53 protein-coding genes, 1 tRNA gene and 1 pseudogene (1 of these 55 only partly in view) are annotated in these 56,472 nt (G+C 71.1%); 22 read left to right on the forward strand and 33 right to left on the reverse strand.

What is annotated here, in order from left to right:
- The first annotated feature begins 119 nt into the window (after positions 1-119).
- Positions 120-1,604: a GGDEF domain-containing protein gene (locus tag ABKW26_RS13930; protein WP_348594379.1), complete on the forward strand. Its 1,485-nt coding sequence runs from the start codon at positions 120-122 to the stop codon at positions 1,602-1,604.
- 57 nt (positions 1,605-1,661) lie between these two features.
- On the opposite strand, the gene ABKW26_RS13935 is transcribed toward ABKW26_RS13930, so the two are convergent.
- Together ABKW26_RS13935 and ABKW26_RS13940 are read right to left on the reverse strand one after the other, a co-directional pair.
- Entirely contained in the window at positions 1,662-2,984 is a 1,323-nt protein-coding gene (locus ABKW26_RS13935; protein WP_348594380.1) for a M1 family metallopeptidase, read from the reverse strand.
- Positions 2,985-2,997: 13 nt separating this feature from the next.
- A complete protein-coding gene (locus ABKW26_RS13940) occupies positions 2,998-6,936 on the reverse strand; it encodes a Pls/PosA family non-ribosomal peptide synthetase (RefSeq protein WP_348594381.1) in 3,939 nt (1,312 codons plus the stop codon).
- Positions 6,937-7,108: 172 nt separating this feature from the next.
- Here ABKW26_RS13940 and ABKW26_RS13945 point away from each other — a divergent pair, with 172 nt between their 5' ends.
- Positions 7,109-7,405, forward strand: a complete 297-nt coding sequence (locus ABKW26_RS13945; RefSeq protein ID WP_348594382.1) for a type II toxin-antitoxin system VapB family antitoxin — start codon at positions 7,109-7,111, stop codon at positions 7,403-7,405.
- Between the two features lie 25 nt (positions 7,406-7,430).
- Positions 7,431-8,084: a LytR C-terminal domain-containing protein gene (locus ABKW26_RS13950; protein WP_348594383.1), complete on the forward strand. Its 654-nt coding sequence runs from the start codon at positions 7,431-7,433 to the stop codon at positions 8,082-8,084.
- A 10-nt stretch (positions 8,085-8,094) separates the two neighbouring features.
- Here the strand turns inward: ABKW26_RS13950 and ABKW26_RS13955 are convergent, their stop codons facing one another.
- On the reverse strand, positions 8,095-9,426 hold the full coding sequence (locus tag ABKW26_RS13955; protein ID WP_348594384.1) for a solute carrier family 23 protein: 1,332 nt from the start codon (positions 9,424-9,426) through the stop codon (positions 8,095-8,097).
- A 142-nt stretch (positions 9,427-9,568) separates the two neighbouring features.
- Here ABKW26_RS13955 and ABKW26_RS13960 point away from each other — a divergent pair, with 142 nt between their 5' ends.
- On the forward strand, positions 9,569-10,015 hold the full coding sequence (locus ABKW26_RS13960) for a DUF4190 domain-containing protein (protein ID WP_348594385.1): 447 nt from the start codon (positions 9,569-9,571) through the stop codon (positions 10,013-10,015).
- Between the two features lie 42 nt (positions 10,016-10,057).
- Here the strand turns inward: ABKW26_RS13960 and ABKW26_RS13965 are convergent, their stop codons facing one another.
- The 7 genes from ABKW26_RS13965 to ABKW26_RS13995 form a co-directional block, all read right to left on the reverse strand.
- Complete coding sequence (locus ABKW26_RS13965; protein WP_348594386.1) at positions 10,058-12,205, reverse strand: glycosyl hydrolase; 2,148 nt, start codon at positions 12,203-12,205, stop codon at positions 10,058-10,060.
- The gene (locus ABKW26_RS13970) at positions 12,205-12,936 is read right to left on the reverse strand and encodes an HlyD family efflux transporter periplasmic adaptor subunit (RefSeq protein WP_348594387.1); all 732 of its coding nucleotides are present in this window, start codon (positions 12,934-12,936) and stop codon (positions 12,205-12,207) included. The genes ABKW26_RS13965 and ABKW26_RS13970 overlap by 1 nt, the downstream gene beginning before the upstream one ends.
- Positions 12,933-14,762, reverse strand: a complete 1,830-nt coding sequence (locus tag ABKW26_RS13975) for a cellulose synthase catalytic subunit (protein WP_348594388.1) — start codon at positions 14,760-14,762, stop codon at positions 12,933-12,935. The genes ABKW26_RS13970 and ABKW26_RS13975 overlap by 4 nt, the downstream gene beginning before the upstream one ends.
- 443 nt (positions 14,763-15,205) lie before the next feature.
- Positions 15,206-16,129, reverse strand: a complete 924-nt coding sequence (locus ABKW26_RS13980; protein WP_348594389.1) for an LLM class F420-dependent oxidoreductase — start codon at positions 16,127-16,129, stop codon at positions 15,206-15,208.
- 63 nt (positions 16,130-16,192) lie between these two features.
- The gene (locus ABKW26_RS13985; RefSeq protein ID WP_348594390.1) at positions 16,193-17,449 is read right to left on the reverse strand and encodes a hypothetical protein; all 1,257 of its coding nucleotides are present in this window, start codon (positions 17,447-17,449) and stop codon (positions 16,193-16,195) included.
- A 155-nt stretch (positions 17,450-17,604) separates the two neighbouring features.
- On the reverse strand, positions 17,605-18,036 hold the full coding sequence (locus tag ABKW26_RS13990; protein WP_348594391.1) for a hypothetical protein: 432 nt from the start codon (positions 18,034-18,036) through the stop codon (positions 17,605-17,607).
- A 304-nt stretch (positions 18,037-18,340) separates the two neighbouring features.
- Positions 18,341-18,427, reverse strand: a tRNA-Ser gene (locus ABKW26_RS13995).
- Between the two features lie 231 nt (positions 18,428-18,658).
- On the opposite strand from ABKW26_RS13995, the gene ABKW26_RS14000 reads away from it, so the two are divergent.
- Both ABKW26_RS14000 and ABKW26_RS14005 read left to right on the forward strand, forming a co-directional pair.
- Positions 18,659-20,194 (forward strand): family 43 glycosylhydrolase, encoded by a 1,536-nt coding sequence (locus ABKW26_RS14000; protein ID WP_348594392.1) that lies wholly within the window; start codon positions 18,659-18,661, stop codon positions 20,192-20,194.
- A 433-nt stretch (positions 20,195-20,627) separates the two neighbouring features.
- On the forward strand, positions 20,628-22,148 hold the full coding sequence (locus ABKW26_RS14005; protein WP_348594393.1) for a glycoside hydrolase family 43 protein: 1,521 nt from the start codon (positions 20,628-20,630) through the stop codon (positions 22,146-22,148).
- Between the two features lie 139 nt (positions 22,149-22,287).
- Here the strand turns inward: ABKW26_RS14005 and ABKW26_RS14010 are convergent, their stop codons facing one another.
- The 5 genes from ABKW26_RS14010 to ABKW26_RS14030 form a co-directional block, all read right to left on the reverse strand.
- Positions 22,288-22,761, reverse strand: coding sequence for a hypothetical protein (locus ABKW26_RS14010; protein ID WP_348594394.1), 474 nt, complete (start codon positions 22,759-22,761; stop codon positions 22,288-22,290).
- Positions 22,761-23,738, reverse strand: a complete 978-nt coding sequence (locus ABKW26_RS14015) for a hypothetical protein (protein ID WP_348594395.1) — start codon at positions 23,736-23,738, stop codon at positions 22,761-22,763. Before ABKW26_RS14015 ends, ABKW26_RS14010 begins: the two co-directional genes overlap by 1 nt.
- Before the next feature lie 120 nt (positions 23,739-23,858).
- Positions 23,859-24,152, reverse strand: a complete 294-nt coding sequence (locus ABKW26_RS14020) for a hypothetical protein (protein WP_348594396.1) — start codon at positions 24,150-24,152, stop codon at positions 23,859-23,861.
- Positions 24,153-24,183: 31 nt separating this feature from the next.
- The gene (locus ABKW26_RS14025; protein ID WP_348594397.1) at positions 24,184-24,630 is read right to left on the reverse strand and encodes a hypothetical protein; all 447 of its coding nucleotides are present in this window, start codon (positions 24,628-24,630) and stop codon (positions 24,184-24,186) included.
- A 137-nt stretch (positions 24,631-24,767) separates the two neighbouring features.
- The gene (locus tag ABKW26_RS14030) at positions 24,768-25,238 is read right to left on the reverse strand and encodes a hypothetical protein (protein WP_348594398.1); all 471 of its coding nucleotides are present in this window, start codon (positions 25,236-25,238) and stop codon (positions 24,768-24,770) included.
- A 43-nt stretch (positions 25,239-25,281) separates the two neighbouring features.
- On the opposite strand from ABKW26_RS14030, the gene ABKW26_RS14035 reads away from it, so the two are divergent.
- On the forward strand, positions 25,282-26,139 hold the full coding sequence (locus ABKW26_RS14035) for an NAD-dependent protein deacetylase (RefSeq protein ID WP_348594399.1): 858 nt from the start codon (positions 25,282-25,284) through the stop codon (positions 26,137-26,139).
- Here ABKW26_RS14035 and tadA read toward each other — a convergent pair.
- The gene (tadA, locus tag ABKW26_RS14040) at positions 26,102-26,572 is read right to left on the reverse strand and encodes a tRNA adenosine(34) deaminase TadA (RefSeq protein ID WP_348594400.1); all 471 of its coding nucleotides are present in this window, start codon (positions 26,570-26,572) and stop codon (positions 26,102-26,104) included. The genes ABKW26_RS14035 and tadA overlap by 38 nt on opposite strands.
- A gap of 68 nt (positions 26,573-26,640) precedes the next feature.
- On the opposite strand from tadA, the gene upp reads away from it, so the two are divergent.
- Positions 26,641-27,279, forward strand: coding sequence for a uracil phosphoribosyltransferase (upp, locus tag ABKW26_RS14045; RefSeq protein ID WP_348594401.1), 639 nt, complete (start codon positions 26,641-26,643; stop codon positions 27,277-27,279).
- A 243-nt stretch (positions 27,280-27,522) separates the two neighbouring features.
- Positions 27,523-27,915 (forward strand): hypothetical protein, encoded by a 393-nt coding sequence (locus tag ABKW26_RS14050; RefSeq protein WP_348594402.1) that lies wholly within the window; start codon positions 27,523-27,525, stop codon positions 27,913-27,915.
- Here the strand turns inward: ABKW26_RS14050 and ABKW26_RS14055 are convergent.
- Positions 27,906-31,346 carry a sigma-70 family RNA polymerase sigma factor gene (locus ABKW26_RS14055; RefSeq protein ID WP_348594403.1) on the reverse strand — a complete coding sequence of 1,147 codons (3,441 nt, stop codon included), beginning with the start codon at positions 31,344-31,346 and terminating at the stop codon, positions 27,906-27,908. The two genes, ABKW26_RS14050 and ABKW26_RS14055, sit on opposite strands and share 10 nt — an antisense overlap.
- Positions 31,347-31,563: 217 nt before the next feature.
- Between ABKW26_RS14055 and ABKW26_RS14060 the strand changes: the two genes are divergently transcribed.
- Positions 31,564-32,307: a hypothetical protein gene (locus tag ABKW26_RS14060; RefSeq protein ID WP_348594404.1), complete on the forward strand. Its 744-nt coding sequence runs from the start codon at positions 31,564-31,566 to the stop codon at positions 32,305-32,307.
- Positions 32,308-32,386: 79 nt separating this feature from the next.
- Here ABKW26_RS14060 and ABKW26_RS14065 read toward each other — a convergent pair whose 3' ends face one another.
- A complete protein-coding gene (locus tag ABKW26_RS14065) occupies positions 32,387-32,692 on the reverse strand; it encodes a DUF1540 domain-containing protein (protein WP_348594405.1) in 306 nt (101 codons plus the stop codon).
- 209 nt (positions 32,693-32,901) lie between these two features.
- Between ABKW26_RS14065 and ABKW26_RS14070 the strand changes: the two genes are divergently transcribed.
- Positions 32,902-33,654 carry a phosphotransferase gene (locus ABKW26_RS14070; RefSeq protein WP_348594406.1) on the forward strand — a complete coding sequence of 251 codons (753 nt, stop codon included), beginning with the start codon at positions 32,902-32,904 and terminating at the stop codon, positions 33,652-33,654.
- Positions 33,655-33,776: 122 nt separating this feature from the next.
- On the opposite strand, the pseudogene ABKW26_RS14075 reads toward ABKW26_RS14070, so the two are convergent.
- The 4 genes and pseudogenes from ABKW26_RS14075 to dnaK form a co-directional block, all read right to left on the reverse strand.
- A pseudogene (locus ABKW26_RS14075) lies at positions 33,777-34,163 on the reverse strand (helix-turn-helix transcriptional regulator); the annotation flags it as partial.
- A 2-nt stretch (positions 34,164-34,165) separates the two neighbouring features.
- Positions 34,166-35,188, reverse strand: a complete 1,023-nt coding sequence (locus tag ABKW26_RS14080; protein WP_348594407.1) for a DnaJ C-terminal domain-containing protein — start codon at positions 35,186-35,188, stop codon at positions 34,166-34,168.
- Between the two features lie 164 nt (positions 35,189-35,352).
- On the reverse strand, positions 35,353-35,928 hold the full coding sequence (gene grpE, locus ABKW26_RS14085; protein ID WP_348594408.1) for a nucleotide exchange factor GrpE: 576 nt from the start codon (positions 35,926-35,928) through the stop codon (positions 35,353-35,355).
- The gene (gene dnaK / locus ABKW26_RS14090; RefSeq protein WP_348594409.1) at positions 35,925-37,787 is read right to left on the reverse strand and encodes a molecular chaperone DnaK; all 1,863 of its coding nucleotides are present in this window, start codon (positions 37,785-37,787) and stop codon (positions 35,925-35,927) included. The genes grpE and dnaK overlap by 4 nt, the downstream gene beginning before the upstream one ends.
- Before the next feature lie 269 nt (positions 37,788-38,056).
- On the opposite strand from dnaK, the gene ABKW26_RS14095 reads away from it, so the two are divergent.
- The gene (locus ABKW26_RS14095; protein ID WP_348594410.1) at positions 38,057-38,794 is read left to right on the forward strand and encodes a hypothetical protein; all 738 of its coding nucleotides are present in this window, start codon (positions 38,057-38,059) and stop codon (positions 38,792-38,794) included.
- Here the strand turns inward: ABKW26_RS14095 and tehA are convergent.
- Positions 38,698-39,744, reverse strand: coding sequence for a dicarboxylate transporter/tellurite-resistance protein TehA (gene tehA / locus ABKW26_RS14100; protein WP_348594411.1), 1,047 nt, complete (start codon positions 39,742-39,744; stop codon positions 38,698-38,700). The genes ABKW26_RS14095 and tehA overlap by 97 nt on opposite strands.
- Before the next feature lie 135 nt (positions 39,745-39,879).
- Here tehA and ABKW26_RS14105 point away from each other — a divergent pair, with 135 nt between their 5' ends.
- Entirely contained in the window at positions 39,880-40,515 is a 636-nt protein-coding gene (locus tag ABKW26_RS14105; protein WP_348594412.1) for a hypothetical protein, read from the forward strand.
- 85 nt (positions 40,516-40,600) lie between these two features.
- A complete protein-coding gene (locus ABKW26_RS14110) occupies positions 40,601-41,050 on the forward strand; it encodes a DUF3995 domain-containing protein (protein ID WP_348594413.1) in 450 nt (149 codons plus the stop codon).
- A 55-nt stretch (positions 41,051-41,105) separates the two neighbouring features.
- Here ABKW26_RS14110 and ABKW26_RS14115 read toward each other — a convergent pair whose 3' ends face one another.
- On the reverse strand, positions 41,106-41,483 hold the full coding sequence (locus tag ABKW26_RS14115) for an HNH endonuclease (protein ID WP_348594414.1): 378 nt from the start codon (positions 41,481-41,483) through the stop codon (positions 41,106-41,108).
- Between the two features lie 124 nt (positions 41,484-41,607).
- Between ABKW26_RS14115 and ABKW26_RS14120 the strand changes: the two genes are divergently transcribed.
- On the forward strand, positions 41,608-42,054 hold the full coding sequence (locus ABKW26_RS14120) for a GNAT family N-acetyltransferase (RefSeq protein ID WP_348594415.1): 447 nt from the start codon (positions 41,608-41,610) through the stop codon (positions 42,052-42,054).
- 83 nt (positions 42,055-42,137) lie between these two features.
- On the opposite strand, the gene ABKW26_RS14125 is transcribed toward ABKW26_RS14120, so the two are convergent.
- On the reverse strand, positions 42,138-42,980 hold the full coding sequence (locus ABKW26_RS14125) for a hypothetical protein (RefSeq protein WP_348594416.1): 843 nt from the start codon (positions 42,978-42,980) through the stop codon (positions 42,138-42,140).
- A gap of 58 nt (positions 42,981-43,038) precedes the next feature.
- Here ABKW26_RS14125 and ABKW26_RS14130 point away from each other — a divergent pair, with 58 nt between their 5' ends.
- The 3 genes from ABKW26_RS14130 to ABKW26_RS14140 all read left to right on the forward strand — a co-directional run bounded on the left by ABKW26_RS14130 (position 43,039) and on the right by ABKW26_RS14140 (position 44,967).
- Positions 43,039-43,566, forward strand: a complete 528-nt coding sequence (locus tag ABKW26_RS14130) for a DinB family protein (RefSeq protein ID WP_348594417.1) — start codon at positions 43,039-43,041, stop codon at positions 43,564-43,566.
- 239 nt (positions 43,567-43,805) lie between these two features.
- A complete protein-coding gene (locus tag ABKW26_RS14135; RefSeq protein ID WP_348594418.1) occupies positions 43,806-44,510 on the forward strand; it encodes a hypothetical protein in 705 nt (234 codons plus the stop codon).
- Positions 44,511-44,661: 151 nt separating this feature from the next.
- The gene (locus tag ABKW26_RS14140) at positions 44,662-44,967 is read left to right on the forward strand and encodes a GlsB/YeaQ/YmgE family stress response membrane protein (protein ID WP_348594419.1); all 306 of its coding nucleotides are present in this window, start codon (positions 44,662-44,664) and stop codon (positions 44,965-44,967) included.
- Here ABKW26_RS14140 and ABKW26_RS14145 read toward each other — a convergent pair.
- The 5 genes from ABKW26_RS14145 to ABKW26_RS14165 all read right to left on the reverse strand — a co-directional run bounded on the left by ABKW26_RS14145 (position 44,964) and on the right by ABKW26_RS14165 (position 49,608).
- Entirely contained in the window at positions 44,964-45,734 is a 771-nt protein-coding gene (locus ABKW26_RS14145) for a Crp/Fnr family transcriptional regulator (RefSeq protein WP_348594420.1), read from the reverse strand. The genes ABKW26_RS14140 and ABKW26_RS14145 overlap by 4 nt on opposite strands.
- Entirely contained in the window at positions 45,731-47,662 is a 1,932-nt protein-coding gene (locus ABKW26_RS14150) for a cation-translocating P-type ATPase (RefSeq protein WP_348594421.1), read from the reverse strand. The genes ABKW26_RS14145 and ABKW26_RS14150 overlap by 4 nt, the downstream gene beginning before the upstream one ends.
- Positions 47,663-47,691: 29 nt before the next feature.
- Entirely contained in the window at positions 47,692-47,973 is a 282-nt protein-coding gene (locus tag ABKW26_RS14155; protein WP_348594422.1) for a heavy-metal-associated domain-containing protein, read from the reverse strand.
- Between the two features lie 200 nt (positions 47,974-48,173).
- Entirely contained in the window at positions 48,174-49,037 is an 864-nt protein-coding gene (locus ABKW26_RS14160; RefSeq protein ID WP_348594423.1) for an NAD(P)-dependent oxidoreductase, read from the reverse strand.
- 139 nt (positions 49,038-49,176) lie between these two features.
- Positions 49,177-49,608, reverse strand: a complete 432-nt coding sequence (locus tag ABKW26_RS14165) for an organic hydroperoxide resistance protein (RefSeq protein WP_348594424.1) — start codon at positions 49,606-49,608, stop codon at positions 49,177-49,179.
- Between the two features lie 101 nt (positions 49,609-49,709).
- Here ABKW26_RS14165 and ABKW26_RS14170 point away from each other — a divergent pair, with 101 nt between their 5' ends.
- The 3 genes from ABKW26_RS14170 to ABKW26_RS14180 all read left to right on the forward strand — a co-directional run bounded on the left by ABKW26_RS14170 (position 49,710) and on the right by ABKW26_RS14180 (position 52,410).
- Positions 49,710-50,243: a MarR family transcriptional regulator gene (locus tag ABKW26_RS14170; protein ID WP_348594425.1), complete on the forward strand. Its 534-nt coding sequence runs from the start codon at positions 49,710-49,712 to the stop codon at positions 50,241-50,243.
- Positions 50,244-50,274: 31 nt separating this feature from the next.
- On the forward strand, positions 50,275-51,411 hold the full coding sequence (locus tag ABKW26_RS14175) for a GNAT family N-acetyltransferase (RefSeq protein WP_348594426.1): 1,137 nt from the start codon (positions 50,275-50,277) through the stop codon (positions 51,409-51,411).
- A gap of 159 nt (positions 51,412-51,570) precedes the next feature.
- On the forward strand, positions 51,571-52,410 hold the full coding sequence (locus tag ABKW26_RS14180) for a hypothetical protein (RefSeq protein ID WP_348594427.1): 840 nt from the start codon (positions 51,571-51,573) through the stop codon (positions 52,408-52,410).
- Here the strand turns inward: ABKW26_RS14180 and ABKW26_RS14185 are convergent.
- Genes ABKW26_RS14185 through ABKW26_RS14195 form a run of 3 tightly spaced genes read right to left on the reverse strand, consistent with a single transcriptional unit; the run spans position 52,398 to position 55,980 of the window.
- Entirely contained in the window at positions 52,398-53,231 is an 834-nt protein-coding gene (locus ABKW26_RS14185) for a protein phosphatase 2C domain-containing protein (RefSeq protein WP_348594428.1), read from the reverse strand. The genes ABKW26_RS14180 and ABKW26_RS14185 overlap by 13 nt on opposite strands.
- Positions 53,228-54,391 (reverse strand): RDD family protein, encoded by a 1,164-nt coding sequence (locus ABKW26_RS14190; protein ID WP_348594429.1) that lies wholly within the window; start codon positions 54,389-54,391, stop codon positions 53,228-53,230. The genes ABKW26_RS14185 and ABKW26_RS14190 overlap by 4 nt, the downstream gene beginning before the upstream one ends.
- 35 nt (positions 54,392-54,426) lie before the next feature.
- On the reverse strand, positions 54,427-55,980 hold the full coding sequence (locus tag ABKW26_RS14195; protein ID WP_348594430.1) for an amidohydrolase family protein: 1,554 nt from the start codon (positions 55,978-55,980) through the stop codon (positions 54,427-54,429).
- 233 nt (positions 55,981-56,213) lie between these two features.
- On the opposite strand from ABKW26_RS14195, the gene ABKW26_RS14200 reads away from it, so the two are divergent.
- Positions 56,214-56,472, forward strand: partial view of a flavin reductase family protein gene (locus ABKW26_RS14200; RefSeq protein WP_348594431.1) — the beginning only. 314 nt of this gene lie beyond the right edge of the window; only the first 259 of its 573 coding nucleotides appear in the window; the start codon lies at positions 56,214-56,216; its stop codon lies off the right edge, out of view.

The raw sequence follows: 56,472 nt of genomic DNA on the forward strand, positions 1-56,472 counted from the left end.
GTGCCCACCACACGGTGGGCACAACCCCTTCCGTCATCCTGGTGCCGCCCCGGTGCCACCCTGACCGTCCCCGCCCCTGCGACACCTCATGCCGACCGCGCGCGAGCCGATGGAAGGGCATGTCCACGAGCAGCGCCGACGGTGCCCGCGCCCGGTCGACGCAGCACGCCGTCGTCACCGCCGTCGTCGCGATCGTCGTGCCCGCCGTGTACCTCCTGACCGACGGCGTGCTCCGTGCGGCCGTCTTCCTCCTCGCTGCGCTCCTCCCCCCGGCCTCGATCGCCCTGACGCTCGCCGTGCGCCGGCCCGAGCGCGCACAACCATGGTGGTGGGCTCTCGGCGCCACGCTCTGCCTCACCGTCGATGCCGCCGTCTGGCTGGTCCAGACGGCGACGACGTCGCTCCCGGCAGCCCTCGCTCTCGTCGCGCAGACCGCTGTCGCACTCGGCTACGTAGGCCTCCTCGTCGCGACCGTGCTCCTCGTGCTGCCCGCCGTGCGTGACGACGGCGGCAAGGCCATCGACTCCGCCATCGTCGCGCTCGCGGCGGCGGTCCTCGTGTGGGCGTTCGTCGTCGACCCCGCGCTCGCCGGGCGCACTGTCTCGTCGGTGGACCGGACCGTCGCCCTCGTCGGTCTGCTCGTCGTGAGCGGGATCGCCGGCGCGATGGTGCGTGCCGTCGTCGCCGCCGAGCACGCCAGGCTGACCCTCGGTTATCTCGTCCTCGCTGCGGTGTCGTCGATCGTCGCCAACATCGCGATGACGGTCCACGTCGACGAGCGCACCGGCGCGGAGGAGCCGTGGGTCGGCATGCTGTGGATCGTGTCCAACGTAGCCCTGGCCGCCGCGGCGACGCGGCCTCGCGACCTCGCGCTCGTGCCGTCGAGCAGGCCGCGGACACAGCGCCTGACGTACCAGCACCTCGGCTTCCTCGCTGTCGCGCTCGCGCTCAACCCGATCCTCGCCGTCGCGCGGGAGGGGACCGGGCGAGAGGCTGACCTCCCGCTGCTCAGCGCCGGCACGCTCGTGCTCGTCCCGCTCGTCCTCGCGCGGGTGGCGCAGCTCGCCCGGCTCCAGGCGAGGACCGAGCAGGAGCTCGCGCACCAGGCGACGCACGACGCCCTCACCGGGCTGCCGAACCGTCGCGCCGCGGACCAGCACCTCGAGGAGACCGTCCAGCAGGTCGCGGAGGAGGCCCTGCCGGGGGCGCTCCTGTGCTTCCTCGACCTCGACAACTTCAAGGACGTCAACGACGAGCACGGCCACCACGTCGGCGACCGGCTCCTCGTCGCGGTCGCGGACCGGCTCCGGGCCGTCGTCCGGACGAGCGGCTTCGTCGCGCGCTTCGGTGGGGACGAGTTCATCGTCATCGTCGTCGGCGACCCCGACGTCCTGAGGTCGGAGACCGTCGCGCGGATCAGGGAGGCCCTCTCGACCCCGGTGGAGCTCGGCCCGATCACGGCGCCGGCCGCCGCGAGCATCGGGACGGCCGCGGTCCGGCTGGGGAACGCTCTCTCGGGCGAGCAGCTGACCTCGATCGCCGACGCTCGGATGTACGCGGAGAAGCGCCGCGAGATGCGCGACGCATCGGCCGCGCCCGCCTGAGACCCTGCAGACCTGACGTCCTTCGGCTGCCCGGCGAGCCGGCCCGTCGGCGGTGGCTCAGCGGGCGGGCAGCGCCGGCAGCTCTTCCTCGTCGAGCCACGCCAGGAGGAGCGCCGCGACGCTCACCGCCACCTTGCTGCCGCCGAGCGCCACCGCGTGCTCGGCCGCGAGGGAGCGGAACCCCTCGGTGGTGACGACACCGTGCCGGTTGCGCGCGACCCAGTCCCGGACGAGGCCGAAGAACGCGTCGTCGCCCACGGTCGTGCGCAGCGCGTGCAGCGTGAGGGCTCCGCGCTTGTAGATGCGGTCGTCGAAGAGGTCCTCCGGGCCGGGGTCAGCGAGGAGGAGGTCCTGGTCGAGCTTGTGGAGCCGGGCCCAGTACCGACGGGCGAGGGACTCGGCCGTCGGGCCGCCCGCGGCCTCGGACCAGATCCACTCGGCGTAGCAGGCGAAGCCCTCGTTGAGCCAGATGTGCTGCCAGCTTGCGACGGACAGGCTGTTGCCGAACCACTGGTGCGCGAGCTCGTGCGGCACGAGGCGCACGGCGTCGGCCTCGTCGAGGTGGTTGCTGCCGAAGATCGAGACGCCCTGCGCCTCGAGCGGGATCTCGAGGTCGTCGTCGGTGACGACGAGCGTGTACGCGTCGAACGGGTACGGGCCGAACAGCTCCGTGAAGAGGGACATCATCTCGGGCTGCCGCTCGAGCCACCCGGTCGCCGCCTCGACGTGCCGGCTGCCGGCGACGACGCGCTGCGGCACCGGCCCGGCCGCGAGGACGGTCTCCGAGTAGTGACCGATCTGCACGGTGGCGAGGTACGTGCACGTCGGGTGCGTCTCCTCGTAGACCCACGTGGTCGTCGCCGCACGGACGCGCCGGTCCACGAGGGTCCCGTGCGCGAGCACGCGGTACGGGCTGTCGACCGTGAGCGACGTCCGGTAGGTGGCCTTGTCGCCCGGGCGGTCGTTGCACGGGAACCACGACGGCGCGCCCACGGGCTGGCTCGCGACGAGGGCGCCCTCGTCGAGCTCCTCCCAACCCACGGGGCCCCAGGCGCTGTCGACGGGACCGGGGTTGCCGCTGTAGCGCACCGTGACGGTGCACCGGGCTCCGGCAGGGAGCTTCTCCGCGAGCCGCAGGACGAGCCGACCGTCCCGGTGGCGGTACTTCGCCAGCCGGGCACCCGTGAGGGCGAGCTTGTCGACGGCGAGGCCGACGAGGTCGAGCGCGATCTCCTTGGCGTCCTCGAGCATCGTGACCCGCAGCGTCGCGGTCCCGCTCAGCCGGTTGGCCGACACCCGGTACGTGAGGTCGAGGTCGTAGTGCTCGACGTGGAAGTCGCGGCTCCCGTGGGACGGCTCGTACCGATCGATGTCGCTCATGCGTGGACCACGGTCATACCGTAACGTCCGGCGCGTGCCACGGCGCGATCGGGTTGCCCACCCACCGTGAGCCGGCGGGCACGGTCTCCCCGCGCAGCACGAGGGACGCCGGTCCGACGACGGAGCCTGGCGCGAGCACCGCCGCCGGCAGGATGACCCCGCGGGGCCCGAGCGTCGCGCCGGCCTGGAGCGTGACGGCGTCGAGGCTCATGATGCGGTCGTGGAAGAGGTGCGTCTGGACCACGCAGCCCGGGCCGACGGTCGCCCCGTCGTCGAGACGGACGAGGTCGGCCTCGGGGAGCCAGTACGTCTCGCACCAGACGCCCGCACCGATGTGGGCTCCCATGCCCCGCAGCCACCAGACGAGCGCAGGGCTGCCGTTGACGCCGTCGGCGAAGAAGGGGGCCGCGACCATCTCGGTGAACGTGTCGGCGAGCTCGCCGCGCCAGACGAACGCGCTCCACAGCGGGTGCTCGCCGGCACCGATGCGCCCGACGAGCGCCCACTTGACCGCGATCGTCACACCGGCGGCGAGTGCGCCCGTCGCGAGGAGCACGAGACCGCCGAGGAGGAGAGCCGCACCCCAGCCGAGGTGCACCACGAGCGCCTGGAGCGCGAAGAGCACCGTCATGCCGAGCAGACCGACGAGGAGCGCGGGCACCACGCGGCACGCCTCGACGAGACCTCGCGCCCGGCGCAGGGCCGGCGGGGGCGAGTAGGTGAGGCCGCCGTCGTCGAGCGTCGCGGCGCGCGGCAGGAGGACGGGCGGGCTGCCGATGTAGCTCGACCCGGAGCGCGTCTTGTTCGGCGTGGCGGACAGGACGGCGACGAGCCCGTTCTTGGGGACGGTGCGCCCAGGCGCCGTCATGCCCGAGTTCCCGAGGAACGCACGGCGACCGACCTTCGCGACGGCCACCCGGACCCAGCCGCCCCCGAGCTCGTAGGGCGCGACCATCGTGTCGTCGGCGAGGAAGGCCCCGTCCTTGACGCGCATCATGCTCGGCAGGCCGATGACGGTGGACGCCTCGACGTCCTTGCCGATGCTCGCGCCGAGCAGCCGCAACCAGGCCGGGGTCACGAGCGAGGAGTAGAGGGGGAAGAGCACGGTGCGCGCCGAGTCCATGAGCCGTTCCGTGCACCACGCCTGCCACCCGACGCGCGAGCGCACGGGGTGATACCCCTCGACGAGTCCGCGACCGAGCAGGCGGACCATGACGAGGACGAGGACGGCGTAGACGAGGTAGGCGAGCGCGGTCCCGCCGACGGCCGCGAGGAGGAGGCGTCCGGCGGCCTCGCCGAGCGTCGTCGTCCCGCGGACGGCAGGCGCCGCGGCGAGGAGCCCGACGGTCGCCGCGAGCGGGGCGAGCGCCGCGAGGAGCGCGGCGGAGACGCCGTAGACGGCGAGCCACCGGCGTGGTCGCGACGGGCGCTCGGCCGGCCAGGGATGGCGCGCCCCGTGGACCCGGCGGGCCGGCGACCCCGCCCAGTAGTCGCCGTCGCCGGTGTGCCCGTGCACGGCGGACCCCGCCGCGACGTCGGTGCCGGCGCCGACGTGCGCACCGGGATAGAGGATGCTGCGCGCGCCGACGGTCGCCCCGGGGCCGATGCTCACGGGGCCGACGTGGAGGAGGTCCCCGTCGAGCCAGTGGCCCGAGAGGTCGACCTCCGGCTCGACCGCGCACCCCTCACCGAGGGTGAGCATGCCGGTCACGGGCGGGACGGTGTGGAGGTCGACGTCGCGCCCGATGCGCGCACCGAGCAGCCGCGCGTAGACGCCGACCCACGGGGCGGTCCCGTCCGTCAGCGCACCGAAGCCCTCGACGAGCCGCTCCGCTGCCCACAGCCGCAGGTGCACGGACCCTCCGCGCGGGTACGTCCCCGGGGTGAGACCCACGAGGAGGAGTCTCGCGCCGAGCGCGCTCACACCCATCCGGCCGAGGGGGCTCACGGTGAGGATCCAGCCCGCGACGACCCACCACCAGGAGACAGGTACGGTCCAGGGCAGCTGCCACGCGAGGTCGAGGAGGTTGTTCATCGCGGCGAGCGCGGTCGCCCACCGCAGGGCGACGAGCGTCCTCAGCGGCACCAGCGCAAGGAGCTGGGCGACCTGGCTGGCCATCGGAACCGGGCCGACGTGGCGGACCTTGGCCGCGGTGCCCCCGGCGGCGGTGCCGTCCGCAGACGGGGGCCAGCGGAGGTCCAGATGGTCCGCGAGCTCGCCGACCTCCGGGTGGGCGTAGACCTGGGCGACCGTCACCTCCGGATAGCGTCCGCGCAGCGCCGAGACGAGCTGGGCTGCGGTGAGCGAGCTGCCGCCGTGCGCGAAGAAGTCGTCGTCCTCGTCGACGGGACGCACCCCGATGACTGCCTCCCACTGCTCCCCCACCCAGGCGGCGGTCCCGGTCAGCGACGCTCCCCCGCCGACCCCGGCACCGGGCAGGGGCCACGGCAGCGCGTCCCGGTCGACCTTGCCGGACGTCCTCGTCGGGATGTCCGACACCACGGCGAGGAGCGGGATGAGCGACGCGGGCAGCTCGTCGCGCAGCTCGGCGAGGAGGGCACCCGTGTCGAGCGTCCCGTCACCGGACGGCACCACGTACCCGACGAGCACGGCGGTGCCGACCGGTGTGCGCTGGACCGCGGCCGCCGCGGCCCCGACGCCGTCGAGCCCGAGGAGCGCAGCGTCGATCTCCCCGAGCTCGACCCGACGGCCGTTGACCTTCACCTGGTCGTCCGCTCGCCCGACGAACAGGAGCCCCTCGTGGTCGAGCTGGACGAGGTCACCGCTGCGGTAGGCGCGCTCCCAGCCGAGGCTGGGCATGGGGGCGAACTTCGCCGCGTCGAGCTCCGGGTCGAGGTACCGCGCCAGGCCGACACCACCGACGATGAGCTCACCGGTCTCGCCCTCGGCGACCTCCGCACCGTCAGGCCCGACGACGGCGAGGTCCCACCCGTCGAGCGCGAGCCCGATCCGGACGGGCTTGCCAGGCTCGAGCGTCGCCGCGCACGCGATGACCGTCGCCTCGGTGGGGCCGTACGTGTTCCACAGCTCACGGTCCGACCGCCACAAGCGGGTGGCGAGCTCGGCCGGCACGGCCTCACCACCGAAGATGAGGAGACGGACCGCATCGAGCGTCTCGACAGGCCACAGCCCCGCGAGGGTCGGGACCGTCGAGACCACGCTGATCTCCCGCTCCACGAGCCACGGCCCGAGATCCGTGCCCGAGCGGACGAGCGAGCGAGGAGCCGGGACGAGCGTCGCGCCGCTGCGCCATGCGAGCCACATCTCCTCGCACGACGCGTCGAACGCGACCGACAGCCCGGCCAGCACCCTGTCCCCCGGCGCGAGCGGCCGGTCCTGGAGGAACAACCGCGCCTCGGCGTCGACGAGCGCCCCCGCGCTGCGGTGCGTCACCGCGACGCCCTTGGGGCGGCCGGTCGAGCCCGACGTGAAGATGATCCACGCGTCGTCCTCCAGCCCGGGGGGCACGGGAGCGTCCGTCGCTGCACGCGAGACCCCGCCGGCTGGACCGTTCCCGTGGTCGACGGTCCGGGTGACCGTGCCGTCGTCGCCCACGACAGCAACCACCGCGGCCTCGTCGAAGACGAGCGCAGCACGCTCGTCCGGGTCGTCCGCGTCGACCGGTACGTAGGCCGCCCCCGCGTGGAGGATCGAGAGGATCGAGAGGTAGAGGTCCACCGTGCCGGACTCCGCCCGGATGCCCACCCGGTCGCCGAGGCGCACCCCGGCAGCAGAGAGTCGTCGCGCGCGTGCCTCGACCGCCTGCAGCAGCGCCGCGTAGGTGAACTCTTCGTCGCCGTCGTCGATCGCGACCGCACGCGGGAACCGTGCCGCGGTCGCGGCGAAGATCTCGACGAGGGTCCGCGGAGAGGGCGCTCGCGCCCCGGCGCGCAGACGGTCGGTGTCGACATCAGGCGTCTGGAAGGTCACAGCTGACAGGTCCCCTGGTTCTCGAGCACGGCGCGGCGCCGTGTGGCGTTCCCGCCTCGACCGGATGTTCTCACGTCCTGGTGAACGTCCGGGTTCGCATCCCGTCGCACCGGGTCGGAGTGCACGAACGTGCGTGGCTCGTCGCAAATGGGCCGACACCTAGACTGTGTGCATGATCTTCAAGCGGGTCGGCGAAGGCCGACCGTACCCGGACCACGGGCTGGTGACGGCGAAGGACTGGTCAGAGGTGGCTCCGCGCCAGGTCCGCCTCGACGAGCTGGTGACGACCAAGCGCACCCTCAACCTCGACACGCTGCTCGCGGACGACTCCACCTTCTACGGTGACCTCTTCGCCCACGTGGTGCAGTACGAGGGCGTCATGTTCCTCGAGGACGGCCTCCACCGGGCCCTGCGCGCCGCTCTCCAGCAGCGCTCGCTGCTCCACGCGCGCGTCCTCGTCATCGACTGAGACCAAGAGGCGGTAAATTTCTCGGATGACCACGCCTGACGACGTCAGAGACGCACGCGCCCTGCGGCGGCGCCACAAGCACGAGCGGCAAGCCGTGATCTTCGGGGTGCTCATCGCTTCCCTCGCGGTCACGGGCCTTGCGGCTGTCGCGGTCTACACCGGGACGATCGACCCGCCGTTCGACCGGGGGTTCAGCAGCAAGGACGTCATCCAGGACGAGGTCCTCGCCCAGCCGTGCCTCCCCGAGGGCACCTTCCCGGTGGCGTACAACAGCATCTCGGTCAACGTGCTCAACGCGACGGACCAGGGCGGGCTCGCCTCGACCACCTCCGCGTCGCTGGCCGAGCGCGGGTTCACCGTCGCGACGACGGGCAACACGAAGGTGGTCGTCGAGGGCATCCGGATCTCCTTCGGGTCGGCCTCCCTCGGCGCTGCCTACACGCTCGCAGCCCAGTTCGAGGGCGCCGACCTCTACTACGACGCACGCGAGGACGCGAGCGTCGACGTCATCCTCGGCTCCTCCTTCGAGGGCCTCAAGGCACCCGAGGCCGTCCAGCTCGACCCGACGATCCCGATGGTCTCCCGGGAAGGCTGCGTAGCGATGGACCAGATCAACCCGCAGCCGCTGCCGACCGTCCCGCCGACCGAGGAGCCCGTCGAAGAGGTCCCGGCGGGCTGAGCCCGCGGCGTCAGACGTGCTTGTCGGCCTGCCCGGTGCCTTCGAGCTCCACACCACCGGGCGCCGACGCCGGCGAGGCGGCCTCCTGGCTCGTCCCGCGCCACCGCGCCAGCCCACGCATGGAGTGGTAGATGACAAGAGCGGCCCCGGTGCCGATCGCGATCCCCTTGAACTCCAGGTCGCCCGGCATCCAGGTGAAGTCGGCGATGCCGATGACGAGGGCGATCGCCGCCGTGGTGAGGTTGACCGGGTCGGAGAAGTCGACCTTGTTCTGCACCCAGATGCGGGCACCGAGCATCCCGATCATGCCGTAGAGGAGCGTCGCCGCCCCGCCGAGCACGCCGCCGGGGACCGAGGCGATGATCTCGCCGAACTTCGGCGAGAGGCTCAGGACCAGCGCACCGCCGGCCGCCACCCAGTACGCCGCCGTCGAGTAGACGCGCGTCGCCGCCATCACGCCGATGTTCTCCGCGTACGTCGTCGTGCCCGAGCCACCGCCGACCCCGGCGAGCGTCGTGGCGAGACCGTCGGCCACGAGTGCGCGGCCCGCGAGGTCGTCGAGGTTCTGGCCGGTCATCGCGGCGACCGACTTCACGTGCCCGACGTTCTCCGCCACGAGGACGAGCACCACCGGGACGAACAACCCGAGCACGGAGACCTCGAAGGTCGGGGTGACGAACTCCGGGAAGCCGAACCACGCGGCCTTCTCGACGTTCTCGAAGCTCACCTCCCCGCGCAGGACGGCGAAGCCGTACCCGACGAGGACGCCCACGAGGATCGCCAGGCGGCCGAGGATCCCCTTGAACAGCACCGTGACGAGGATGATCGAGGCGAGCGTGACGAGCGCGGTGAGCGGCGCCTGCTGGAAGTTGTCCCACGCCGAGGGAGCCAGGTTGAACCCGATGAGCGCGACGATCGTACCGGTGACGACAGGCGGCATGATCGCGTTGATCCACCGCGCCCCCGCGACGTGCACGACCGCACCGACGATCGTCAGCGCGACACCGGCGACGAGGATCCCCCCGACCGCGGCCGACTGCCCGCCGGACGCCGTGGCCGCGCCGATGGGCGCGATGAACGCGAAGCTCGACCCGAGGTAGCTCGGGAGCCGGTTGCCCGTCACGACGAGGAAGAGGACGGTCCCGATCGCGGAGAAGAACAGCGTGGTCGCGGGGGAGAATCCCGTGAGCAGCGGGACGAGGAACGTCGCCCCGAACATCGCGACGATGTGCTGCAGACCGATGCCGACGGTGATCGGCCAGGACAGCCGCTCCCCCGGCCCGACGACGTCGGACGGTCCCATCGTCTTGCCGTCCCCGTGGACGCTCCAGCCAAGCTTCACGTTGATCTCCTGAACAGACGAGCACGCAGGTGAAGGGGCGCTCCTGCGACCCAGGGAGCAGGATACTGCGGGCTCGACACAGCCTGACCCCGGGTGCGTAGGATCGGTAGACGTACTGTCCCGAGACAACCGAGGAGCACCCGTGTCTGGCCCCAACCTCAGCAAGGAGCCGGGCGACGGTTCCGCGCAGCCGTCGAACCCGTACAGCTCGCCCGCACCCGACGCCGGACCCCCCGGCCCTCCGCCGTACGAGAGCGCTCCGCAGGGTGCGCCCTACCAGAACCAGTACGCGGCGAGCGGTTCCTCCGGCTATCCGTACACCGCGCCCGCGTCGACCAACGCGATGGCGCTCGGGTCGCTCATCGCGTCGATCGCCGGGTGGACGGTCGTCCCGTTCGTCGGGTGGATCGTCGGTGTGGTCCTCGGCCACATCGCCCGCAGCCAGCTCCGGCAGAGCAACGAGCAGGGCGCCGGCCTGGCCCTCGCGGGACTCATCACGGGCTACGTCGGTCTGGCGCTCTCCGCGATCGCCGTCGTCTTCGTCATCGTCGTGTTCGTCTTCGTCGGGGTGAGCTACGAGTCCTGGTGACGGCTGAGCAGGTCGTGACGACCGGCCCAGCCGTCACCACGGCTAGAGCCTCGACATGATCGACGCGAGCATGTAGCTGCGCGTGTTGCCGTCGTCGATGCGCTCGTCGGGCAGGTCCCGCGACGCCTCGAGGGCGGCAGCCGCGTCGTCAGGCCCGGCGAGCGCCGAGTACATGAGCAGGAAGTCACCGAACATGACGTCGAAGCTCTGCGAGCCGGCCGCACCCACCTCGTCCTCGAGGTTCGTCCGGATGCGCTCGGGGTCGGCAGCGAGGTAGCCGCTCACCGGGCTCATGGGCAGCACGAGGATGCCGAGCATCGCCCCCGGGTCCGCGCTGAACCACGTGGCGTAGTCGCGCTTGCCGCCCCAGTTGAGGCTCGCGACGGTGTGGTCGAAGCCCTCGTAGACGGGCTCGTCGAGCGGGAAGTCCGTCCAGTACGCCCGAGCCGAGGACGTCTCGGCAGAGAGCAACCAGGTGGCCTGCTCGGCGAGACCCTCGTTGCCGCTCGCCTGGGCCCAGAGGCCGAGGCCGTTCCAGGCGGTGACCGCCTCGGAGCTCGACTCCTGGTTGTTCCCGTCCGCGAAGGGCGAGGTGCCGGACGCCCAGGAGTGTCCCTTGTAGGCGTCGAAGACGCGCAGGGCGGGGAGCTCCTCGGAGGCGGTCGGCGACGCGATGTCGGCGGCCAGGACGTCCATCACCGGGCGCAGCTCTTCAGCCAGCTCGGCGTCGTCCGCGGCCAGGACCCCGGCAGCGTAGAGGAAGTACCCGTAATGGAAGTGGTGGTCGTTGAACTCCTCGGAGCCGAACGACGGCGTGAGGCCGACGACACCGCGCATCGCGTCGTCGTAGACGAAGCAGCGTGCGTCGCGGGTGTCGCAGCCGTCGGGCTCCGCCCACTCGGAGATGCGCGCGGTGAGCTCCTCCCGCAACGGCGCCGACACGTCGTCGAGACCGAGCTCCTCGGCGAGGACGAGCAGGTTCGTGTCGCGGTAGAGCGCCTTCCCACCGAAGTAGGTGTCGGACGGCGCGTCGGGGATCGCGGCGATGTCCGCTGTGACCTGCTCAGAGAGCTCCGTCCGGTTCTCCTCGCTCAGTCCGGTGAGGTCGAGCGACCCCGCGGGCTGGACCGTCGCGGAGTGCCACGCGAGCTCGGTGCCGCTGCACAGCTGCACGGTGCCGTAGACGGTGGCGTAGGAGCCGAGCCCGCAGTCGGGTGCCGCTGCGCCGTCGCTCGGCGCGCCTGCCTCGTCCTGGTGGGGCATGCGGACGAACGCGGTCGGGCCGCCGCCGGCGGTCGTGTACGCGATGGTCGTGCGGGTCTGGTCGTCCCCGACGCCGTAGCCCACGGTGGTCCCGGTGACCGGGTCGGACGCGAGCTCGACGAGCGCGGCGAGCGCCTCGTCGGCCGTCGTCCCGTCGGCGGGCTCGGGTGCGACGACCACCGTGGCGGACTGGTCCGCCGCGAGCGTGAGCGTGCTGCCCTCGACCGCCCCTGAGGTCGCGAGGGCGTAGGTGCGGTCGCCGACCGTGACGGTCGGGAGGTCGGTGCCCTCGATGGTCGCAGGGACGTCCTTCTCGACGAGCAGGGAGACGTCCTGGTCCACCGCGGCGGTGTAGGTGACGAACGGCGAGCCCTCGACGAGGACGACGGAGCCGAGGGCGGCGCCTGCCTCGTCGAGCATCGTCATCGTCACGCTGGCCGTGTCGTACGCGGCGATCTCGAAGGAGGAGGCGCCCACGTCGAGCGAGAGGTCCTCGAGGGCCGGTCCGACGATGACCTTCTCGCTCGTCTGCGGTGTCGGCAGCCCCACGGCGAAGCCGCCGTCGGTCGGGGTGTACGCCACGGGCATGGGGAAGACGGGCTGCGCGTCCTCACCGAAGGCCAGACCGGAGAACCAGCGGTTCGTCGGCGGCACGACGCCCTCGGCGAGGCGCATCGTCGGCGGCTCGGCGACCTGCTGGACGGGCAGGGCGGCGAGGAGCCCGGAGACGTCCTCGATCGACGCCTGCCCAGCCGCGGCCGGCGGCGCGACGGCAGCCGCGGTACCGGTCGAGTCCGCGCCGGAGCTGCAGGCGCTCAGCGCGAGCCCGATCACTGCCACGGCCGCCAGGGCGCCCGTGGTCGTGCGGCGCGCTGCGGCGTCGCGGTGGGTCGTGCGTCCCAGGGTGTCTCGTGTGATCCGTCGCATCAGACACCGATCTTTCGCAGGAACTCCTGGGCAGCCTGCTCGACGCCGGCCATGACGCCGTCGTCGCGCAGCTCGACGCTAGCGGTGACGGGCGCGCCCGGCACCATGAGGCCGTCCTGCTCGCCGCGCTCGAGCGCGTCGCTCGCGACCCGGATGACGGACTCGGCCTTGTCGGCCTCGGTCCGTACCTCGATGGACTCGACGGTGCCCTCGACCTCCTGCTGGTTCGGCAGCACCATCGTCACGCCGGCACCGATGGCGATGCGCTCGTAGTCGCGCGGGTCGAGCGAGAACTTGGCGCTCACGTAGAGGGAGTCGGCGCGCTCGATGGTCGAGAGAACTCCGCCGGCCTGGATGAAGGACCCGGGCGCCGCGTTGACCGTCGTGACGATGCCGTCCGCCGGCGCGACGAACGTCATGGTGCCGTCGTCCTCCACCTCGAACGGTGCGGCGTCGGCACGGACGAGACCGATGGCGATGTCGTGCGCGAGCGCCTGGCTCTGCACGGAGACGACCGGGTCGCCGGCCTGGACGGTGTCCCCGGCCTCGACGAACTGGTCGATGACGGTGCCGGCGTAGTCCGTGCCGAGCTCGAGCGTCTCGGCCTCGAAGGACGCGCTCGCGCTGGAGACCTGCGTGATGCGGCGGTTGAGGACGAGCGTGAAGACGGCGACGATCGCGAAGATCACGACGAGGCCGACGGCGACGCGGAAGCGGTTGGACCAGGTCATGAGGAACCTCCGGGCTGGGTGAGCGCGACGGCGGACGTCTGCGCTGGGGTCTGGGTCGAGGCGAGGGCTCGGGCACGGGCGCGCTCGCCGCGGTTCTCGAGCTTCTCGCGCTGCTTCTCGGCTCGGTTCTCGCCGGCGATGGTGTGTGCCTCGCGCATGGCGGTGAGGACGAACGTCCCGAGGATGAGTGCGTTGGTCGCGTTCCACGCGAGGGCGAGGCTCAGCGAGCCGGTGTTCCAGTCCTTCCAGGCACCGACGGCTGTCGTCAGCACGAGGAACCAGAAGAAGAGCACCTGAGGGACCATGAAGTTGAACGGCGAGCTCGCGCGGCCGGCCTGGCCGGTGACGTGCCAGCTCTGCTCCTTGCGGCAGATCGCGTTCCACAGCGCCTTCGTGTAGATCGGGAAGGAGCACGCCGCGAGCATGAGGACTTCCCACCGGAAGGAACCGAGGGTGATGAACGCGATCATGATCTGCATGACGTAGAAGCCGGCGTAGTAGATCAGCCAGGTCCCCGTGGAGATGGTGAGGTTCATCGGGGTGAGGTCGAAGAAGATCTGCAGCGGCGGCACGAGGAGCAGCAGCAGGGGGCAGATGCCGGCGAGGTAGTGGGTCGCGGTGACTGTGTACTGCAGGCGCTGGTCGAGCGTGAGCTTGCGCCGCAGGCTCAGCGGGTTGTGCTGGAGCATGATCTCGAAGCCGCCGGTCGCCCAGCGCAGCTGCTGCTTCGTGTACGCCTCGACGGTCTCGGGTGTGTCACCGACGGCGAGGGTCATGGGGATGTAGATGGACCGCCAGCCGCGCTCGTGGAGGAGCAGCGACGTCCAGACGTCCTCGGACTTCGAGTCCGTGTACATGCCGCCGATGTCGTTGATCGCCTTGCGGCGGAAGATGACGTTCGTCCCGACGCAGAACGCGGCGTTGAACCGGTTGCGACCGGGCTGGATGAACTTGTAGAACACGGCCTGCATGTAGCCCGCGCCGCGGGAGATGAGGTTGTTGACGTTGCCGTAGACCTGAGGGGTCTGGACGAACGCCACGTCGTCGTTGATGAAGAACGGGACGGTCTCGACGAGGAAGTTGGGGCGCGCCACGAAGTCGGCGTCGAGGATGACGAAGAAGTCGCCCTTGCTCAGCGCGAGCGCGTGGTTGACGTTCCCGGCCTTCGCGCCGCTGTTCGACAGACGGCGCACGTACCGGGCACCGAGGTCTGCTGCGAGCTCGCGGACGGCGTCGGACTTGCCGTCGTCGAGGATCCAGACGGTGTGGCGGCCGCGGATGGCCAGCGCTGCGTCGACCGTGCGGCGGATGGTCTCGAGGGGCTCGCCGTAGGTGGTGATGAAGACGTCGACGACGATCGGCTTGTCGTGCAGGTAGAGCGTCCAGTCCTGGGGGCGGAGCTCCGAGCCGTCACTGATGATCTCCGGGACGTCGTGGAGCCGGTCCTGGGCGTCGTAGAAGGCGAAGTCGCGGGGGTTGTAGCCGCTCGACAGGATGGTCCACATGGCGAGGAGCGCCTGCAGCACGAGGATCGTCTCGGCGGTGATGACGAGCGCGTACGGGAGGAAGTCGCCGACGTTCTTCGGGTTGAGGAGGAAGACGGTGTAGGCGAGCACGCCGAGGGTGGCGAGGAGGACGACCATCATGAGCGAGGGCGAGTGACCGACGTGGGTGCTGCTCGCGTCCTCGGAGGCGGGGGGTGCGCTCTGCTCCTCGTCGGGCATGCCGAGGGCGAGCTGCAGGCGGTGCTGTGCATCGACGGACTGAGAGATGTGGTCAGTTCGACGCGGGGTGACGACAAGACGTTCAAATTCGGAGACGGCCACGGTGGCCCCCTAACTGGTCGTGCTCGAGAACGAGCGAGTCAGTGGGTGGGGGACGGCGGCAGCTCTGGCGACGTCGAGGGTGAATTTGGGCGCGCGGCCCAAGTGGCGATGTACCCAGCATCCTGAGGATGCAACGTATCGAGGTTCTCTTCGACGCGTCTCCAAACAGGGTGAGACACGGAACACGTTGAGCGCAATGGTGCGCCCTGCTACCTTCACGCGCGCCAGGCGCCGCGGGGCTCCGGAGGGCGTTTCAGTGAACGCGAGTATGTCAGCGCTGTGACCTGGGACTTCACCCGGGTTAATTGATGCTGACGCTCTTGATTACCGCGATTATCGCCCGGCCGCGCGGCGCATCTCGCCGCGCGGCCCGTAGCCAGTTTTTACAGAGCGTTCACCGGCTCGACCTCGACGGAGGTCCGCATGATGGACAGCGAGCGGAGTTATCGGCGCGTTCGGGAGACGACCTCACGGGCCACCAGGTCCAGATGGTCCAGGTCTGAGAGGTTCATGACCTGCAGGTATACCCTCTCGACCCCCTGCTCGGCGATCCTCCCGAGGGTGTCGACGGCTTCGTCGACCGTCCCCGCGATGCCGTGCTCGCGCAGCTCAGCCGGCTCGCGCCCGATCGCGCGCGCACGCTCGACGAACTCCGCCTCGTCCGCACCGACGCACAGGATGAGAGCCGCCGAGTACGTCAGCTCGTCGGCGTCGCGACCGACCTGCTCGCACGCCTCCCGGACACGGGCGAACTTCGGCGCGATCTCGTCGAGCTCCGGGAACGCCGCGTTGAACTCCGTCGCGAAGCGCGCGGCGAGCGCGGGCGTGCGCTTCGGCCCGTTGCCCCCGACGATCACGGGCACGGTACCGAGCGGCTTCGGCAGCGCCGGGGAGTCCGTCAGGGTGTAGTGCTTCCCGGCGAACGAGTACTCCTCACCCACGGGGGTGCCCCACAGGCCGGTGATGATCTCGAGCTGCTCCTCGAGGATGCCGAAACGCTTGTCCGGGAACGGGACGCCGTACGCCTCGTGCTCGCGCGCGAACCACCCGGCCCCCAGACCCAGCTCGACACGACCGCCGCTCATCTGGTCGACCTGAGCCACCTGGATCGCGAGCAGCCCGGGGTGGCGGAACGTCGCCGAGGTGACGAGGGTCCCGAGCTTGATGCGGCTCGTCTCGCGTGCCAGCCCGGCGAGCGTCGTCCACGCGTCCGTCGGACCGGGCAGGCCGTCGCCGTCGCCCATGACGAGGAAGTGGTCCGAGCGGAAGAAGGCATCGAAACCGAGCTCCTCCGTGGCCTGGGCAACCGCGAGGAGGTCGTCGTACGTCGCACCCTGCTGGGGTTCGGTGAAGATTCTGAAGTCCATGACCTCACCCTAGGCACGTCCCGGGCGTCGGCGCACCGACGCCCGACCGGGCGGGCCTCAGACCTAGCGCGGCTCGAGACCGCGCCAGCGGCGCGGCAGCGCCATGTCCGCCACGGTGACGACGGCGGTCACCGCGCTCGCCCAGCCGAGGGCGGTGCGTGGCCCGCTCCCCCGCCGCGCGCCGGAGCGCAGCAGGCCGACCGCGGCACCACCTGCGACGACCGCCTCGGCGATCGAGAGCAGCCAGTACGCACGAGGACGGTAGATCCAGAGGCGCTGCAGGTCGTTGATCCGTCCCGGCTCGGTGGGGACCGTCGTGAGCGAGGACCACATCGCCCGGACGAAGGGCTGCGACTCGACGCGTCGCACGTCCGGCAGGTCGGCCGGGTCGAGCCAGCCCTCGGCGACCTCGGCCGCCTCGACCGGGAGCCCGAAGAGCCGCATGACGGCGGTGAAGGGGTCGTCGACGTCCGCGTCGTCGAAGAGAGCCTGGAGCTTGCGCGTCTGCACGTCGGTGAGGTCGAGCTCGCGGGCGAACTCGGCGACGTCCCCGACCGGGGTGTCGAAGTACTCGTACACGAGCGTCATGACGCCGTCGTACGGGGCCACGCCCTCCGACGGGTCGAGGCGCTTCCACCGCGGCCCCCACTCGTGGGCGGCGAGGACGGCCCGCCCACGCATGAGGCCGATGCGACGCCAGGGGCCGTTGCGCTCGAGGCCCACCGTGGGGGTCGCCGACGCGTAGGTCGCGACCGGCTCGAGGTCCGCGGCCGGGTCGACCGCCGCGACGATCGACGTCCCGTCGATCTGCGCGAACCACAGTGCCGACTCCATGAGGTGCGCCAGGTGCGGCGCCTCCGTCGAGCGCAGACGACCGACGACCGCACCCGAGCGCTGCTCGATGACGATGCCGAGACCGTGGTCCCCGCCGCCCTCGGCCGGGATCTCGAGGTCCTCACCCACCCGGCAGGCCACGTCGATCGCCCGGGAGAGGTAGGTCGCTACGTCATCGCACGACAAGGTGGGGTACGGGCCGCTCGCCGGGTTCTCGTCCGGAGCCCACCGCACGATGCGGCCGTCGCTCCAGCCGACCGTCCGCGCGATGACCCAGCCGGGCGCACCGAGATGAGCGCCGTCGAGCATCTCCGCCGGGACACCGAGCTGCGTGAGAACGCTCGCGACCTCCTCGACGGTGGCTGCCGGGACGTGCTCGATGGCGTCCTCCGTGCGGGCGCCCTCGCCACGCGGGTCCCGAGGCTCCACGGCGATGTAGAGCGGGACCAGGGCGAGAAGATCCGTGCCAGATGTGACGTCCTGCATGACACGAGTCTCACACATCCTCGGCCGGGCGTCGTCGTGCGGTCGCGCGAGCCGGGATGTGGTCGACCGGCGCACCGGTGACGAACCCCCTGTGTGGGCACGTCATCTCGCGATCCCGGGGATGGCACCCGGTGGATCGTCCTGCTCGTGCGCCCTCAGCCCGCAGGCCGACACGTTCGATACGCCAGTGAGGGCGGGTCGAAGTCGACGCCGTTCTCGTCCAGTGCGTTGAAGATCGTCAGCCGCCCCCCGGCGCCGAAGATGAGGCTCACCGCTACCGAGCCGTCCGCCATGTCTCCCCCGCGCCACTCGAGCAGCTCGACGTCCAGGACGGTCCGTCCCTCGAGGGCGACCAGTCGCTCAAGGGCACCCTCACGCCATCCCCGGTCACAGTCCAGGAAGTCGACTGGCCTTGCCGTGTCGATCCGGTCCCACGTCAGCGAGAGCTCGTCGAACGCGTTGTGCTGCACCTCGAGCTGTGCACCAGTGAACTCGAGGACGACGGGAGCATCGGTGACCCACGTGCCCGATTCGGCGTCCCAGAGAAGTCGACCTCGGTTGAGGCCCCGGCCCACCAGGTCAAGCAAGCGAGACCCGTGCGATCTCGCGATCGCGTCCACGCCCCGCTGAAACTGCGGACGGTAGCCCTCGATACCCAGGTAGTCGCCGGCTGCGGCACGGCCATCGGTCTCCACGAGCCAAGGATGCCAGGCGACGTCGCTGACCGTCGCCGAAGTGCGAGAAGCTGTCTGGCGGACACGCGAGAGCGGCCATCATCGACACCAGAGTCCGGCACCACGCGAAGCGCACCCGACGTGAACCCCAGAGCGCCGGGGGCGACGAAGGGCCCCGCGTCCGCAGCATTCTGCAGACACGGGGCCCTTCGGTGTGCGGTAGCGGTGAGATTCGAACTCACGGTGGACTTTCACCCACACACGCTTTCGAGGCGTGCTCCTTAGGCCGCTCGGACACGCTACCTCGCCCAGAAGAGTACCTGGCGACGGCCGGAACCTCCCAATCGGCGGCCTCGCTCGAGCCCGAACTGCCCCGGCCGACATGCCCGGTGTTGACCGGTTTGGCGCGTATCGGTACGGTCAGGCGCACATCTACATCGATGCACACCAGTCAACGACGACTGGCTGCGCGCGCCGGCCGACTCCCGTCCGGCGCGCGTCGCCTCCTCGGCGCACGAGAGAACGGGACACGCTCATGAGACACACCGACCACCGCCGAACCACCCGGATGCGCACGGCCGCCACCGCCCTGCTCGCCGCGTGCCTCGCCCTCGGCGGCACCGCAACCGCGAGCACGGGAGCGGCTGCGGAGCGCCCGGCGAGCCCGGTCGCGGCGAGCCCGGTCGCGGGGAACCCGGTCGCGGGGAACCCGACCTCTGCCAGCCCGGTCGGGGCGACGAGCAGTCTGCTCGCCGAGCAGATGGCGCAGCGGATCGCCGCCCAGGCCGTCGACGGCGACACCACCCCGATCCACGACCCGGCGCTCATCGTCGACGGCTCCACGTGGTGGGTGTTCGGCACGGGCCGCATCAACCGGGAGAACGGCGGGACGATCCAGATGTGGTCGTCGACGAACGCCGGCACCACGTGGCGCTACCGCGGCACGGTGTGGAACACGATCCCGGCGTGGATCGACCAGCACTTCGCGGGCGGCGCACTCCCCGACAACCTGTGGGCCCCGGAGGTCTACGAGCACGACGGCACCTTCTACCTCTACTACTCGGCGTCGCGCTTCGGTACGAACACCTCCGTGACCGCGCTCGCGACGAACACGACGCTCGACCCGACCGACCCGGCGTACCGGTGGGTCGACGCCGGGCTCGTCGTCGCGTCCCCGGCGACCGGGCTGCCGGGCGGCAAGAGCTTCAACGCGATCGACGCCGGCATCGTCGAGTCGGGCGGCAAGCCCTACATGTCGATCGGGTCGTTCTTCGACGGCATCTTCCTCGTGCCGCTCCAGTGGCCGAGCGGCAAGGTCGCGGTGGCGGACTGGGCGCCGAAGACGGTCCAGATCGCCGACCGTCGCACACCCGGCAACGCCATCGAGGCGCCGTACATCACGCAGCGTGGCGGCTACTACTACCTCTTCACGTCGTTCGACTCGTGCTGCAAGGGGACGAGCTCCACGTACAAGATCGCCGTCGGTCGCTCGACGTCGGTCACCGGCCCGTACGTCGACAAGGCCGGGCGGTCGATGCTCGACGGAGGCGGCACGGTCCTGCTCTCGACGTCGGGGAACCGCGTGGGGCCGGGCGGCCAGTCCGTCTACGGTGACAACCTCGCGTTCCACTACTACGACGCGGAGAAGAACGGCGTGCCGACGCTGGCGATCGAGACGTTGACCTGGGTCGACGGATGGCCGACGCTCGGCGGGAGCTCGGGCGGGACGAGCAGCACGAGCATCCTGCGCAACGCTCACACGGGCACGTGCCTCGATGTCGCGACGTCGACGCCGGGGACCGCGGCGACCGTCTGGTCGTGCAACACCTTCGACAACCAGCGGTGGACGCGAACGGCGTCGGGCGAGCTGCGCGTCTTCGGCTCGCAGTGCCTCGACGCCAGCGGCCGCGGAACCACGCCCGGGACAGCTGTGATCATCTGGGGCTGCGCTGGGTCCACGAACCAGCAGTGGGTGGCCCAGGCCGACGGCTCCATCCGCGGCGTCCAGTCCGGCCTGTGCCTCGACGTCGCCGGGTGGGGCACAGCGAACGGCACGAAGCTCCAGCTGTAGACGTGCACCGGCGCGGCCAACCAGCGCTGGACCCGCACCTGAGGAGCCGCGCCCGGCGCGAAGGCGACCGCCGAAACGGCAGCCCGCGGTCAGTGGCCCACAGCCCGCGCGACAGCTGACCGGGCGTGCTCTCGAGGACGGGGCGCGCTCTCGAGGGCACGTTCCACCCTCAAGAGCACGCCCCGCCGAGCCGGCTCAGCGCGGCGGGCGCGGCGGGCCCAGCACAGCGGGCCGGGCGCAGCGCAGCGGGCCGGCCCGCCGCGGCACCGCACGTCCCTCTTGACCGGTTCATGCGCTCCGGGTAGTTTCCCTACATCGATGTAGTACATCGATGAACAGCACCGTACCGGTCAACGACGACTGGCGCGGCCGCCCGGTCCCACCAGCCCGGCGTCGCGTCTCTCGCACCCACCACGAGAGAGCAGGACCCACCGTGACTTCCTCCATCCACCGCCCACCAGGGCGCCTGAGGCACCGCGCACGAGCGACGAGCCTCGTCACCGCCCTGTGCCTCGGGCTCGGTGCCGCGATCAGCGGCGCGGTCCTCGCGCCCGCTTCCGCCGCCCCCGCGCCGGCGACCGCCTCCACGACCGCCGAGATGCCCACGCTCCGCCCCTCGAACGAGGACGAGACCGGCGGCAAGACTGTCGTCGGCGAGACCTCCCCCATCCACGACCCCGCGCTCGTCATCGACGACGACGGCACCTGGTACGTCTACTCGACCGGCCGCATCAACCGGGAGAACGGCGGCACCATCCAGATCGCGGCCTCGCACGACGACGGCACCACCTGGGAGTACGTCGGCACCGTGTGGGACGAGATCCCCACGTGGATCGACACGCACTTCGCCGACGCCGGCGGACCGCTCCCGGACAACCTCTGGGCGCCGGAGATCTACGAGAACGACGGCACCTTCTACCTCTACTACTCGGCGTCGAGCTTCGGCACACCGAACTCGCTCACCGCAGTCGCCACGAACACGACGCTCGACCCGCAGGACCCGGACTACGAGTGGGTGGACCAGGGCCTCGTCGTGTCCTCCCCCGTCATCGGCCTCGACCCCACGAACCCCGGCAAGACGTTCAACGCGATCGACGCCGGCATCGTCGAGGACGCCGACGGCACGCCCTACATGTCGATCGGCTCGTTCTGGTACGGGATCTTCCTCGTGCCGCTCGAGTGGCCGAGCGGCAAGCCGGTCGACGGGTGGCAGTCGCAGACCGTGAACATCGCCGACCGCTTCATGCCGGGCAACCCCATCGAGGCGCCGTACATCTACCCGCACGACGGGCACTACTACCTCTTCGTGTCGTTCGACTCCTGCTGCCGCGGTGGTGACTCGACGTACAAGGTGGCGGTCGGCCGCTCCGAGTCGGTGACCGGTCCGTACCTCGACAGGGACGGTCGGGACATGTTCGGCGGCGGCGGGACCGTCGTCCTCGACGCGCACGGCGCGATCACCGGGCCGGGCGGGCAGTCCGTCTTCGACGACTACCTCGCCTTCCACTACTACGACGCGTCCAACGAGGCGATCCCGTTCTTCCCGACCCTCGGGCTCCAGAAGATCGAGTGGGTCGACGGCTGGCCGACCTTCGACCAGACGGTCGAGCTCCCGGCCGTCACCTCGCAGCCGACCGCCCAGTCCGTCCGTGCGGGCCACAAGGTCTCCTTCACCGCGACGGCCGTCGGGATGCCGGAGCCGGTCGCCGTCTGGGAGACGTCCACCGACGGCGGCACCACGTGGACCGCGGTCGAGAAGCAGCCGACGACCACTGACGTGAAGCCCGGCAAGCCGAAGAAGGGCCAACCGGCCCCCACCGGCACGGTGACGTCGACGCTCACCCTGAAGAAGACGACGCTCGCCCAGGACGACCTCCTGGTCCGCGCGACGTTCGACAACGCCCACGGCGAGTCGGCCACCACACCGGCGGAGCTGACGGTCACGCGCAAGTAGGGCAACACACACGACGGTCAGCGAGGGCGTAGGGACGGGGCGAGGGCGTGCGCTCGAACGGCACCCCTCGACCCGTCTCTACGCCGTCACCGGCACATCACGACCATCGCAAGGCACTCGCGCGCCGTCAGGCGCAGCGTCAGCCGCACCGAGGGGCAGGGTCCGCACTCGCGCCGTCGTCCAGGCGACGGTCGACGATCTGCACCTCCGCGGAGAACGTCGTCCGCGGACCGAAGCCGAGGTTGTCGTTGCTGTACGGAAGAACCCGCACCACCTTCTCGTCAGCGCAGAAGACCAGGAGCATCTCGGTGTACATGTAGAAATCGTCATCGAGGATGTCCACACCGGTGGCCGCCTCGACCGTGCCACGACGGGTCCCGTAGTTGAACACGCTGACCGTCTCCCACGCGAAGTCGGTCGTCTCGGACAGGAGCACCGGATCGCTCGCCTTGATCGCATCGAGGAGAGCCGCGTCAAAAGCCCAGTCGACCCGAACAGGGAACTCCGGCTCCTCACCTCCCACACCCCCGCGGAAGAGGACGACCAGCGCGATCGCCCCGACGGTGACCAGACCGAGGACTCCTGCTCGAGCTCTCGTCGGGCGGGACACCATCAGTACGAGTCGTTGTGGTGGTCGGGGGCGTTCCTGTGGCCCGGAGCGGGGTCGACGTGAGCCGGTAGCTGGCCCGCCTCGTCCTGCGTGACCTCATCGGACCAGTAGAGCCTGCCTCCCGGCCCGATGACGAGCATCTCACCGTTCTCGATCGCATCCTCGACCTTCTGAGCGAGGTCCTCCTCATCGAGAAACTTGTTCTCAGCAGCGATACGGCGCCCGACCTCGTTGTTGTACAGGTCCATGGCCTCTCGCTCGGGCTCGTTGTCGACCGTGCGTTCGTGGGAAGTCGTGTACTCCTCCGTCCACGTGGACCCGAGGTACTGCGTCTGCTCTGCGCTCCAGTACGCATGGCGGAACGCGTCGAGGTGATCGCTGTTGCCCCGGCCGACGGGTGATGGCTCGAATCGGCCGGACGCCTCCTCTTCCGCCCTCTTCTTGATCTTCTCGAGCATGTACAGGTCCTCCGGTGATCGCTCGTCGAGCATCTTGCCCTCGTGCTCCGTCATGAGCTGTGTCTCGTCACGATCCCTGAACCACGAAGCGATCCATCCATTGAATCCCGAGGGCTTCCAGTCGATCAGGCCCTCCGGGTCTTCCGTGACTTGGTACTCCCGCAAGATCCGGTCGTTGGGGTCCTCGCGACCGTCGGTTCGCCCGTCGACTGCGCGGGCGACCGTGACGCCACCCTCGGGGATGGCGCCCGCTCGGTCCAACAGAGTCTGGCTGCAGTGGTCTGCTGCGGCAATGACGCGGCGCATGACAGCTCGGTAGGCGATCTCGCACCCGGCCGCCTCGTCGAGGAGCGCGGTCGCTCGGATCCTCGCGTCCGTTCCGACCGTCGCGCCGCCCTCCGAGAGAGACACGGTTCGCTCGGTGCTGAGGGCACCGATCCGTGCTGAGACCAGCGCGTACCGCGCTCGGACCTCGACGATGGCGGCCCGGGCCTCGGTGATCTGGTCGTGGTAGCCGCGCACCGCTGCGACGGAGTCGTCGAGCGCGGTGCCGATCTCGAGCGCCTGCTCGGCGAGCCGGGAGAAACGACGCTGCGCGGCGTCGCCGGCCGCCCCCGTCCAAGCCGTTGATCTCCTCAGACGTCACTCTCGCGCCCACACCGCGCCGAGCGCGCTCATGCGGGACTGCGCCAGCGTGTCTGCCACCTCATAGGCGGTGACGCACTCGACAAGGAGGTCGGCCGATCTCTCTGCCGAGGCCTCCTCTGCGTCGAGACGTGCACACCAGTGCTCCATGGCGCGCACGGCTGCTGACGAGATGCTCGGGGCGGTGGCGAGCACCACGCCTCGGCGGTCGGCCGTCGGCGCCGGATCGGCGCGACTCGCACGGGCTCCTTCGAGGACCCCTGACACGACGATGTCTATGTCGCTGGTCACGCGGGGCCCTGACGGCGCGTCTGAGCTTCGATCACGACGCCATGCTACGTGCGACGAGGGTCGCCGTTCCGCTGCACGCTGGCTCTGGTTCGCCGTCGGCACGGTCGGTGAGCCGCCCATCTGCCGTATACGCGTCCGACGCGAACGTGGTGCGCGGCCCGTACGTGAGGTTCTCACCGGTGTAGGGCAACACCCGAGTCACCGCCTGCGAACCGCAGAACACGAAGAGTGTCTTCGTGGGCTCGTAGTCCTCCCGCAGGACGTCGACTCCGGTGGCAGCCTCCACCTCGGCTCGGGTGATGTGAACGCTGAAGACGGTCACGGTCTCCCACCGGAACTCCGTGACGTCGCTCAGGAGCGTCGGCTCTTCTCGGTCCAGCGCAGCGTGCAGGGCGTCGTCGAACGCGCGGTCGATCGGCACGTCGGCTGCGAGATACCCGTCCGAGACGGCAGCCCGGTACTCCACGATCACGATCACGATCACGACCACGAGTCCGATGACGAGAACGCCGACCGCCAGAAGAAGGGCGCGGGCACGGCCGGTCACACGTAGTTCTACTCGTGCGCCGGAGGTCGCCCCGGTACCGGCACGGTCATGCGACCCGTCACGGCACCTCAGCTGCAGCGGGGCAGTGGGTCGACCGCGGCGCCGTCATTCAGACGTCTGTCCAGGACCTGGACCTGCGCGGAGAAGGTGGAGCGCGGTCCGTACCCGAGGTTGTCACGGGTGTACGGAAGCACCCGCACGACGGACGCGTCACCACAGAAGACCAGGAGCATCTCCGTGGTGGAGTAGTCCCGGTCGAGCAGGTCCACCCCCGTCGCTGCCTCGGCCTGCTCGGGCGTGACGCGAACGCTGAAGACCGTCACCGTCTCCCACGGGAACTCCGTGAGATCGCTCAGCGCCGTCGGTGCGTCGGCGTCGAGCGCGGACTGGACGGCCGCGTCGAAGGTGTGGTCGATCGGGAACCGTGCCTCGAAGAAGCCGCCCGCCACGGCTGCTCTGTACTGCAGGACCAGCACGAGCACCCCGACGGCGACGAGGCCCGCGGCGAGAAGGAGGATGGTCCTGGCTCGTCTCGTCACACCGGGACCCTACGCGGTGCCCGTCGGTCGTAACCTGGAAGGGATGGACACCACGACCGCTCCCAGCACCGACCTCGACCTCGCGCCGCTCGTCGAGGTCCTCGCCGGGCGCCGGGTCGCAGTCCTCACGGGTGCCGGCATGTCCACGGACTCCGGCATCCCGGACTACCGCGGGCCCGACTCCCCTCCCCGCACCCCCATGACCTTCCAGCAGTTCATCGGCGACGAGGCCTTCCGCCGCCACTACTGGGCGCGCAACCACGTCGGCTGGCGCCACGTCCAGCGCACCTCTCCCAACGCGGGGCACCTCGCTCTGGCGGAGCTCGAGCGGGCGGGTGTCGTCACCGGCGTCGTCACGCAGAACGTCGACACGCTCCACCGCGTGGCGGGCAGCCGGACGCTCGTCGACCTGCACGGCAGCTTCGACCGCGTCGTCTGCCTCGCGTGCGGGCACCTGGTCTCGCGCGCCTCGCTCGCCGAGCGCCTCGACGCCGCCAACCCGGGCTTCGTCGAGAGCATCGGGAACGTCGCCGACATCGAGATCGCGCCCGACGCGGACGCCGTCATCGAGTCGACCGCCCACTTCCGCCCGGTGGCCTGCGAGCGCTGCGGCGGGATGCTCAAGCCGGACATCGTCTACTTCGGCGAGAGCGTCCCCAAGGAGCGGGTGGCGCGAGCGTTCGAGATCGTCGACGGGGCGGACGCCCTGCTCGTGGCCGGGTCGTCGCTCACCGTCCACTCGGGCTTCCGCTTCGTCAAGCACACGTACAAGGCCGGAAAGCCGGTCGCGATCGTCAACCGCGGTGCCACGCGGGGCGACGACCTCGCGACCGTGCGCCTTCACGCGGGGACGTCCGAGGTGCTCACTGCTCTCGTCGGTGCCCTGCGAAGAACTCTCTGAGGAGCTCGGCGCACTCCGTCTCCTGGACGCCGCCGAGCACCTCGACCCGGTGGTTCATCCGGCGGTCGCGCACGATGTCCCACACGGAGCCCGTCGCCCCGGCCTTGTCGTCCCACGCCCCGAGGACGAGGCGCGGCACGCGCGCGAGGAGGATCGCTCCGGCGCACATGGCGCAGGGCTCGAGCGTCACGACGAGGGTGCAGCCCTCGAGCCGCCACTCCCCGACCGCGGTCGCGGCCTCGCGCAGGGCGATCACCTCGGCGTGGGCTGTCGGGTCGCCGGTCGCCTCGCGAGCGTTGTGACCTCGCCCGACGACGGAGCCGTCCGGTCCCACGACCACGGCGCCGACGGGCACGTCGCCCGTCGTGAGGGCCAGCCGCGCCTCGTCGAGCGCGAGGTCCATCGCCCAGCCGTAGCGTCCGTCGTGGTGCATGGGCGCCAGTATGGCAGCGAGCGGCCGGATGGCAGTGGGCCACGGGGTGAGCGCGGTACCGTTCTCTCATGCGCCTGCACGTCGCCGACCACCCGCTGGTCGCCCACAAGCTCACCGTCCTCCGCAACCAGGAGACGGCCTCGCCGACCTTCCGGCTCCTCGTCGACGAGCTCGTCACGCTCCTCGCGTACGAGGCCACGCGCGAGGTGCGCACCGAGCCGCACACGATCACGACGCCGGTCACCGAGACGGTGGGGACGCGCATCGCCGACCCCCGCCCGCTCGTCGTCCCCATCCTGCGCGCCGGTCTCGGCATGCTCGACGGCATGACCCGCCTCCTGCCGACCGCCGAGGTCGGCTTCCTCGGAATGCAGCGCAACGAGCAGACCCTCGAGGCGGTCACGTACGCCAACCGTCTGCCCGACGACCTCACCGGTCGCCAGTGCTTCCTCCTCGACCCGATGCTCGCGACCGGCGGCACGCTCGTCGCAGCGATCGACTTCCTCTTCGACCGTGGTGCACGCGACGTCACCGCCGTGTGCCTCCTCGCGGCGCCCGAGGGGCTCGAGGTCCTCGAGAAGTCGATCGGCGACCGCGTGGACGTCAAGGTCGTCGTCGCGGCCGTCGACGAGCGCCTCAACGAGAAGGCGTACATCGTCCCCGGGCTCGGTGACGCGGGAGACCGCCTCTACGGCGTCGTCGACTGACCCGACCCGCTCCGGCCTCCGGGCCGGTCCGAGTCACGATGTGAGACGTCCGCCGCAGATGCTGGCCGCCCGGACGATCACCTGCAAGTGTTGGTCCATGTCCACCCCGCCTCCTGCTCGAGCCACCGCCACGGTGCGCCTCGTCACGGTCGCGCGCGGTGCTGCGTGTTGTCGGTCCTGACACCCTCAGACCCCACCGACACGTCCCTTCCTCAGGGACCCCACGCACGCCCGGAGAGCCTCATGGCCGCCACCCGCCTACGTCCGCGTTCCCTGCACGACGCCCCGACCCGCACCACCCGACCCTCGCACGCGCCAGGGACCTCACGGCTGCCGCACCCGCCGTCGCAGAGCGGCTTCCTCCTCTGGGTCGGCATCGACCCGGACGATCGGTCTCCCCACACCGCGGAGCTCATCGAGCTCGCTGAGACTCTCGGTGAGCTCGCCCGTGAGCTCCTGCCGACCGCGGAGACGTTCACCGCGCTGTCCTTCGCGAGCTCGGAGGACCCGACCGGGCCTCCCTCCGACCTCGGCGCGCTGCGCACCCGGCTCGCCGAGCTCGAGATCATCGCGCACACGTCGTGGCCCGAGCACGACGCGCCGACCGAACAGGCTCCCCGAGCTTCTCAGCCCTGAGCGCGGACGATCACGCCGTCCGACACGAACGGCACGCCCGTCAGCGGGTCGGTCCCGGTCACCGAGTAGGCGAATCCGCCAGAATCGATGGCTGCCGCCGTCGTCAGCAGCAGGAGGGGGAGCTCCCGGCGCTGCCCGGCGCCGAGCGGTCCCACCGGGCAGGTGACGCTCGCACCAGACCACGTGCACGCGGGCCCGGTGAAGGACACGCTGTCGCCCGAGTGTCCGAACGTCACGGTCGTCGCAGCCAGGTCCACGCCGGAACGGTTGCGTAGGCCGACCCAGTAGACGAACCCTGCCCCCTCGAACTGCACGGCTTCGAGCCCGATGCCCGGGTCGACGGCTCCCTCGACCTGGTCGAGCGGCCCCGCCGCCGACAGGTCGGACGAGGAGTGCACGACGACGGCATCGAGCGCGCCCGACGCACCTGCCGGGAGCATGAGGCTCAACGCCAGGGGCGCGGCCGAGCCGACCGTCGGCGGAAGGAGGTTCGACGACCGGTACGTCACGACGTCGCTGCCACCGACCACGGGGAGCACCGCGCCGTTGGCCAGCAGGCGGGCCGGCGCGTCGGCGCGGCCGACCGCGGTCGCTGCCACCTTGACGGGTCCGTCGGCCGGGAGGACGAGGGTCCGCTCGGCCGAGGTGACGCCGATCGACGGCGGTCCGGACAGGACCGCGACCGACGACGTCGGCTGACCGGCTACGTCGTACACGACGGTGAGCGACCAGCGCAGGTCGGTCGGCGCCATGATCCCTGCGGCCGGAGCGAGAGCCCACCGACCGCTTGTCGCGTGAGCCGCGAGCACCGAGGTGACGTCGCTCGCCGCCCAGTAGCCCTCGCCGGGCGGGTCGAGCGTCACGGCCGTGCCGGCCAGCGACAGCGTCGCGGGACCACCCGCGTCGCCCCGCAGCTCCATGCTCGCGAGCGCGTCGGCCGGCATCCCCTCGGCGTCCGAGCCGCTCCACACGACCTCGGCGTGACGGACCGTCGCACCGACCGGGACACGGAGGGCGACAGCCTCGCTCACGCCACCGGAGACCTGCGCCGTCTGGAGCGGGCCCTCGAGCAGCGCAGCGGCCGACAGGCCGCGTGCGACCACCGTGAGGGGGCGAGGCGTGCTCGGCCTCTCCGGTGCGGCGTCGTGACCGACGACCGGGACCATGTCGCCCTCGAAGGTCGCGCCGACGGCGACGTCCACGGGCAGCAGGAGCGTCGAGGACGCATCACCGACGATCTCACCGGTCGTGGTGCAGGACGCGACAGACCCGCCGGAGGTCGACACGCTGCAGGTCCAGCCGTCCGACGAGCCCGCCGACGGATGCACGACGCCCCCGGCCGCGCGCCACGTGACCCCGCTGCCCGCCGGCAGCGGGACGTCGACGCTCGCTCCCGTCGCGGGCTCCTGACCGAGGTTGGACGCGCTCACCGCGAGGTGCCCGGGCCGGCCGGCGACGAGCTCTGCGACAGGCATGACGCCCACATCGAGGCGTGCAGGCTCGAGAGCGACCTCGCACTCCAGCGTCTCGGGCCCGCCGACGGGTTCGGTACCGACGTACAGCTGGGCCGTGATCCGCACCGGCCCGGTGCTGCGCTCCGCAAAGACGGTGAGCGTGAGCGGGTCCGCCAGACCCGGTTCCATCTCGGTGAGGTCACAGCGCACGGTGGTCGCCGCTGTGGCATCGACCGCCCCGGTGGCGAGGCACGTCCAGTCGCCCGCCCGGACCATGGCCGTCCGCGGCCCGAAGACGCCACCGGGTGACGACCCGTCCGGGACGAAGGCCAGGCCGCTCGGGAGAGTGAGCTCCAGCCCGACGTCCGCCACGGCGCTCAGGCCGGAGTTCTCGATCGAGAGCTGGAGCGAGTTGCCCTGACCGGGGATGAGCGTGAGGTCCGCCCCGAGGTTCAGCCTGACGTCGGGCGGCGTCGGGTCGACGGGCGTCGGGTCCACCGGTGCCGGGTCGACCGGGGTCGGGTCCACCGGTGCAGGGTCGACGGGCGCCGGATCGACGGGGGCCGGGGCGGTGTCCTCCGGCGTGACGACGGTCGGCGGGACCGTCGGCGTGGCCGGCCGTGGGGTGGTCGTCCGTGGGGTGGCGCTCGAGGTGCCGTCGTCGGTGCCGGGTTCGTCCGCGGTGTCGTCGTCGGCATCGGTGCCGTCGGGCACGGTCGGGATCGTGGTCGGATCCGAGGGGTCGGCAGTCGGCACGTCGGCACCGTCGTCGTCCGCGCCCTGGCTGTCGGTGTCACCGTCCTGTGGGTCCGCGGAGGCGCTCGACGCCGCTGGGTCGGCGACCGGGTCGTCGTCCCCGCCGATCACGCCGATGAGCGCGGCCACCCCGATCCCCGCGGCCACGACGACGACGGCCGCGATGCCGAGCACGAGCGCGGGCGCTGCCGCGACCATCGCGGCAAGCCCGCCGGCCGTCGCCGCTCCGGCCGCCGTACCACCGGCGGCGGTCCCGCCCGCTGCAGCCGAGCCGCCCGCTCCGGCGGAGGTGCCACCCGTCGACCCACCGGCCGCGCCGGCTCCCGGGCCGCCACCGGCCGCCCCCGCAGGAACGGTCGCGAGCCCGGTCGCCGTCAGGCCGGTCGCGGCGCCGGCCGCGGCACCCCAGGTCGGCAGGGCGGTCCCGACCAGCCCAGCGCCCGCGAGGCCCAGGACGAGTGGTGCGATGACGGCGCGCATGCCGTGCGAGACGTCGCCGAGCTCGAGGACGAGCGCCCGGCACTCGCTGCAGTCCTCGAGGTGGTGCTCCACGACGGCGGTCTCTCGCTTGGCGAGCCCGCCTCGCACGAACGACCCGAGCAGGGCGTTGGCCCGCTGGCACTCGTCGGCCGGCACGCTCGAGAGGTGCTGCTGGAGGTACGCCTCGCGCAGCCCCTCGCGCGCGCGGTACGCGAGCGCCGCAGCCCCGTTGGCCGTCAGCCCGAGGATCGGTGCGATCGCGGCCGGGGCCAGGCCCTCGACCTCGGAGTACCAGAGCACGGACTGCCAGCGTTCGGGGAGCGACTGGAATGCCTGCGCGACGGTTGTGCGCTCGAAGCCTCGCAGCGCCGGTTCCTCCGTGGAGGCGAGCGGGCCGAGAGCGGACTCGAAGGCAGCCATGTCATCGGTCGGCTGGGTCCGGCGGGCTCCGTTGACCATCTCGTAGGCCAGGCGACGCACCACGGTGAACAGGTAGGCACGGAAGGCGATGTCCGGTCCGCCTCCAGCGGAGAGGATGGCCAGCACCTTGGTGAAGGCGTCCGCCACCGCGTCGTCCGCCTCGCCCGTCGAGCGGAGATACTGCCCGGCGACGGTGCGCGCTGCGGTCGCGTGCCGCTGGTAGAGCACCCCGAAGGCGTCGGTGGCACCGAGACGGACCGCCGCGATGAGCTCAGCGTCCGAGGACCCAGCGCCCCATGCCGACTCGTGCTCGTCCGTCACCGTGCCCGCTCTCGACGCTCGCTCCTCGACCCGGTCGGATCCTGACCCTCGGCACCGCGCGTGCCCCGCGCCGAAATCGGTGGGAGGTGCAGTTGATGCCGTTATCACTCAGGATAGGGTGCAATCGGCGAAAGTAAGAAAGCTCTCACACGAACGCGCGTCATGATCGTCACCCGGAGACGTCTCAGAGAGTGTGGACATCCTCGTTGAGGGCGCCTTGCCGCCTACTGACGCCCTGCGGGAGCAGTGGCGCGCGACGAGCCTGCAGACCGTCTGGCTCCACGAGGACGACTGGTACCACCCTGCCGTCGACGCGATCGTCGAGGCGCTCGCGGACGGGACCACGTCGCTGCCTGCGTGCGAACGGTTGGGCCTGGCCCGCGCACACAACGGGTGCAGCATCGGCGAGACCATCGACGACCTCATGTGCCTGCTCGGCCCGCGCGGTGGCACCGACGTCAGTGCGGCGCTGCGCGCGCTGTGCAGCGGCTGGGCGGAGGGTCAGAACGCGCCGCTCGGCGCCCAGGGCTGCACGGACCCGGAGACCGGGCTGCACACCGTGGGGCACCTCGCCGCGCGGCTGGCGGAGGTCTACGGCTCTGCCCGCCTCCGTGGGACGGCCGCGAGCGAGTCCCACGCCCTCGTCGTCGTCGACGTCGGGCTGGACCAGGTCGCTCCGTGGCAGCGCATCGCCCGCTCCGCGAGCATGGGTCGCACCCTCATCGACACGTTCGGCCCGAGCCATCCGATGGCTTCCCTCGGCGGAGGCACGTTCGCGGTCCTCGTCGAGCGAGACGACGAGCTGCTCGCGACGCTCGACGACCTCCGCATCCTCATCAAGCAGGACGCGGGCGATCTCGGGGTGTCGACGATCCTGCGCCGACCGCCCCGGATCTGGATCGAGACCCTGCCCGCGACCGCTACCGAGGGAACGACGCTGCTCGGCCGGCTGGGCCGCTAGACGCTCGACGCACGCTCGAGCGGCCGGCGCACCGAGCGACGGTGCGCCGAGCGTTGGCGCGGGGTGTCAGCGCGGGGTGTCAGCGCGGGGCGTACGTCAGGCAGTCTGCGAGCTCGTCCGCAGAGGAGCCGGCGCCGATGCGGATCGAGTCCGCGTGGCACTCGAGCGACTCGTTGTGGACGCACTCGCCGCGCTGGCACGCGCCGACCTGGCCGACGACCTTGTCGAGCCCACCCTTGACGGACAGCGGGATGAATGTGGCGCACTCCGCCGCGTGGCCGTGCCCACCGACGGTGACGGCACCGGCGTGACAGCCGTCGTGGTTGTATCCGCAGGTGGAGACGGTGCAGTCGCTGACGTGCGGGAGATCGAGGAGCGAGGTCATGGTTCCTCCGGTGGTCGGGGCTGAGAACGGTGCCTGACGAGCCGTCGCGCACTGTCCCATCGTCTATCCACGGTAAGCCCGGAACGCATTTCACGCATAGCCAGGAAAGGCTCACCAACAATGCATGGCGCGTCATTGATTTAGATATACGGGCGTTTCATTTGTCGGCATCCCCTGCACGACGCCCGGCCAGGGGCTACGGTCGACGTATGGACGCTGACGCCCGCCCTCGGACGAGCCACGACACCCCCTCGACGACCCCTGACGGGGCGCTGCCGGTCCTCGACGACTCTCACCTGCTCACTCGGGGACGCTCGTCGGACGTCTACCTGCTCAACGACACCGAGGTGGTCCGCCGCCTCCACGACCGAGACGACACGTTCCGGAACGTGGACCTCATCCGTCACCTCAACGCCGAGCACTTCCCGACTGCACGGGTGGTCCACGCGCAAGGCCCCGACCTCATCATGGAGCGCCTCAACGGTGCGACGCTCCTGCAGGCGCTCGATGTCCAGGACGTCGGCATCACCGACGGCGTGCGCATCCTCCTCGACCTGCACGAGACGTTGCACGCGCTCCCGCTGCCCCCGAGCGGCGTGGCCTCCCGGGTCGTCGGACGGGGCGAGTGCATCGTCCACCTCGACCTGCACCCGGCGAACGTCCTCATGACGAGCGACGGGCCGTTCCTCATCGACTGGGAGTCGGCCGGCCTCGGTCCTGCAGGACTCGACCTCGCCATGACAGCGCTCGTCTTCGCGGAGATCGTCGCCGACGGTGACGAGTACGCGCGCCCGGCTCACGCGATGCTGCGGACGTTCACCGACCTCAGCGGGATGGATTTCCGCGAGCACGTCGCCGACGCCGCGGAGCACCGGGCGCGGAGCCGGACCGTCGACCCGGAGGAGCTCGAGCTCATCCCGCGCGCACGCGTGATCGTCGAGCAGGAGCTCGCGCGGCGCTGAGTCCGCCGGTCGGGGCCCTCAGCGCTGAGGCGCCACAGGACGAGCGCAGAACGCTCGGGGACGTGCTCGGTGGTCGCCTCGCCGCGCCGGTGCCCGCGACGCCGCGACCAGGGGCTCGGGCGGACGGCCACGACGTCTCCGGAGGCTGCAGCGGTGAAGACCCGGGACCCGGGGTCTGCGGCGGCGGCGAGCAGCTCGACCTTGTGCTCGAGGCGGCGGACCTCGGCCTGAAGGTCGAGGATCCGCTTGATCCCGGCGAGGTTGATGCCCTCGTCCTGACTGAGGCGCTGGACCTCGATGAGCTGCAGCACGTCTCGCCGGGAGTACCGCCGACCCCTGCCGGTGGTCCGTCCCGGCGAGACGATCCCGAGCCTGTCGTACTGGCGCAGGGTCTGCGGGTGCATGCCTGCGAGCTCTGCGGCGCGTGAGATCACGAAGACGGGCTCGTCGTCACGGGACCCGCCGGTGGCTCCCGGCTCGAGGTCGTCGAACACGATCTCCACGCGCATGGTCACTCCTTCGCTCGGGCGCTCAGGTCGGCTCGGACGTTCTCTCCGCTCGTGGCCTCGGCGAACGCCTCGACTGCGGCGCGGGCCTCCTTGGAGAGCTTCTGCGGGACCGCGACCTGGACGGTGACGAGGAGGTCGCCGGTCTCTTTCGCGGTCTTGACGCCATGGCCCTTGACGCGCAGGACGCGCCCGGAGGGGGTGCCTTCCGGGACGCGCACCTTGACGGTCGTGCCGCTGAGGGTGGGGATCTCGACCTGCGTGCCGAGGGCCGCCTCCGCGAAGGTCACCGGGACGGTGACGCGGAGGTTGTGACCGTCGACCGTGAAGACCGGGTGCGGGGTGACGGCGACGGTGATGACGAGGTCTCCCGCCGGGCCGCCGCCGGCGCCGGGGCGCCCTTTGCCGCGCAGGCGGATCTTCTGACCGTCGCGCACTCCGGCGGGGATGCGCGCTGTGACGGAGCGGCCGTCGACGCCGAGGGTGACGGTGCACCCTTCGATCGCGTCCCGGAACGGGAGCGTCGTGGTCGCCGAGATGTCCTGGCCGGTCTGGGCGCGCGCGTTGGGTCGGAAGCCTGTCGGGCCTCCCCGACCGGGCGCGGCTCCGCCACCGAACATGCCGCTGAGCATGTCCTCGAAGCCGTCGGGCATGCCGCCCGGGCTGGAGTACTGGGTGCGGCTGCCTGCGCCGGCTCCGCCGCCGCCGAACATGCCGCCGAAGAGGTCCTCGAAGCCGCCGGCGCCTCGTCCGCCCGCACCGCCGGGGCCTGCGGCGAAGCGTGCGCCGCCGCCGGCCATCGCGCGGATGGCGTCGTACTGCTGGCGCTGCTCCGGGTCGGAGAGGACGGAGTACGCCTCGCCGATCTCCTTGAACTTGCTCTCCGCTGCCACGTTCCCCGCGTTCTGGTCGGGGTGGTACTTGCGGGCGAGCTTGCGGTACGCCTTCTTGAGCGCGGCGTCGTCTGCGTCTTTCGAGACGCCCAACGCGGCGTAGAAGTCTTTCTCGATCCAGTCCTGACCGGTCATGGCGCCTCCTTCCGTTCGATGTCCTGCACGCTGTGGTTCTGCACGATCTGCTGCTTCCTCTGCCTCGGAGACTACCGACTACGGGCACCTCGCCCGCACGCCAGGCCGTCTCGGGCCTGTCGGCGGGCGGGTGCCCGTGGTCGGTCGCGCTCAGGTGTCGGGCGTCAGGCCTCGGGACCCACCACGGCGACGCGCGCCGCACGGACCACGCGGTCTCCGATGCGGTAGCCGACCTCGACGACGTGCTGCACGGTCGTCGTCTCCGCCTCGGGCGACGTCTGGTGCATGAGCGCCTCGTGCTTGGCGGGGTCGAACTCCTCCCCCACCTCGCCGTACGTCTCGACGCCGAAGCGCGTGAGCGCGCCGGTGAGCTTCTCCGAGATCGCCTCGAACGGCCCCGTGAGGTCGCCCGCCTGACGAGCGCGGTAGACGTCGTCGAGGACGGGCAGGAGGCTGACGAGGACGTCCTCGACGCCACGGGCACGTGCGGCTTCCTGCTCGCGCTTGGCGCGCTTGGAGAAGTTCACGTACTCGGCGTTGAGGCGCTGGAGGTCGTTCAGACGCTCCGCCGACTCGGCCTGGGCCTTGTCGAGCTCGGTCATCTCAGCGGCCGGCTTCGGCGTGGCCGCACCCTCGGTGGGTGCGTCCACGTCGAACGCCTCGGGCGAGGGCTCGAAGTCGAGACCCTCGAGCGGGTCGCCGCCCTGGTTCTCGTCGGGGTTCTCGTGGGGCGTCGTCACTTCTTCTCGTCCTCGTCGTCCACGATCTCGGCGTCGACGACGTCCTCGTCCGAGGAGGACGACTGGCCGGCGGCGTCGCCCTCGGGCGCGCCCTCGGCTGCTGCCGACTCCTGGGCGTAGAGCGCTTCGCCGATCTTCTGCGCGACCGTGTTGAGCTTCTCCTGCTTGGCCTTGACCTCGGCGATGTCCGTGCCCTCGAGCGCGGTCTTCACCTCGTCGACGGCTGCCTGGACCTCGGTGCGGATCTCCTCGGACAGCTTGTCCTCGTTGTCCTTGAGGAGCTTCTCGGTCGAGTACGCGAAGGACTCGGCCTGGTTGCGGGTCTCGGCCTCCTCGCGGCGGGCCTTGTCCTCGGCTGCGTGCTCCTCAGCCTCGCGGACCATGCGGTCGATGTCTTCCTTCGGCAGCGCGGAGCCACCGGTGATCGTCATCGACTGCTCCTTGCCGGTGCCGCGGTCCTTGGCGCCGACGTGGACGATGCCGTTCGCGTCGATGTCGAAGGTGACCTCGACCTGCGGCACGCCGCGCGGGGCGGGGGCGATGCCGGTGAGCTCGAAGGTGCCCAGCGGCTTGTTGTCGCGTGCGAACTCGCGCTCGCCCTGGAACACCTGGATGAGCACGGACGGCTGGTTGTCGTCAGCGGTGGAGAAGATCTCGCTGCGCTTGGTGGGGATGGCCGTGTTGCGCTCGATGAGCTTGGTCATCACTCCACCCTTGGTCTCGATGCCGAGGGAGAGCGGCGTGACGTCGATGAGGAGGACGTCCTTGCGCTCGCCGCGGATGACACCGGCCTGGAGGGCTGCGCCGACGGCGACGACCTCGTCCGGGTTGACGGACTTGTTGGGCTCCTTGCCGCCGGTGAGCTCCTTGACGACCTCGGTCACGGCGGGCATGCGGGTGGACCCACCGACGAGGACGATGTGGTCGATGTCGCCGACGGAGATGCCCGCGTCACGGATGACGGAGTGGAACGGCGCCTTGGTCCGGTCGAGGAGGTCCTGCGTCATCTGCTGGAACTGTGCACGCGTGAGCTTGGAGTCCAGGTGGATGGGGCCGTTCTCGCTCATGGAGAGGTACTGCATCGAGATGTTCGTGCTGGTGGCCGAGGAGAGCTCCTTCTTGGCCTGCTCAGCAGCCTCGCGCAGACGCTGGAGGGCGATCTTGTCCTTGGACAGGTCGACTCCGGAGGAGTTCTTGACCTCCTTGATGAGGTGCTCGACGATCCGGTTGTCCCAGTCGTCACCGCCGAGGCGGTTGTCACCGGAGGTGGAGCGGACCTGGATGGTCGAGAAGTCGTCCTCGTCCTTGCCCACCTCGAGGAGGGAGACGTCGAACGTTCCGCCACCGAGGTCGAAGACGAGGATGAGCTCGTCTTCCTTGCCCTTGTCGAGGCCGTACGCGAGGGCGGCGGCGGTGGGCTCGTTGACGATGCGCAGGACGTTGAGGCCGGCGATCTGGCCGGCGTCCTTCGTGGCCTGGCGCTCGGCGTCGTTGAAGTAGGCGGGGACGGTGATGACCGCGTCGGTGACGGGCTCGCCCAGGTACTCCTCGGCGTCGCGCTTGAGCTTGCCGAGCACGCGGGCGCTGATCTCCTGCGCGGTGTACTTCTTGTCGTCGATCGCGACGTTCCAATCCGTGCCCATGTGGCGCTTGACGGAGCTGATGGTGCGGTCGACGTTCGTGACGGCCTGGCGCTTGGCGATCTCGCCGACGAGGACGTCACCCGTCTTGGAGAACGCCACGACGGACGGGGTGGTGCGGGCGCCTTCGGCGTTCGCGATGACGGTGGGTTCTCCACCCTCGAGGACGGAGACCACGGAGTTGGTGGTACCCAGGTCGATTCCGACTGCACGTGCCATGTGTGGTGCCTTTCAGTGCGAACGGTGCCAGGACTCTCGATGTGATGCTCGAGCTCCTGGTTGAGTCTCTTCCACTCAAGTTTGCGCCTTCGACGTCGCGGGTGCAAGTCTCGCGGGCAAACTTGAGTCTGTCTGGCTCAACCTTGGGGTGGCGTCGCGTATTCCCGGCAGGATCGGCCCGTGGAGTCGAGCCTCTTCTGGAGGGCCTCGACGAGGGGCCCGGTCGACCGGCTGCCATCGAGGCAGGCATCTGCGTCATGATCTGGGGTATGAGTCCACATCCGCGCTGGCTGGCGCGCTATCGGGATGGCGAGCACAAAGAGGTCTGGCGCGAGCTGGGTGAGCTCGGTGACCGCGTCCGGGAGCCGGCGTTCGCCCCAGAGGCGCAGGCGGTGTGCGACGAGTGGGCGCACCGCGTCCGTGACAACCTCGACCGCATCGTCGAGCGGCTGTCCGACCAGGGCTACCGCTTCCACACGAACGACGACGAGCAGTCGCCGGCAGTGCCGCTCGCGCCGCCGACCTCCGCCGCCGAGGAGCACCTCCGCTGGCTGGAGACCACGTTCGGTCCGGTTCCCATGACCCTCTCGGCCTGGGTCCGCGTCGTCGGCGACGTGTGGCTGGTCGGCACCCACCCCCGCTGGCCCGGCGCATCCGGCGCGGACCCGTTCGTCCTCGAGGTGGAGGGGTCGCGCTACCCCGACGAGGACGTGCGCGCCTTCCTCCTGGACGAGCTCGAGCAGTGGGAGGACGCCTCGGACGATGCGCCGTTCGCACTCCCGGTGGCCCCCGACGCCCTCCACAAGGACAACGTGAGCGGCGGACCTCCCTACGGCATCGTGCTGCCCGGCTCCGGGGCGGACGGCCGCATCGTCACCAGCAGCGAGATGTCGCTGGTCGGCTACATCCGTCAGGTCGTCGACCGGGGCGGGTTCCCTGGCTGCTCCGACGCGGAGAGGGACGGGGACGCGATCGCGTCCTTGCGCGCGGGGCTCGTGCCGTTCTGAGGCGCGACCGGCACCAGGCGACCGCGGGCGAGGAGGATCAGCGTCCCGACGACCAGCGCGAGCAGGAGCGCCGTGGCGATCACCACCATCGCGATCGCCAGGATCCGGACTTCTGTGTCCGGTCGGGCGTCCGCGAGCCGCAGGCCGGTGTTGGACATCGCCGCGAAGCCGAAGGAGAAGGCCCACAGCCCCGGCGTGAAGCCGCCGGCGAGGATCCAGCGCCACAGGCGCAGCATGAGCACGAGCTGCAGGATGCCGTACCCGAAGAGTCCGAGCGCGAGGGCGTCGAACCGCCCACCGTTGACCGCCAGGTAGGCGTAGCAGGCGACGAAGGCCGGGGCGAGCTGCACCCCGATCACGCCGCGCGCGGCCGGTGGGATCTCGGGCCCCGTGCGCAGCCGGTGCGTGATGAGCGGCTCGAGCGTGAGCCACGAGATCACGCCGGCCCCGAGGAACAGGTACCCGAGCTGCTCGTGCCCTGCGGCGCCGAGCCCGAGGGCGCTGATGAAGTTCGCTGCGACGAACGGCAGGTAGAGCGCGGGTGTCGTGGCGTCGAGAGGCTGCGTGCCGGCCCACAGCGGCGCGCAACGGACAGCGACGAAGGCGAGCTGACCCGCGATCCCGAGCCACAGCAGCACGGCGGCGACCATGGGGACGTACGGGTCCAGTCCGACCGACACGAGGACGGCGCCTGCGGGCAGCAGACTGACGAAGGAGAAGGTCGACGGGTTCCGCCACTCCGCCACGACGCCGTCTCGCGCGGTCAGGCAGCGGTAGGCGTAGATGGCGGCCAGCACGAACCACACCCCGCAGCCGGCGAGCACGCCGACCTCGCCCACCCAGTGCGGGACGAGACCGATGCTCGCGCCGTACCGCCAGGTGCTCCCGAGGCCGAAGACACCGAGGACCATGCCGAAGAAGCTCGCCGGGACACGGTGGAGGGTGCGCACGAGGTCCGCTCCTTCAGGTCTGGCGAGAGCTCGACGGTTCACACCCGACCGTAGTCACGACGAGAGCGCGCGATCTGGGCCGTTCGTCCGACGTCCCACCTCGCGCACCCCACCCCCGCACGCCAAGATGACCGCGTGACTCTCTACGCGCAGACCCATCGCCGCCGCATCCTCCAGATCCTCGGCGACCTCCTCGTCATCACCTGGGTCGTCGCCTGGGCCCGCACCGGACAGTGGGTGCACGACACCGTCGCGAAGCTCGCCGCCCCCGGTCGCACCCTCGAGAACGCCGGGACCTCCCTCTCCGACAGCCTCGACTCCGCGGGAGACACCGTCGCCCGCGTCCCCCTCGTCGGCGACGACGCCCGGACACCGTTCACCGCAGCAGGCAACGCCGCCGACTCCATCTCCCGGGCAGGGGTCGAGGTCCAAGACGGAGCGACACAGCTCGCCCTCATCCTCGGACTCACCATCGCCGCCATCCCCATCGTCCTCGTCGTCGCTCTCTGGCTCCGGACCCGCGCACAGTTCATCAGCCGCGCCCGCGCAGCCCGACGCATCCTCGACTCCGCAGCCGACCTCGACCTCTTCGCCCTCCGAGCCCTCGCCACACAACCGGTCCGGGCGCTCGCCCGCATCAGCGACGACCCGGCGAACGCATGGCGCACGAAGGACCCCGCCGTCGTCCACGCGCTCGCGGCCCTCGAGCTGCGAAGCCTCGGGCTGCGCGCTCCCACCGCGCACACGCAGGACGAGTACGCGACACGGTGACGACACGCTCGACACCCGGCCCGTGCACGAGAAGATCGCTCTAGTGTCTGTCTCAACGCACACTCATGATCGGCTCGGAGGCAGCATGTCGTCACAGCTCGTGACCAACGGCGTCGCAGGCACGCTCGGCGTGCTCTCGGCCGCACACATCACCTGGGTGTTCTCCAGCTGGCCGCTGCCAGACCGGGCCCGGTTCGCCGAAGCCGTGGTGGGAGTCGGTCCCGACGACGCCCCGAGCGCACCGATGACCGTCGGTGTGGCCGCACTCCTGGCGCAGGCTGCGGTGCTCGTCAAGCGCTGTGGCGCGCAGGCCCCTGCCCTCCCCCCTGGGCGCGTCGTCGTGCTGGGGACCAAGGTGGTCGCGGGCGTCCTTCTCGCCCGTGCCGTGGCCGGTCTCGTCCTCTCGGGCAGTCGGCTCGTCCCGGCACCGGAGGTGTACCGACGGCTCGATCTCACGGTGTACTCGCCGCTGTGCCTGCTCCTCGGCGTCGGTGCAGCGACCGTCGCGTCGTCCGCACGTCCTGCCGAGCACTGAGGCCGGGAGCACTGAGGCCGGGAGCACTGAGGCCAGGAGCACTCCCGACGTCGGTCTACGGCTGAGGCCGCAGGACCGGGTCTTCCGTCGTCGGCTCTCGGACGAGGGCCGCCCGGATCTCCACATGGCGCTGGAGGAACGCCCGTTCGTCGAGCTTCTTGCGGCGGAGCCACACGATGACCTCGACGTTGCACTTGCTGGCGTTGCACGAGCCGCACGCCGGCACGACGTTGTCCACGGTGTACCGCCCGCCCCGCGAGATCGGCAGGACGCAGTCCCGCTGGAGGGGACGATCGGTCGCCCCGCAGTACGCGCAGCCGCCCCAAGCAGCCTGCAGGGTGCTCCACTCCAGCGACGTGAGGTCGTTGACGACGAGGCCGAGCCGACGCTTGCGACGGCGGGCGTATCGAACCTTCCGGGTCGGGCTGCTCATGGTTCGAGCGTAGAGGTCGCGCCACATCCTCCGTGTGGTCACGAGCGCGTGGCGCACCTCGGGATCACGACGAGCCGAAGAAAATGAGGTGAAGACGGCCTCGGCCCCACGACAGGATGGGCTCATGGACACCACCATCGAGCTGCACGTCCGAGGCGCCCTGTCGGATCTCGAGCTCGAGGCGTTGCACGCTGCCGCGTTCGGTCGTCCGCCGACGCCGACGCCCTGGCAGCGACGGCTCGAGGACCACAGCCTCACGTGGATCACCGCGCGCCTCGACGGGCGCCTCGTGGGCTTCGTCAACGTCGTCGGCGATGGCGGTGCACACGCGATCCTCCTCGACGCGTGCGTCTCACCCGACCTGCACGGACGAGGTGTCGGTCGAGCGATCGTCGAAGCAGCCGCCCAGGTGGCGCGGGGATCCGGGTGCGAATGGTTGCACGCCGACTACGAGCCCCACCTCGTCGCGTTCTACGAGGGCGCGTGCGGCATGCGGCACAGCGAGGCCGGACTGCTTCGACTGTCACAGCCTGGGGAGAGCCAGAGGACCCGACCAGCGCCCCGGGCATAGCCGAACCGACCCGCGGACCGGCTAGGACTGAGGCCGCAGGAGCGGGTCGCCCGTCTTCGGCTCTCGGTCCAGACCCACGGCGCCTAGCGGCAGTCGGGGATCGTGACCGTCGCCCTGCCCGCCGGGCGGGATGCCCCGAGAGTGAGGTGCGCGTCCTCGCCGTCGAAGTCCAGCGCGTAGTCCCCCGCGAGCATCGGGGCGAGGCCCTCGCCCACGTGCGACGTCACAGCGAGCGCGACCGGTGATCCGCTGGCGGCGCGCAGGACTCTCACCGCACCGTCGGAGTAGAGCCGCTCGGTATCGATCACCACCGCGCACCCGCCCGGACCGCGCTCGACGACGACCTCGTCCTCGCTGGACACGAGCGCGCTCCCCCACAGAGCACAGGTCGCGGCGAGCGTGAGGTAGCCGACGCCGAGGGAGCGCGCACGCCGAGGCACCATGATCGCGCCGGACCGTCGCGCGCGGCGGTGGATCAGGACCACGGCGGCGGTCACGACAGCGGCTGTGATGGCGAACGTCGACCACGAGCCGACGACGACCCACAGCGGGAGCGTGAACGCGAACATCACGAGCAGCAGCCCGGGGTGTGCCGGGACGAGCAGCGCCAGCGCCGTGGCGACTACGGCCCCTGCCGCGACCCCCAGCTCGCCGGAGCGTGGACGGCCGGGCGACCGGAGGAGCAGCCAGCCGCCGAGACCGAGACCCGCCGCGACAGGGCCGAGGACGAACGTCGTCGCCGCCGGCTCGAGGATGCGGTCGCCCACGAGGACGACCACCCTCGTCGACAACGCGTCGACAGCTGCTGCCACGACGAGCAGCACGACAGCGACGCCGGACGCCGCTCGTCCGGTCCGCGTCCGCCACACGGGGCGTACCTCGACGCGTGCGCGGTCGTCCAGCGACGACAACCCCTCCGTGGTCATGAGGCGATCCTAGGGATGTTCACGCGGCATGTGCGCGGCGCGCCCTAGGCTCGTCACCATGCCCGACACCCCTGCCGCCCCGCTGGACCCCCGCACCGACCCGCCGTTCATGGCCGACGAGCGCGAGAGCCTGGAGAGCTGGCTCGAGCTCTACCGCACGACGCTTCCGCTGAAGATCGCCGGGCTGACGCCGGAGCAGCTGAGCGCCCGGTCCGTGCCGCCGTCGACCCTCTCGCTGCTGGGGATCGTCCGGCACCTCACGGGAGTCGAGCAGTACTGGTTCACAGTCGCCGTCGGGGGCCTGGAGGTTGCGCCGATCTACTGCGAGGACGACCGCGACGGTGACTTCCACGACGCACGCGCCGAGACCGCGAGCGCAGACATCACCCGCTACGAGGCCGAGCTGCGCACTGCTCGCGGCCGCGCGGCGGAGGTGACGGACCTCGGTGCCGCCCTGCCAGGCCGGCGGCGCGGCAGCGAGGTCAACCTGCGCTGGGTGTACGTCCACATGATCGAGGAGTACGCCCGCCACCTCGGGCACGCCGACCTGCTGCGGGAGGCCGTCGACGGCGTGACGGGCTACTGACTGGCTGCTGCCGATCCGCTCGCGGGTGCCTCGGTCTCCGGTGCGGTGCCTTCGCGTCGTCGGCTGCAGGCCGAGAGCGGCGAGCACGAGTGCGGACCTGATCGACGCACGAGCGTCAGACGGCGCGTCCTGCGGTCCACCTCGCGCAGCGGCGCCAGCGGGTCCGCCGGCTCGGCGCTCGGGGAGTCGGTGCACATGGCGAATACAGTACGCACGAGGCGAGCAAGGGAGGCCGCGACGTGACCCGGGACGACAGGACGACCGCCGCCGCACCCGCGACGGGCTGGGAGTGGCAGGACGGGACGCTCTACCGACGGCAACCACGGCGGTGGATTCCGCGAGCCGTGCTGTACGGGATCCAGGTGCTGTCCCTTCTGCTGCTCCCTGCAGTCTTCCTGGTCCCGGCGATCCAGGCGCTGGTCGACGCATCGTGGAGCTGGTCGTCCGAGACGTGCGTCGCCGTGAGTCGCGACGGGGACTCGTCCTGCGGCGCCGCCTGGGCGTTTCTGGCCATCGGTGGGGCACTCCTTGCCGGATGGATCGCGACTCTGGTCGCGGTGGCGCGGGCCATCATCGCGCAGCACAGGCAGGTCGCGACTCCGCTCCATCTCGACGCACGCTTCCTGCACGCAACCATCCCCGACTCGTTCCTGCACGGTCCGGCCCGGATCAGCATCCGTTGGGAGGACGTCCTCACCATCGAGCACCCCACGCGCGGCACCGATACGTTGCTGGTGCGTCTCGTCCCAGGCGCCGAGGTGACCGCGCGGGACAGGGTCGCGCGGGACCAGCCGCTCGTGGGATCGGGGTCGTTCGTGACGATCGAGTGTGGGGAGGCTGCGGTGGACGCACCGGTCCTCCGCTACTTCCTCAGTGATGTCAGTAGGTGGGGACTCGCGACCCAGGCCGGTGCCGAGCATGGTCTTCGGGTCGCGGGAGTCTAGGCGAACCTCGCATGTCGGGCCATACCGGGCGATGTGCTCTTTTTCACATACCGGGAGCACAGTGAGCGCGCGCGCTCTCGGACGAGCGGTGCGAGAGTTCATCCGGGCAACCGCCCCAATCTAGACACTTTCATCAGAAATGGGCTGTCACGTGACAACAGACTCGCTCGCTGGCCTCATCTCCTGGATCATCGTCGGCCTCGTCTGCGGAGCCATCGCTCGCGCTGTGCTCCCCGGCCGAGCCGGTGGAGGCTGGCTCACCAGCCTCGTCGTCGGCGTGATCGGCGCCCTCATCGGTGGCTACATCGGCCGCGTCTACTTCGGCGCCACGACCAACGAGAACATCTTCGACGTCGGCACCTGGCTCTGGGCCTTCCTCGGCTCGCTGCTCGTCCTCGCCATCTGGGGTGCCGTCGCCGGCAGCCGCAGCCGTGGCCGTAGTCGCAGCAGGCGCTAGCCCGCAGGCTTCTCCTCGAGCGGCCCGGCGGCATCGTGCAGCCGGGCCGCATCGAGGACCGCGGTCCACCGACGGCCGGTGTCGATGATCCCGGCCGAGCGGAACCGGCTCATCGCGCGACTGACCGACTCCGGCGTCGACCCGGTCATGCCTGCGAGGTCGGCGCGGGTCAGCGGCAGCTGGATGAGCACGCCCCCGCTGCCCGCCCGCTCCTGCCCCACCTTCTCCGCGAGACGCAGCAGGACGGATGCCACCCGCTGGGTGACGGTACTCGTGCTCTGGCGGCCAAGACGGCCACGTGCCTCGGCCAGTCGGCGTGCGAGGTCGTCGAGGACCCGGAGCGCGACAGGCGGATGCTCGACGAGGATCTCGCGGAAGGCCCTCACGTCGAGACGCAGCGCGCACGTCGTCGTCAGTGCCTCGGCCGACTCGACGAGAGGCGGCTCCCCCGGCGTGCCGAGCGCGCCGAACAGCTCGCCCGGGACGAGCACGTCGACGACGATCTCCTGCCCTCCCACCGTCGGCTGCGACACCTTGACCCTGCCGGCAGCCAGCACATAGAGGTGCTCCGCCGCGTCACCCGCGCGGAACAGCGGATCTCCCTCCGCCCAGGAGAGCGAGACCATCCTCCGGTCGATGCGGTCGAGGTCCTCCTCGGACAGCCCCGCGAGCATCGGCACCTGAGCCAGGACGCGCATCCGCAAGGGGCGCCCGCACTCGTGCGGCTGGGCGCACGACGGACGCAGCGGAACGTGTCGGCGACTCATACGGCGACCCTCTCCCTCCCCTCGACCGCGGACGCGTGCCCGACGGCGTGGCGCTCGTCCCTGCCGGACGCCCGCAGCAGGCGCATGGCGTTGGCGATGACCACGAGCACGGACACCTCGTGGACGAGCATCCCGACAGCCATCGTGACACCTCCGAGCAGCACACCGGCGACGAGCAGGCTCACCGTCATCAGAGCGACCGCGATGTTCTGCCGCATCGTGCGCACCGTCCGACGAGCGAGGGCGATCGCCTCCGGGAGCTTGAGCAGGTCGTCGGCCATGAGCGCGATGTCCGCCGTCTCGATCGCCACGGCTGACCCGGCCGCGCCCATCGCGATGCCGATGTCCGCGGCCGCGAGCGCCGGCGCGTCGTTCACGCCGTCCCCCACCATCGCGACCGTGTGGCCGTCGCGCTGCAGCGACCGGACCGCTGCGAGCTTGTCCTCGGGCAGCAGCCCCGCACGGACGTCGTCGACCCCGACGGCGACCGCCACGGCGCGAGCCACCGGCTCGGCGTCGCCCGTGAGCATGACGACCGTGCGGACACCTGCTGCTCGCAGGCGCGCGACCATGTGCGCCGCGTCGGTGCGCACCTCGTCCGCCACGGCGACGACGCCGACCGCACGGTCGTCGAGCGCCACGAGCATCGGGGTGCGCCCGGCCGACGCGAAGGCGGACGCGACGTCCCGCGCCTCAGGGGACCTGATGCCTGATCGCTCCAGAAGGGCGTAGCTGCCCACGAGCACCCGGTGCCCGTCGACGGTCGCCGCGATCCCCATCCCAGGGACCGACTCCGTCTCCTCGGGCACGCCGAGCGCGGAGATCCCTGCATCCTTGGCTGCGGAGATGATCGGACGGGCGAGAGGGTGCTCCGACCCCGCCTCCGCCCGCGCGGCCCACCGCAGGAGGTCGGTGGTGGACAGGGCAGGGTCGAGAACGCGGACGTCCGTCACGCGCGGCCTCCCCCGCGTCAACGTGCCGGTCTTGTCCACGGCGACCGCCGTGACGCGGGCCGACGCCTCGAGGAACTCGCCACCCTTGATGAGGATGCCGTCCTTCGCGGCTCGGCCGATGCCCGCCACGATCGACACCGGGATCGAGATGACGAGAGCGCCCGGGCAACCGATGACCAGGAGCGTCAGCGCCACGACGACGTCCCCCGTCATGAGGCCGGCCGCCAGCGCGAGCACCATGATCGCGGGCGTGTACCAGGCGGAGAACCTGTCGATGAACAGCTGCGTCCGTGCCTTCGCGTCCTGGGCCTCCTCGACCCGACGGATGATCCGGGCCAGCGTGGTGTCGGCTCCCACCCCCTGCGCGAGCACCTGCAAGAACCCGCTCGTCGCGACCGTGCCTGCGAAGACGCGGTCGCCGGGGACCTTCTCCACGGGCATCGACTCTCCCGTGATCGATGCCTCGTCGAGCGCGCCGACACCGCCGAGCACCTCGCCGTCGACCGGCACCTTGGCACCGTTCTTCACGAGCACGGTCTCACCGACGAGGACCGACGACGCCGGAACCTCGACCTGCTCCCCGTCGCGGACGACGATCGCGACCGACGGGGCCACCTCGACGAGGTGGGTGAGCGCTGCGCGGGTCCGGGTGAGCGTCGCCGCCTCGAGCGCGTGGCCGACGGCGAAGAGGAATGTCACCGCCGCGGCCTCCCACTGCTCGCCGATGACGACGGCGCCGATGGCCGCGACGCTCACGAGGAGGTCGATGCCGACCACCCTCACGGTGAGCGCCCGCAGCGCGTGGGCGACGATGGGCGCGCCGGCGACGCCCGCCGCCACCACCATGAGCACGTCGCTCACGGTGGTGGAGGCCGTGCGACCGACGGCGAACGCGGCGACGATGAGCGCCCCCGCCACCGCCGGCACAGCCCAGGGGCTGCGCACGACGGCTCGTACCGAGCTGGACGGAGACATGATGGGCACCCCTTCCCGTCTCGTCGGTCTCAGAAGGCCGACGACGTGGCGGCGTAACCCGCCTTCGCGACGGCGGAGACAAGCTGGTCGACGCTCACCCGTGCGGCGTCGTGGTCGATCTCGATGCGCGACGAGGCGAAGTGGACGGTCACGCCGGTGACACCCTCGACGCGCCCTACCTGCTTCTCGATCTTCGCGACGCAGGACGGGCACGAGAAGCTCTCGGCACGCAGGACGGTGTGCGTCGAGACGGGAGTCGAGGACGCTGCGATTGCGGTTGCAGCTGTGGTCGTGTCGGAGCTCGTGGTCATGAGGATCATCCCTCTCGGAGATGCGAGTCACCGGTGCCGGAGACGTTCTCCGAGGTGATGCCTCCGACGCTATGGACATCGGCGCGCGCGAACCATGACGCAGGTCAGGTGTCGGTACCGCCGGACGTGCCGAGCTCGCGAGTGGTGGAGCGCACCGGGGTCGCGGGAGTGCCCGCGAGGCCCCCGGGTCGCCCGCCCCGTCAGGCCTGTCCGGCGATCCGCCAGCTGTGCTCCGGCTCGAAGCCGAGGAGGCGGCGGGCCTTGTCGATCCCGAGCAGCGTCTCGTGCTCTCCGACCTCGTGGCGGACCTCGACACCGGGGAACTCCGCGGCGAGCAGCTCGGTGTTGGGCCGTGACATCACCGTGTCGGCGTTCGCGATGATGAAGACCTCGACCCCGGTGAGCTCGGCCTCGAGAGACCGTCGGACGGCCTGTGCGCCGTCGCGCGCGTCGATGTAGCCCCAGAGGTTCCAGCGGCGCTTTGCCGGGTCCGTGTCGTACGACGTGAACGCGCGATAGTCGCCCGGCTCCATGACGTTCGAGAACCGCAGACCGATGAGCGTGCGTGTCGGGTCCCAACGGCTGAACTGCCGGGCCATCTCCTCCTCGAGCGTCTTGGCGAGGGAGTAGGCCGACTCAGGGCGCGGGTGGTACTCCTCGTCGACGGGCACGTAGGGCGGCGGGGTCTCGAACGGCAGACCGAGAACGGTCTCGCTCGACGCCCACACGACCCGGCGGATGCCGGCGACGCGCGCCGCCTCGAAGACGTTGTACGTGCTCGTGATGTTGTTGGCGAAGGTCACGGCGTTCGGTGCGAGCCCGGGCGCCGGGATCGCACCCAGGTGCACGACCGCGTCGACCGGGCTCGTGGTGCGGTCGTCGATCGCCATCAGCGCACCGAGCACCTGCCCGTAGTCGGTGAGGTCCACACGCGTGAAGAGCTCGACGAGCTCCGTCGGCGCGGTCCGGTCGAGGTTGACCACGTCGTAGCCGTGCTCCAGGAGGTCGCGCACGACGGCACGCCCCAGCTTGCCGCTACCACCGGTCACTGCGATTCGGGTCACGAACATCTCCTCGGCACTCGGTCCAGCAGACCGTCGCTGGCCTGCCGTCCCACCATCGCACCTGAGTGCGCGTCGCGCCCGCCCCGGGCAGGCTGGGTTCAGCCCGGCCCGGGGCGGAGGGCCGCCCGGGCAGGGGCTCTCAGTCTTCTTCGGTGACGACCTTCAGGGTGACCGGGACGTTGCCGCGGGTGGCGCGCGAGTACGGGCACACCTGGTCGGCGGCCTCGAGGAGCGCCTGGACTGCGGTCGGGTCGGCACCGGGGACCTGGGCCTCGATGGTCACCTGGAAGTCGAAGCCGGCAGACAGCCCGCCGACGACGTCGACGCTCAGGCTCACGGCCGAGTCGGACATGTCGACCTTCTGCTGACGGGCGATCGCCTTCATCGCGTTGTGGAAGCACGCTGCCCAGCCGGACGCGAAGAGCTGCTCAGGGTTGGTGCCCGGTCCGCCGTCGCCGCCCATCTCGGACGGGACCGAGAGGTCGAGCTGGAGACGGTCGTCGCTCGTGACGACCTTGCCGCTGCGGCCTCCCCAGGACGTAGCCTGCGCTGTGTAGATCGTGCTGCTCATGGTGTCTTCTCTCTTCGTGCGGACGGGATGTCGTGCGGACGGGACGATCGCATGTGTTTCACATTCGAAACACCTTCGTGCTCGACAACCTGGAGGCGCCCATGCCTATTCCCGGCTCGCCACCCGACCCCGTCCCCGAGCGTCCCGTCTCTCCCGAGGAGATGCGCGCCTGGGCGGCGCTCCTCGAGACGACCGCGATCGTCCAGCACGCGGCCGACCGCCGCCTGCGCACCGCTGTCGGCATGCCCGCCGCGCAGTTCGAGATCCTCGCCCGCATCTTCGAAGGCCCCAAGGAGGGACTGCGGATGACGGAGATCGCCGACCGGTTGGTCGTCTCCCCCAGCGGCCTGACCTACCAGGTGACGCGGCTGGTCGAGCGCGGTCTCCTCGAGCGCGGCACGTCGGCCGAGGACGAGCGGGTGGTGCTCGCGCGCATCACCGACGCCGGTCGCAGCGTCGTCGCCCAGGGCGTCCCGCAGTACGTCGACGTCGTCACGACGATGCTCCTCGACCACCTCACCTCCAACGACCTCACGACTCTCGCGGACATCCTCGAGGGAGTCCGCGGACAGCTGCGCAGCGCCCCGCTCCGACCGCGCCGGAGCGGGGCGAGCCGCAGCACCAAAAGACGTTGACGGTCCGGCGCACCGCTGCGACGCTGCAGAGATGACCACCACGCCGCCCCGGACCTCGATCGTCCCGCTCGCGATGCCGGCGAGCCTCGACGCCTCGGACGCCTGGGCACTGCTCGGAGCCGTCCGGGTCGACGTCGCCGTCCAGCGGGAGACGTGGGGGCACGCCGACCTCACCTACCCGGCAGAGATGCTGCTGGTGCTGCACCGGGACGACACGCACTCGCGTCGAGCCGCGTTCCTCGCAGTGACCGACCCCCTGCCGGCCACCCCCGGTCCCGGCGACGTCCACGGGGTCGCGCACGTCCACCTCCCGCTCGACGGCAACACGCACCTCGCAGAGATCAGCGTGGCGGTCGACCCGGCGCGACAGCACGAGGGGATCGGCGGCGCCCTCCTCACCGAGGCCGAGGCGTTCGTCGCCGCCCTCGGTCGCACCGTCGTCATCCTCGACAGCGCGCACGCCGGCGAGCCGGCCGCGGACGACCCGCAGGCGCTCACGCCGCCGACGGGCAGCGGCCGCATCCGCGCCGACCACCCCGCGGCGGTCTTCGCGATCGAGCACGACTACGCGTTCGAGCAGGCCGAGCGGTACAGCGTCCTCCACGTGCCCGAGATCGACCCGGACGCCCTCGCGCAGCTCGCCGACGACGCCGCCCACCACGCGGGCGACGACTACCGCGTGGTGACGTGGACGGACCGCTGCCCAGACGAGCGGGTGGACGACTGGGCCCTGCTCGCCACGCGCATGAGCACCGACGTGCCGCTCGCCGCCCTCGACCTCACCGAGGACCCGTGGGACGCCGCACGCATCCGGGACGACGAGCGCACCTACGCCGACTCCGGCCGCGGCTACGTGGTGTGCGCCGCGGAGCACGTGCCGACCGGACGGCTCGTCGCGTACACGGAGATCACCTACCCGCTCGCGGCACCCGAGATCGCGTACCAGGACGACACCCTCGTGCTGCGTGAGCACCGGGGTCACCGGCTCGGGATGCTCGTCAAGACCGCGAACCTCCGTGAGCTCGCCCGCCTGCGGCCCTCGACCCTGCGGATCCACACGTGGAACGCGGAGGAGAACGCGCACATGCTCGCCATCAACGTGGCGCTCGGCTTCCGGCCCACGGGTGTGCTCGCGCTCTGGCAGCGACGGCTCGGGGCCGACGTCTGACGACGGCTGGACGGTCGGGCACCCTCCCGTCGGGCACCGGCCCGCCGAGCACCGTCCGACCGGACATCACGCCCCATACCAGGCCTTGCGATCAACGTCACCCTCGATCGGGGCCGTTCGACCTGGCCGAGACCACGGACGGCTGACAGAATCGCGCGGATGTCTCTCTCGATCCTCGCCGCGATGGCTGCCGCAGCCGGCTACGGCGGCGGCTCCGTGGTGCAGGCGATGGCCTCCTCGAAGGCCGACGGTCTCAAGGTGCTGCGCGAGCCCACCTACGCGGTCGGGACGTCGATCACGCTCGTCGCCTGGGCATTCTCGCTCGTCGCTCTCCGCTACCTCCCGCTCCTCACGGTGCAGACGATCCTGTCCTCCTCCCTCGTGGTGACCGTCCTCCTCGACCGTGTCGTCTTCGGCACCCGGCTCCGGGTCGTCGACCGCTGGGCCGCGGTCGCCGTGACCGGCGCACTGGCCGTGCTCGCGCTGAGCACCGGCGTCCAGTCCGACGTCGCGGCTCCCGCGTGGTTCGGGCTCGCGATGCTCGCCCTCCTCGTCGCGCTCGTCGTCGCGACGCTCCTCACCTACCGCCGGGCGAGCGCGCCCGTGCAGGCGCTGCTCAGCGGGCTCGCGTCCGCCGGTCTCGCCATGTGCGCCCGCGCCGCGCACGGCGGCACGTGGATCGACTTCTTCCTCACCCCGACCGCGTGGCTCACGGTGGGCTTCGCGATCCTCAGCAGCGTGACGTTCTCCCGCGCGGTCGAGAACGGCACGGTCGGCCCCGCCCGGGCGCTCGTCAACGTGACGCAGGTGGTGCTCCCCGGCGTCGTCGGGGTGTGGGTGCTGCACGACGGCGTCCGCAGCGGCTGGGAGGCTGCGTGCGTCGGCGCGGTCGCGGTCGCCCTCACGGCCTCGTTCGTCCTGTCGACCCGACCGGCCGCCCCCGCCCGCCCGGCCGTTGCGGCGGAAGAGACACCAGTCGCAGAGGTTCAGTCGCGCTGAACGGTCGGGACGGTGTCCTCGAGGCCTTCGAGAGGGTCGACCTCCTGCGAGAGGGCCAGGACGTCGACGACCACGACGGTGATGTTGTCGCGCCCCTCCTCGGCGAGGGCTGCGGCGACGAGAGCGCTCGCTGCCGCCTGCGGGTCCTCGTGCCGCAGGAGTATCTCGAGGATGTGCTCGTCGGGGATCTCTCCGGTGAGCCCGTCGGAGCACGCGAGGAACCGGTCGCCGGCACGGGCGGGGACGGACCAGATGTCGGGCTCGGAGTCCGCGGTCGGGCTGATGGCCCGGGTGATGACGTTGCGCGACGGGTGCGTGCGGGCGTCCTCGGGCGCGATGCTCCCGGCGTCGACGAGCTCCTGGACCGTCGAGTGGTCCTTGCTCAGCTGTTCCAGATGCCCGGCGCTGAGCCGGTAGGTGCGCGAGTCGCCGATGTTCACGACGACGAGGGCGGGGGTGTCGCCGACCGTGCTCACCGCGACACCTGTGAGGGTGGAGCCACCGGACATGCCGGTGGGCTCGAAGAACTCGACGATCGCGCGTCGCGCGCCCCGGACCGCGGAGCGCACGTCCACCTCGCTGACCGATGCCTGCTTGACGTACGGCACGAACGCGTCGACGACGATCGAGGAGGCGACGTCCCCGGCGTCGTGCCCGCCCATGCCGTCGGCGACGAGGAAGAACGGCGGTGTGGCGAGGAGAGAGTCCTCGTTGAGCCGGCGCACGGAGCCGCGGTCCGTCGCGGCGCCCCACCGGGCGATGAAGGGCGACCGCCCTGGGGTGGCGCCGACCCCGTCGTCGGCACCGGAGCCAGACGTCATCGTGGACCTCGCAGGATGGTGTCGCCCGCGTCGTCGAACGCGTCCTGCGGGGTCATGACGCGAGAGACGGTGAACCAGTGGTCGCCGACGGTCACCGTGGAGCCGTAGAGGGCCAGGACGGGGCTGCCCGCGTCGAGCGTGGTCGTGTCGCCCTGCGGGGCGATCACGGTGGATCCGTTGGTGGACCACAGGTCCGTCACCCGGACGCCCCCCTTCTCGACGACGAGCTCGAGGTGGGTCTTGGAGACCGTGCGCGTGTCGTCGTCGACGACAAGGATCGTGCCGTCGGCGCCGTCGGCGAGCCGTGGCTTGCGACCGACGAGCCCACGGCCCGTGACGTTCTCGACGACACCGGAGTCGAACGTGAGCAGGGCGACGACGGGCGGCTCGGCGCCCTCGCGCTGCGCTCGGATGTCGGCGGTCGCCCGCGTCTGGTCGAGGTCGTCGGTGTCGCCCGGTGCGGGCGGCGGCGGTGGCGGTGGAACCGGAACGGCGGCGGGGCCTGCGGGCGCGACATCCACCGGGTGGAGCGGCGCCCCGTCCATCGTCACGAGGGTGGGGACCGCCGCGAGCGGGGGTGGCGTGGCTCCGGCGAACGACCCGGCCGGCGGCGGGGGCACGGCCCCCGCCGCACGTGCGACGGCCGCGCCGACGAAGGGATCACGCCCGGCGACGACGTCGAGCAGGGCGACGTCCGTCGCCGTGTCGTACCACGTGCGCCGGTCGCCGGGGGCGTCTCGCAGGACCTGGACGACGGCCAGGACCCAGCCGACGAGGACGGCCGAGCCGAGCCCGGCGAGGACGAACCGCAGCCACGTCCCGAACCCGGGTGCCCCGCCGGTCCGGACGGAGACGAGCCGCAGGCCCATGGCCCGCTTGCCCGGCGACAGCCCGGAAGTCGCGAAGCCGACGCCGACGAGGACGAGCCCCGCGAGCGTCAGGAGAGCGAGGACTCCACCGATGACGACGAGCACCGTCATCTCTTCGGCGAGGCCGATCGACGTGCACACGGAGGCGGCGCCGGCGGGCAGCGCCAGGATGACGGAGTCGAGGACGGCGGCTCCTGCACGCCGGCCGGGCGCTGCCGGGACGCACCCGCCGAGCGCCGAGACCTGCGGCCCGGGCGGGACGATCCGCGGGGGCGGTGGCGCGAACGACATGACGACGGCTCCTTCGACGAGCAGGTGAGGGAACTCTACCCAGTCCGGGAGACCAGCGACTCCCCCGCGCCCGGTGCTCGACCGATCGCCGCCGCCTCCTCCGGGTCCGCCTCCGGCACGTGGTCGAGCGCGAGGCCGGCCGCCCGGGCGCGGTGGACGATGCGGGCGTGCAGCTCGGCGCTCGCGTCTGCGGCGAGCGACGACTCGGCGACCCCCCGTGTGCTCGCGAGCTCGCCGCCGATGTACACCTGCTGGAGGTTCCGCAGGCCGCAGGCCATGACGTAGGTCGCGTAGACGTCCCACACGGGCCCGGTGTCGGGGCTCCGTGGGTCGACGAGGAGGAAGTCGGCGTGCTTGCCCACCTCGAGGCTGCCGACCCGGTGCTCGACCCCGAGGACCTCCGCCGAACCGAGCGTGTGCATCCGCAGCACCTCGCGAGGCGTCATGATCCCTGCGTCCGAGTGCTTGGCGCGCATCGTGTACATGCCGATCCGCATGTTCTGGAACGGGTCGGAGATGTCGGTGCACGACTGGTCGTCGAGGCCCATGCCGATGCGCATGCCGGCGTCGCGCAGGCGGGTCACGTCCGCGATGCCGGAGCCGAGCCGCCCGTTCGACGTGGGCTGCCACACCATCGCGCAGCCTGCGGCGACGGCGCGCTCGATCATCGTGTCGGTCGGGTGGACGAAGTGCCCGAAGAGGAACGTGCGGCCCAGGGCGCCGGCGTCCTCGTACCACCCGAACTTCGACTGCTGGAACTCGATCCCCTCGGCCGTCTCGACGAAGTGGGCCTGGTTGGACACCCCGAGATCCCGCATCATCTGCGCCTCGAGCTCGGCGGACCGGCGATGGCTCGACCACTGGACCGCGCCCATGATCGACGACCCGAGGTACTGGCCCGCAGGCGTGCGGTCGGCGCTCGCTTCCACCATCGCGGCGAAGGTGTCGATGGTCTCCGTCTCGGTGAACGCCTCGTCGTCCAGCCGGAAGCTGTTGACGACGCGGATGCCGGAGTCGGCGGTGCCGTCGAACTGGCGTGTCACGTGGTCCGTGCCGTGGATGCGGGCCGGGCGGTTGTAGCCGGTGTCGGGCTCGTAGAGCCAGGAGACGCGGGAGTGCGTGAAGTTGTACGCGGACGTGATGCCGTTGGTGACGAAGTCGAGGCTGCCGTGCAGCGTGTACCAGTACATGTCCTCGGCGGAGGCGTCGAGGAGCGCCTCGCCGTTCGCACGGACCCAGGGGTAGAGGGTCTGGGAGTGGGCCACGCCGCGCAGCCCGGACGTGAAGATGTGGCTGTGCGCGGAGACGAAGCCGGGGGCGACCATCGCGCCGCGGGCGTCGAGCACCTCGCCGGGCGCTGTGGGAGCGGAGCCGCTGCCAGGCGACGCGGGCCGGGATGACGGCGGGGAGCCGGGCCCGATACCGGTGATGAGCCCGTCCTCGCCGACGGTCATCCAGCCGACGAACCAGTCGGGGGCCGCGGTGCTGCCGGGCGGGCGCGGGTCCGCCAGAGGGAGGAGGAGGGCGTTGACGACGGTGAGGCGGGTGGGGCTGGCCGGGCGGGGTGTGGCGGTCGAGGGGTGAGACATGACGACTCCTGGTGCGCCGGTCGCGGCTGAGGTCGCTTCCTGGGGGGCACGTAGGGGTACTCACGCGGCCGGCTGCCTCGGACACTACGACGCTCGCGTCGTGGATCGGGTGCGTCTTACACGCTGCTTGCTCAAGGTTTACCGGCGCGAAACGTGGCTCGAAACAAACGCCGCCTAGCGTGAATGTTGATGGCATCAACATTCGCGCCATCCGGGATTCGAGGAGGCTCACCGTGACGACACTCGTCGGACGCACGATGACCACGCCGATGGCACCGGCAACCACCTCAGAGCCACGCACCGACGTCCACCTGTCCTTCCGCGAGGCGATGTCGAGCCTCGCCGGCGGCGTCTGCGTCATCACGACGGACGACCACGGGACACCCACCGGCCTCACCGTCACCACCGGGTTCAGCGTGAGCATGCACCCGCCGCTCTTCGGGATCTGCGTCGACAACGCCTCCCGCACCCTGCCCGTGCTCCTCGAGCGCG

Source organism: Sanguibacter sp. 25GB23B1 (assembly GCF_040012415.1).
Classification (GTDB): Bacteria; Actinomycetota; Actinomycetes; order Actinomycetales; family Cellulomonadaceae; genus Sanguibacter.

Coding starts and splice junctions, on each gene's coding strand:
- ABKW26_RS13930 (WP_348594379.1), top strand. CDS start 120: ATGTCCACGAGCAGCGCCGACGGTGCCCGCGCCCGGTCGACGCAGCAC.
- ABKW26_RS13935 (WP_348594380.1), bottom strand. CDS start 2,984: ATGAGCGACATCGATCGGTACGAGCCGTCCCACGGGAGCCGCGACTTC.
- ABKW26_RS13945 (WP_348594382.1), top strand. CDS start 7,109: ATGATCTTCAAGCGGGTCGGCGAAGGCCGACCGTACCCGGACCACGGG.
- ABKW26_RS13950 (WP_348594383.1), top strand. CDS start 7,431: ATGACCACGCCTGACGACGTCAGAGACGCACGCGCCCTGCGGCGGCGC.
- ABKW26_RS13965 (WP_348594386.1), bottom strand. CDS start 12,205: ATGCGACGGATCACACGAGACACCCTGGGACGCACGACCCACCGCGAC.
- ABKW26_RS13970 (WP_348594387.1), bottom strand. CDS start 12,936: ATGACCTGGTCCAACCGCTTCCGCGTCGCCGTCGGCCTCGTCGTGATC.
- ABKW26_RS13980 (WP_348594389.1), bottom strand. CDS start 16,129: ATGGACTTCAGAATCTTCACCGAACCCCAGCAGGGTGCGACGTACGAC.
- ABKW26_RS13985 (WP_348594390.1), bottom strand. CDS start 17,449: ATGCAGGACGTCACATCTGGCACGGATCTTCTCGCCCTGGTCCCGCTC.
- ABKW26_RS14000 (WP_348594392.1), top strand. CDS start 18,659: ATGAGACACACCGACCACCGCCGAACCACCCGGATGCGCACGGCCGCC.
- ABKW26_RS14010 (WP_348594394.1), bottom strand. CDS start 22,761: ATGGTGTCCCGCCCGACGAGAGCTCGAGCAGGAGTCCTCGGTCTGGTC.
- ABKW26_RS14035 (WP_348594399.1), top strand. CDS start 25,282: ATGGACACCACGACCGCTCCCAGCACCGACCTCGACCTCGCGCCGCTC.
- tadA (WP_348594400.1), bottom strand. CDS start 26,572: ATGCACCACGACGGACGCTACGGCTGGGCGATGGACCTCGCGCTCGAC.
- upp (WP_348594401.1), top strand. CDS start 26,641: ATGCGCCTGCACGTCGCCGACCACCCGCTGGTCGCCCACAAGCTCACC.
- ABKW26_RS14050 (WP_348594402.1), top strand. CDS start 27,523: ATGGCCGCCACCCGCCTACGTCCGCGTTCCCTGCACGACGCCCCGACC.
- ABKW26_RS14065 (WP_348594405.1), bottom strand. CDS start 32,692: ATGACCTCGCTCCTCGATCTCCCGCACGTCAGCGACTGCACCGTCTCC.
- ABKW26_RS14070 (WP_348594406.1), top strand. CDS start 32,902: ATGGACGCTGACGCCCGCCCTCGGACGAGCCACGACACCCCCTCGACG.
- ABKW26_RS14080 (WP_348594407.1), bottom strand. CDS start 35,188: ATGACCGGTCAGGACTGGATCGAGAAAGACTTCTACGCCGCGTTGGGC.
- dnaK (WP_348594409.1), bottom strand. CDS start 37,787: ATGGCACGTGCAGTCGGAATCGACCTGGGTACCACCAACTCCGTGGTC.
- ABKW26_RS14095 (WP_348594410.1), top strand. CDS start 38,057: ATGAGTCCACATCCGCGCTGGCTGGCGCGCTATCGGGATGGCGAGCAC.
- ABKW26_RS14110 (WP_348594413.1), top strand. CDS start 40,601: ATGTCGTCACAGCTCGTGACCAACGGCGTCGCAGGCACGCTCGGCGTG.
- ABKW26_RS14115 (WP_348594414.1), bottom strand. CDS start 41,483: ATGAGCAGCCCGACCCGGAAGGTTCGATACGCCCGCCGTCGCAAGCGT.
- ABKW26_RS14120 (WP_348594415.1), top strand. CDS start 41,608: ATGGACACCACCATCGAGCTGCACGTCCGAGGCGCCCTGTCGGATCTC.
- ABKW26_RS14125 (WP_348594416.1), bottom strand. CDS start 42,980: ATGACCACGGAGGGGTTGTCGTCGCTGGACGACCGCGCACGCGTCGAG.
- ABKW26_RS14130 (WP_348594417.1), top strand. CDS start 43,039: ATGCCCGACACCCCTGCCGCCCCGCTGGACCCCCGCACCGACCCGCCG.
- ABKW26_RS14145 (WP_348594420.1), bottom strand. CDS start 45,734: ATGAGTCGCCGACACGTTCCGCTGCGTCCGTCGTGCGCCCAGCCGCAC.
- ABKW26_RS14150 (WP_348594421.1), bottom strand. CDS start 47,662: ATGTCTCCGTCCAGCTCGGTACGAGCCGTCGTGCGCAGCCCCTGGGCT.
- ABKW26_RS14155 (WP_348594422.1), bottom strand. CDS start 47,973: ATGACCACGAGCTCCGACACGACCACAGCTGCAACCGCAATCGCAGCG.
- ABKW26_RS14165 (WP_348594424.1), bottom strand. CDS start 49,608: ATGAGCAGCACGATCTACACAGCGCAGGCTACGTCCTGGGGAGGCCGC.
- ABKW26_RS14170 (WP_348594425.1), top strand. CDS start 49,710: ATGCCTATTCCCGGCTCGCCACCCGACCCCGTCCCCGAGCGTCCCGTC.
- ABKW26_RS14175 (WP_348594426.1), top strand. CDS start 50,275: ATGACCACCACGCCGCCCCGGACCTCGATCGTCCCGCTCGCGATGCCG.
- ABKW26_RS14180 (WP_348594427.1), top strand. CDS start 51,571: ATGTCTCTCTCGATCCTCGCCGCGATGGCTGCCGCAGCCGGCTACGGC.
- ABKW26_RS14185 (WP_348594428.1), bottom strand. CDS start 53,231: ATGACGTCTGGCTCCGGTGCCGACGACGGGGTCGGCGCCACCCCAGGG.
- ABKW26_RS14190 (WP_348594429.1), bottom strand. CDS start 54,391: ATGTCGTTCGCGCCACCGCCCCCGCGGATCGTCCCGCCCGGGCCGCAG.
- ABKW26_RS14195 (WP_348594430.1), bottom strand. CDS start 55,980: ATGTCTCACCCCTCGACCGCCACACCCCGCCCGGCCAGCCCCACCCGC.